The following is a 56,071-nucleotide window of genomic DNA, read 5'->3' as shown; positions in this document are numbered from 1 at the left end:
TCGTTCGGCCACTTCAGGCCTGCCATGACGCCGGTCACCTTGCGGACCGCCCGGCACACCGCCACACCGGTCAAGAGCGTAAGCTGGGGTGTGTAATGAAGCGGCTGCTCGGGCCGAAGGATCAGGCTCATCCAGATGCCTTTTCCATAAGGCGAAAACCATTTGCGGCCCATTCTTCCCTTCCCGCCGGTCTGTTCTTCGGCGATGACCAGGGTGCCTTCCGGCGCTCCCTCTTCAGCCAGCACTTTCGCTTCTTCCTGCGTCGATACCGTCGTTCCCAAAATTTTTAGCTGCGCTCCCATCACCTTGGACTGGATGCGCTGCGCCAGCTCCTGCTGATCCAGCAGGTCCGGCTTGCTGACAATCCGGTAGCCTTTATGGGGAACCGCTTCAAACTCGTAGCCTGCCTCACGGAGCTTGTTAATCTGTTTCCAAACCGCGGTTCTGCTGACCGACAACCGCCGGCTGATCTCCTCGCCCGAAACAAATTTTTCCGCATCCAGCAGTATATCCAAAAGGGTCTCAGCCTTTTTCATCGGTAACCATCACCCGTCTCACTTCTTCAGTCAAATCCAATTTCGTATTGGGCAGCATGCCTGCCGCCACTTTAAACAGCAATCGCTTCAGCAGTTCCCCCACCCAAGGTCCGCCCCTCTTGCCCGAAATCGCGATCAAATCGGAACCGCCGATCTGGAGCTCGTGCAGGCGGAAAATCTTCATTGCGTCCATCCATTCCCTTCCGTGGGCCAGCAGCTCATCCGCTGCCGTTCCCCTGTGCTCCTGCGGCAGTACCGAGCAGAGCAGAAGCCAGCGCCGGACAGATTCCCCGCCGTATTTCAACACCAGACCTACCCACTGCTCCCTGAGAGGGGTCTCGCGACTTAACCCTTTTACGTCTGTGTCCAAATACAAAAGGGCTTCAACCCTCTCGCGGGCCTCATTGGAAAACGTATACTGACGCATCACGTTTCCGGCATCCTGTCCGGATAAGCCGCAGGCTATCATAAGCAGGGCCCATCGGACAGCAGCCTCCGAGGAAGGGATCTCGCCGATCCTGGACAGGAAGCCGTCCGTAGGGGCACATGTAAACGGTACCCGGGCTTTTTCCAGCAACCGGCTCCTTCCCAGCAGGCACAGCCCGAGATAAGGATGAGGACCCTCCATCATTTTGTCGAGCTCCGCCCGGATCCGCTCCAGCGCGATATATTGTATTCCGTCTCTCTCCAGGAGAAGACCTTTCCAGGTGTTAAAGGCGATCCGGTAGCCGAACACCGAGGCAAATCGGATGCATCGCACCATACGCAGGGCATCCTCTTGAAACCGGACGCGGGCCTCTCCAACGCAGCGGATGACGCCTTCGCGAATATCCTGTTCACCATGGTAAGGGTCAACGATCCGTCCCTGCCGGTCACAGGCAATCGCGTTCATCGTAAAATCCCGACGGCGCAAATCCTCGGACAGATTACGCACGAAGGCCACTTCCGACGGCCGGCGGTGATTTTCGTAAGAACCTTCCACCCGATATGTAGTAACCTCGAAGGCGTGATTTTCGACCAGAACGGTGACCGTCCCGTGCTCAATCCCCGTAGGCACCGTCCGTTCAAAAAGCCGGGTCACTTCATCGGGGCGTGCCGAAGTCGTGATATCCATATCGTTGACCGGGCGGCCCATCAGTTCGTCACGCACACATCCGCCGACCCAATACGCTTCATGCCCATGCGTTTCGAGGACGGACAGTACCTGCTCGGCGCAGCCGGCCATCCCGGCATCCGCCTGCTTCCATTTCATAACTTTCCATGACCCCCTAAATGACAACCTCTTATCTGCACACCGCATCCAGCTGGGGCACCTCGCGGCCGAGAACGCGATAATAGATCTGTTCATACTTGCGTGTGATCAACGCGTCGGAAAATTCCCTGCACGCCCGGATCAGACAGGCCTCGCGGAACCGTGCGGCAAGATCGCCGTCCGACAGCAGCCGAAGTACCTGATCGGCCATCTGGTCCGTATCTCCGATCGGGGAAAGGAACCCGGTTTCGCCATGAACCACCAGCTCGGGAATACCTCCGGCGAGTGATCCCACCGTCGGAACGCCGCATGCCATCGCTTCCAGCGCGACCAGACCGAAGCTTTCTTTTTCCGATGGAAGCAAAAGCACGTCTGCCAGCGAAATGACCTGGGCGATCTCGTCCTGCTTGCCCAAAAAGTGAACCTTATGCCCCAGCCCGAGCTCCTTGATCTTACACTGGACCTTCGGCAGCTCCGGACCTTCTCCGACAAACAACAGCTTGGAAGGCATCCGCTCGTTGACCTTGGCGAAGATGTCTACGACGTCACCGACGCGTTTGACCGGGCGGAAGTTGGAAATATGCATCAAAATTTTCTCGTTCGGTTCGGCATAGTCGCCGCGGAGCGAGGATGTATCGCGCGGATAATAGATGCGCTTATCCACAAAATTGTACGTCAGATCGATATCGCGGCTGATGTCCAGCACTTCGCGGGTTTCCCGGATCAAGTCTCCGGATACCGCCGTAACCGCATCGCTTTCGTTGATCGCCAGCCGAATCAGGTCCTTTAACGATTCGTCCTGCGCCAGCACCGTAATATCCGTGCCATGAAGCGTTGTAACCACCTTCAGGTTGCTTCCTACCATCTGCTTAGCCAAGAAGGCGCACACCGCGTGAGGAACCGCGTAATGGACATGCAAAATGTCCAGCTGCTGCATATTGGCCACTTGTGCCATTTTGGTCGCAAGGGATAAGTCATACGGAGGATAGCGGAATACGTAATAATCACTGACTTCGACCTCATGATAAAAAATGTTTTTATGAAATTGCCCTCCCAGCCGGAATGGAATACTGTGGGCAATAAAATGTACCTGGTGGCCCTTTTCGGCCAGCAGCTTGCCGAGCTCGGTCGCGACCACACCTGAGCCTCCGAGCGACGGATAGCAGGTGATGCCAATTTTAAGTGATTGACCCAAGCTTCGTGTCCCCCCTTCTTAACATATCTTCTCTATATTATGTACCCAGAGAATATTAAAAACGTCTCGCGACGCAACATTTTCAGCGGCCAACCGCCCGAACCGGCGCATTTTGCTTGCGCGCTTTCAGCTTATAAAAAGTCAGAACTGAAATCAAGCCTAAAGATTGGGCGCTTGACTTCAGTCCTGTCTATCGGTCATTATTGGGAACCTGAAATGAACATGTCCACGACGTAAGGCGACTTGATCGCAAAGCCTTCCGCGTATGGAACAAGCCTGCGCTGGCCGGTCAGCCTGTCGCGGGATCGAACGCGTTCGATATATCCCTGATTCAGCGGGGTAACAACCGTGTCTCCTTCAACCGGAGTCATCTCAAACTGTGACCGGTAACAAAGGAGCGCCTGTTCCTTCATTTCCTGCTGGGCGGTAATATCCACCATCAAATCGGCTCTGCCCATATCATTAATAAAGTAAAAATACAGCTGCTCCACCTGTACAGGCGGCTTATCCGGCATATACCGGCGCAGCTTGGCGTTGAACACCGCTTCCTCAACCAGCTTGCTGCAGGCTACATGATCGGGATGGCGGTCTTCCCAATACGGAGCGAAAACAACCCTTGGCGCATGACGGCGGATTTCAGCGGTGATGGCCTCCACATGTTCCGGTGTAATGAACAGTCCCCGGTCCGGCAGACCGAGGCTGCTCCGCATGGAAAGACCAAGAACGCCAGCCGCGGCTGCCGCTTCCTGCTTTCTGCGCTCGACCGTCCCATTGGAGGACATTTCCGCATAAGTCAAATCGCAGACCCCCACCTTAAGTCCGGCCTGCACATGCTTGATCATGGTGCCGCCCATCCCGATTTCGGCATCGTCCGCATGAGCTCCGAAGATCAGAATATCCAGCCGTTCACTCATATTTCAGCACCCGGCTTATACTTATGTACCAGCTCTCGCCAGGCAAAATCCCCGCGGTCCAGCGCTTTGACCAGAATTTCGGCCGTTGCGATGTTGGTCGCGAGCGGAATGCCCTGGACGTCGCATAGACGGAGCAGCGCATTGATGTCCGGCTCGTGAGGCTGAGCCATAAGCGGATCCCGCAGGAAAATAATAAGGTCCATCTCATTTTCGGCCACGAGCGCCCCGATCTGCTGGTCACCGCCGAGCGGACCCGACATGAACCGGTGGATTTTCAGGCTGGTGCCTTCCATAATCCGCTGTCCGGTCGTACCTGTGGAATACAGCTGGTGCCCCTCAAACACATGCTCATAAGCCGTGACAAAGTTGACCATCTCGTCTTTTTTTCGGTCGTGTGCGATGAATGCGATTTTTAGCATGGTGTAACCCCTCCTGAACTACTCTATAAAATGGTCAAACCCGTAAACCATACCCTCGTACGTCATAACCTTCTCGACAGCCATTTTGACGCCAGGCATATATCCTGCCCGCTCATAGGAATCGTGGCGGATCTTCAGCGTTTGGCCAAAGCCTCCGAACAGTACTTCCTGCTGGGCGAATACGCCTGGAAGCCGGACGCTGTGAATGCGGAAACCGTTATAATATCCCCCGCGGGATCCTTCAATCGTCTCTTCCTCTTTCGGATTCCCCTGGCGGATTTCCTGGCGGTTCTGGGCAATCATCTCAGCCGTTTTGATCGCGGTTCCGGATGGTGCGTCGAGCTTCTGATCCCCATGGAACTCCATGATTTCGAGATGAGGGAAATACTTGGCCGCCTGAGCCGCAAATTTCATCATCAGAATGGCCCCGATGGAGAAATTCGGCGAGATCAGCCCGCCGATGCCCTTCTCCTTGCACAGCTTGTCCAACTCTTCGATTTGTTCCGGGGTGAAGCCCGTCGTTCCGATCACGGGACGAACCCCGTGGGCTACGGCCAAGGCCGTGTTGGGGTATGCGAACTGCGGCGTCGTAAAGTCCACCAGAACGTCCGGCTTTCCTTCGACCAGGGCCATCTCCAGATCGGAGGTGAGCTTCACGCCGCATTCCGGCAGTCCAGCCAAAATGCCAGCGTCCGTCCCCTCTCCAGACCGTCCGACGGCGGCAACCAGCTCCAGATCGGGATCCTCGAGTACCAGTTTGACGACTTCCTTGCCCATTCTGCCGGCTGCTCCTGCGACGGCTACTTTGATGGTTGACATGTTAGCTCCCCACTTTCTCATGATTGATATAGAATGAACTAAAGAAAGTCCTTTTCTGACACGGAAAATGCCCCGGGGATCCAGAGATAACATGAGAAAAGCTTTAGTTCATTCTATTTAGGTGGATGAATCGTATAAATACGAGTTAAGCCGGCCTTTTAACTGCTCCAGCATATCCTGCAGGCCGTGGTCATGGGGTTGAAGGGCGATGACTTCCTTGATAGCCGATATCGCAAGCGCGTGCTCGTTCAGCTGGCTATAGGCAAGCGCAAGCCAAATATACGCCTCCCCGTAGAGCGGGTCGAGCCGCACCGCTTCCTTCAAAATAGATACCGCTTCATACAATTGATTCGCAGGTGCTACATCGGGAGAATCGATCGTTTTCTTCGCGTCCTGCACGATGCGCATCGCTTGCAAATGCTGAACATACAAACCGTATTCCGGCTTATCGGGTGCGAGCCTGGAGGCTTCAAACGCACGTTCCATGGCCTTATCCAGCCGGTTGCTTCTTGCATAGGTCACGGAGCATCTATAATGAATTTCTGCATCCTCGGGGTTTTCGGCGATCGCTGCTTCAAACCAATGAAGTGCTTCTTCAAAATCGTTTTGCAAAATACAATGGTAAGCCTTTTGGACAAAAGGTTCGGACTGCATAGCTGCTCCCCCCGTTCAGGCGGTTTTCCTACAGCATATGTTCATTCCGCCTAATCGGTGTCCTTTTTCGTCCACCGGTCCTTATCGCGCGTATTGAATTTGTGCATGACTTTGTCATGTGCTTCCGTCAGGTCGATCCCCAACGAATTCGCAAAGCACATCGTAATGAACAAAATATCTCCGAGCTCGAGCTCAATGGAATTTTCCGCTTCGGAAGGCTTCTTCGGCTTCTCCCCAAAACGGTGGTTAACCTCGCGGGCCAGCTCGCCGACCTCTTCGGACATCCTTGCCAGCATCGATAACGGACTGAAATACCCCTCTTTAAACTGGGAGATGTACCGGTCGACTTCCCGCTGCATCTCTGCCATTGACTTTTCCATGATACCGAACCGTCCCCCTTCTTTCGTATGTATCACGTCACGCCGGACGCTAGTTTACTCCATATGTTATCGCAAAGCGGAAATGAAAACAAATATTTTTTAATCACCGGGGAAAAAGGTATACTATGGGATGGAGCGAAGAAAACCATTCTTCCTACTTCTGGTATTGCGGGGGATTTCATGAGTTCATCCAAGTTGTTTATTCAGCTCAAGCTCGTACTGCCCATCATTTTGGGCTCTGCCGTATATGCCTTCGGCCTGCTTTATTTCATTATCCCTAACCAGCTTATGGAAGGGGGCGTTACAGGGGTAACGGTCCTCCTGAATTATGCATTTTCCATTCCGCCTTCCCTGTCGACCCTGGTGCTCAACATCCCGCTCTTCCTGCTCGGCTGGAAGATCCTTGGCGGCAGACAGATGATTTATACGGGCGTCGGGATCGCATCGCTGACGTTTTTTCTGTGGTTCATCGAAAAGCTGATCGATACCGGATGGATCACACCGTTTCAAACGGAAAGAGACTACATATTGGCTTCCCTGTATGCAGGCGTCACTCTCGGAGCCGGACTGGGCATCGTATTCCGCTTCGGCGGCACGACCGGCGGATCGGATATCATTGCACGCATTTGCAACAGGCGGTTTGGCTGGAGCATGGGTCGGGTCATCCTCGTGATTGATATTATCATTATCGGGGCTTCCCTATTCTTCATCCCTAGAGAGCGGATTCTGTACACCTTCGTAGCCGTCTTCATCGCCTCCAAGGTGATTGATTTTATCCAGGAAGGTGCATATGCAGCCAAAGCTTTTACGATTATTAGCGACCATGCACAGGAAATCGCCGACCAAATCACGGTCGAGATGGAGCGCGGCGTAACGCTGATTCCGGCTATTGGCGCGTACTCCAAGCAGGCCAAGCATATGGCCTACTGCGTCGTTGGACGGCAGGAGATCCGCAGGCTCAACGACATTGTGAAATCGGTGGACCCGCGGGCATTCGTCATCATTAGTGATGTGCATGACGTTCACGGCGAAGGTTTTAAGGAAGAATAGTCGGAAGCACAAAAAAGCCCGCCGGCTCTCCAAGCTGGCGGGCTTTATCAATGGACAGGAACATGGGCCTCGTACGAATATGACCTACAGCTCTTTGGGCTTCACGCTTTTGAAGCTTTCCCGCTCCCCTTTATATTTCCGGTAACCGGTATAAGTCAGGATCAGGATGATAAACGAGCCCGCCCAGAAGGTCCACGGCCATAGTCCGTTGACCTCGTCAATAGGGGCGAAGGCCGGGTTATCGTCTTTTTTCTTTCCGAACAAGCCGTTAAACACTTCCTCGCCGGAAGTCACCACATCCTGAATTTCGGCTGCCGAGGACGATGAAGACTGAACTAACCCGCCTGCATAGGATACCCAGGCATCCGCTGCGGTGATTTCCTCCGGCTTACGCTGAATGATCACGGCCGGGCGGATGATCTCATAATGGTTCTGCAGGCTCTCGTAAGCCGCTTTCATCCCCCGGGAGTCGGCAGCGGCCGCCCGGGCCTTCAATTCGCTCAGATCCTCACGGAGCACCTTGTAGTACTGCATCCACATCGGCTGCTTGGGGTGGCTTAAGCTGTCTGCGGCCAAACGGAATTTGGCCGAAGCGGTCAGCCATTGTTCCTGCTGGATTTGCGCCTGATTCGTCGCTTCCTTCATTTCCACCAAACTCTCCGACAGGGCATGAAATCCTTCCACACTCGTCAAGCCTTGAAAGGAAGAATGCTCAAATATATCGCTGGCCTGCAGAATTTCCTGCCGGACGAGATTGATGTTGCCTTCCAGTACATGCTTATAAACCGAATCGGCCAGTAGATCGAGCTGCTCCGCCTGCTTCGCCGCCTCAGCATTCTTCCCCGAACCTCCTGAAGCCGACAACGCATCGGCGTCCGCCGCCACCCAGGATAGGCTGCAGCCGAGTCCAATCAGCACCATGATGACCGCCAGGCTCCATCTGGCAGCCGTGCCTCTACGTAACATGGGACATCCCTCCTACCGTATATGTATGGCAGAAGGGATGTCCATAGAACCGATCTTGGACTCAGCGCCTGGCCTGTCTTATGACAAGCCAAGCCAGCAGGGCGCTGAACAGCGTCAAGCCGAAGGTAAAATATTGAACGCTCGCGATATCATCCATCAACTGAACGGGCAGCCAAGGAAATACCCCGTATGTATAATCCACCGTATCGTTCAAAAATGTCCAGGCCGCAGCCGGAATCAGCATCGTCTCGCCTAACTTGAACAGGCGGACGTACAGCAGCGCTTCAATGGCCATGGCCGAATGAGAGACGACCAGCATCCAATCCTGCCATACCAGCGCGGAACCCTGTGCAAATCCGGCAAATATCATGCTTACCGCCCAGATGCCGTACTTCACCGACGTCACGACGGCCAGCGACTCAATCAGCAGCCGGAATCCGTAGCCGAACTTCGTCTTTGGCGGATACAGCAGCATGTATACAGCGATTGTAAAAAATAAGCTTGCCGTCGGACTGTCCGGAACGAAAATGACCTGCCACAGGGGATTATTCGCCACGGTGTATTCCATTTGTTCGGCATACCAATAGTAACCGTATACTGTTCCCAGCAGGTTGCACCATAACAGGAGCCATAGAAATCCCCGGTTCCCGAGAAGTGAACGGCTCCAGAAATATGCGATCGACACGCTTGTCCCTCCTTGTACTTCCACGATACCTTTGCCCAAACGCTGGGGCTATTGTGATTCGTTCACTGTGTTTTTTAGCAAGCAGGCTCACTTTCTTTATCTCTTAAAAAAACCTGATCGTATTTACGATCAGGTTTTCATAAGTATGGCCGCTTATTGCTCTGCCTTTTGCTTCGAAAGCCATTCTGCCAAATGATCGATGTCTTTGTCGGTCAGGCCTGCAGCGATTGCTGAGTCGTACATCGCAGGCATCTTTCCTTCATAGCCCTCTTTGATGATCTTCAGAATGTCTTCTTTGTTATGTTTGTCGCCGACTCCACGGAGAGACGGACCCGCAGCACCTTTCATATCCGCTGCGTGGCAGGTAATGCAGCCTGCTTTTTTATAAGATTCCATTGCCGGATCTTCTTTGTCGACGATCGCGATCTCTTTTTGCTGGTTCGCGCTGGTCGTCGGAAGTCCTTTTGCCTTGTTTTCGGCCGCTTTCTCTTCACGCTGGATGTTCTCCGGAATTTGACCGGATGCAGCCATTTCTTCTTTGTAGTGGTGCCATGCGCTGTTTGTTAAATAAACGCAGGCTATCAAAGACAGCAGCATGAGCGAGGATGCGATCGGTCTACGATAGAAGCGGCGTTCTTTGCCTGTATCCAGAAACGGTGCCAATAGCAACGAACCAAATGCTACACCACTCACCCCGATGACGCCTAACACGACATAATCACCAGATGCATATGGCAGCTTCAGGTATTGATACAGGAACAAGAAGTACCAGTCAGGCATTGGAATAATAGACGCACTCGGGTTCGCAGGAAACCACAGTGGAGCTGGCTCCGCAATGGTGAGTACGAGAAATCCGACGAGTACAACAACACCGACCATCCATTCTTTCAAAAGAAAGTTAGGGATAAACGCTTCCGATTTACCTGGATACGACGTGTAGTCCGGCGGCGTAATGAACCCGTTGCCTTTGCGGACACGCGAGTCGCCTACATATACCACTTTTTCTTTTGAATTGTTTCCGTGTGCCATCGATATTCCTCCCTTCTTATTATAGTGGACCGGAAATGCCCTGTCTGCGGATCATGATAAAATGTCCGACCAGAAGAATGAGCAACACGGCCGGGAGGAAAAAGACGTGAAGTGCGAAGAAACGCGTTAACGTCTCGGCACCTACGATTGTACCGCCCTGCAGGAATTCCTTAATGATCGGCCCAAGCCATGGAACGGAATTCGCAATTTCCAGCGTAACCTTTGTTGCAAAGTAGGCCTTGTTATCCCATGGAAGGAGATAGCCTGTCAAGCCCAAACCCAGCATGATAAAGAATATCAGCATACCCACAACCCAGTTCATTTCGCGAGGCGCCTTATAGGAACCTGTGAAGAACACGCGCATGGTATGTAGGAACATCATAACGATAACCAAGCTCGCCCCCCAGTGGTGCATACCGCGGACGATTTGCCCGAAGGCTACTTTCGTCTGGAGGTACTCAACGCTGGCGTAGGCGTTAATGATGTCCGGAACGTAATACATAGTCAGGAACATCCCCGACAGGATCTGGATGACCGTGATAAAAAACGTCAATCCGCCAAAACAGTATACAAACGCAGAGAAATGATGCGCCGGGTTAACGTGCTCCGGCACTTCATGGTCCGCCACGTCTCTCCAAATCGGCGTGACATCAAGACGTTCATCAATCCAGTTGTAGACATTCTTAAACATCCGAATCTACGCCTCCTATTTCACTTCAGTATTTGGCTCTACCCCGCCCAAATAAATCCAACCGTTTTCAATTTTCAATTTGTAGGTGTCGAGCGGCTTCGGTGCTACAGCCAAGTTCTTGCCTTCTTTGGTATAACGTGCCCCGTGGCATGGGCAATGGTATTCATCCGGGAAGCTTTTATCATTGTTCCAGCCGACCGTACAGCCCAAATGCTTACAGATCGGGGACAGCGCATAGATTTTTCCCTGTTCATCCTTGCGGATCCAAGCAGTTAATGTTGCAGTGCTTGCATACCATCCATCCTGCTGTTTCAGCTCAAAAGAGAATTCCTGAGGCTCGTCGGTAATCTTGCTTTCTTCGACAACTTTAATGAACTCTCCCTCGCCCTTCTTGTGCAGGATCGGATCCACAGCAAAACGCACCATCGGCAGGACTGCACCGGCTGCCATGTAAGCAGTGGCACCGCCCAATGTATAAGTCAGAAATTGTCGACGGGACATTTCTTTACGACCGGGTGGTTTGTGAGATGGTTCATGGTGCTCATTTTGGTTGCTCATAATGTCTTCAACCCCCTTTGTCAACCAAGTCTTAAAGTGCTTTCAATGATTATTATCACACGACTTACTAGGACATAATAATAATATATTAGCCTTATAAGACCGTCAAGAATATCCAACTCTTTTATGAGGCGGAAGAAGATTCACCCAATTAAATTGTTGAATTTCTGTCACATTTCCATCTTGCTGGCACGCTGCCACATTTCCTGTATTTTATCCTTAATCTGGCCTGCTATACCTGCTCCGCCGGTTTCTTCATTGAACACTTTCCGGCACAGAACCAAATCGCAGCTTTCAATCTGGCCTTGGGTCAGCTTGATGTCTGCCGACATGACAATAACGTAAGCAAAGCCCGCTTCCCTTACGTTCCGACAAACTTCCTGCAATAGCGACAGATCTTCCCCTTGGCCATATTGTATGGCTGGGTATGTAATGATCCTCCCTTTAAACGGGATCTCGACAAGGTCCATAAAATCCCGCAGCCGGGCCAATGCCTCCGTCGCTTCCATGGGAGACTCTTTGCCCGACAAGCCGGTGTAAGGGATGAGGCAGGTGTCGAAATAGGGGGAGAGCTCACTCCAGGTTGCCTCTTCCACTTCGCTGAACTTCATTCAAGGGTTCACCCTTTCCATTATTTTTCACCATTCCATTCTATAATATGCTTGTTCCCGTGTCAGCAATTTGTAAAATTCATTGGTGAAGGCCATTCCAACAAAAAAGAAATGCAGCATGGGTGCCTGCATTTCTTTTCATTTATTCCACTTAATTAAGCAACTTCAGTTCATCCGTCAGGTTACGGAAAGCCGCCTCGTCTCCGGATGCCAGAGCCCTGTCTATTTCGCGGTAAAGCTCCTCGCTCCGGTGTTTTCGCAACGCTTCGTCCCATACCATTTCAGCCGCCAGCCCCAACATGACTTCATAAGTAGCTTTCATCTTATCCATTAGGATGCACCTCCGAACCTTTGATTAGAACATCCTATACTCTTTACCCTTGTCCACATAGTTTTGAGTGGTACGATACATTCTGCGCAAGTCTTCTTCGGTTAATTCACGGACCACTCTCGCCGGCGAACCCAGAGAAAGCGTATAGGGTGGTATTTTTTTATTTTCAGTTACGATAGATCCTGCCCCTATTAAAGCATATTCACCAATCTCGGCCCCGTTCAGTACGATGGCCCCCATTCCGATTAATGTACCCTTGCCTATTGTGCAGCCATGAACGATGGCGGCATGTCCGACGGAGACGTCGTCCTGGAGAATCAGCGGCTCGTCCGTATTGACGTGGCCTACCACTCCATCCTGGATGTTGCACCGGTCACCGATCACAATGGGTGCCATATCACCCCGAAGCACGGCGTTAAACCATACGCTTGATTGTTGTCCAATTTGGACGTCACCGACAATTTTGGCACCCTCCGCGACATAGACGGATGGGTGAACTTTTGGCAGATGCTGGCCGTAAGGTAACAGCATGTTTTCATCACCCCTTAACTTTGGGAGTGATTGTAACAAGGCGGCTATGACTTGTCAATGAGCGGTTCCAGCTCGCCGCTTCCGAGGTTCAGGCTTTTGCTGGCCAGCTTCTGTCCGAAAGCGGTCATTTTCAGAACCATGCCGCTCTCCGGACTTTCTCCGATGCGGATTAGCCCTAGATGCATCATCATCTCGATAATTCTTTCATTTAATATCGACTCTGCAGTGTCGTAATAAAACGGTTTGATCAGCCAGCCCAAAGCATCATGCAGGGAAGCGGCGGTTACCCATTCCTTGGCGCATTCCCCGGTCCAATATACGAGGGATGCCAAGTTAGGTATGGCGCTTTTATAAAGTTTTAACCAAAAGCGGAAAATTTGTACCATGCTCTCTTTACTCCCGCTTTCCAGCAGCTCTGCGCCCTTGCCGGACAGCTCCAGCCGGCTGCCGTTCTCTTCGATATATCTATGGTAGAAGGCATAGTCATACAGAAGTGCCATCCGGTTGGGGTATGCATTGAAGCTCCTGCCATAGCCAAAGCGCCATCCCCCTTTGGTCAGTAGGGGCTCGCTGACATGGAACATGTCCATTAACTGCTGCTGGTATCGTTTGTACATCACGAATTCCTGATTCAGCTCGATCTCCTGCTGGTTCACATACTTCAGCATGTACATCAGATCCTCGGCGCACAGTTCCTGCTCTTCCCGATAAACCGGAGGCTCGCCGGATTTAACGACCTTTCGCTTCAGCGTGTGCCCTAGCTCGGCCCGGAACCTGTCCTTCAGATCGTTCGGCATTTGAAACAGATATTTGGTACTGGACGTCATCCCGTTGAACAGCCAGCCGCTGCGCTTATAGCGGGCGATGGCTTCCCTCGGGGTCTCATGCACCTCATTTGCCGGGATATCAAAAGCCGTCTGCCGGACGACAGCCGCCAGATCTTCTACGCTGTAAAACGATCTGTTATCAAACAAAACCGAATTAAGAAAGCGTAAATCTTGAAGGGAAACCGTGTTGACCTGCTGTTCGATGAATTCCCTCCGGTTCAGCGTGACCAGGATGCTCTGGATCAGTTCATGCTTGGAATTCCGTTTGCACTGACATTGGTAGTGGCTTGCAATGGTAGTCAGCTGGCCGATATCCGCATACGAAAGCATATCCGCTAAATTCATGTCATCATCGCCTCGCCGTTTTACTACCATTATGGGAATTATTACAATTTTTATTCGATCCGGGCAAAAAAAATAACCCGGCGCTTGTCCGAGTTATCCGTTCTTTTCCGCCAAATGGCGGGTGCAGTTATAGAGGAGAGGCACCCAGTCGATATCCTTTTTCTCCAGGATCGTAAGCGACAGGTTGCCAATCCGTTCGGTATATTTATCTCTGTACAGTGACTTGTACAGCTGTGCCAGCAGCCCGCCATGACTGACGACGAGCATGTTTTTATCGGGATAAGCCGTCCACATATCCTCCATAAACGCCAAAGCTCTAGCTTCAATCTGCTCGATCGTCTCCTGGCCCAGATCATTCACATCCCACGGCTTGCCCCAGCGGCTTTCCCGCTCTTCGGCCGTCAGCCCCTCCGCTTGCCCAAAACTCCGTTCATTCAGCCGCTCATCGGGCTCAAGCAATGGAATGTGAAGCTTGTCGGCCAGAATCTGCCCGGTTTCCCGCGCACGGGAAAGCTTGCTGCTGATGATAAAATCCCAACGGTACGGTTCATGAAGCAGCCTTTCCCCAAGCCGTTCCGCTTGCTGCCTGCCCTCTTCATTCAAAGGGATATCGCTCTGTCCCTGAATTTTGCCAAGCTTGTTCCAATCCGTCAGCCCGTGTCGGATCAAACCGATCATCATGCGCGTATCCCCCTTTCTTCTATATATATATGCGAAAGAACCTATTTCCGGATACGGCTCACCCTTCCCAACGAAAAGAGGGCCATTCCTACCCCGAGTACCGACAGAATCATCCAGTACTGTGGATGGGTCGGACCCATGCCGGCGACAAGCGGCTCGATAATCCCGCTGTTCGTCTTCGGGATCACATAGCTGATCTGTTCCGTCATAACAGACGAACCCGCAACGCCGGTCGGAAGAATTCCGGTAGGTACCGCTTCGGCTGTCTCTTTAGCAAACGGCTTATCCATGATGGCCCAATACAGAAAGCTCACCAAAAATACCGTGACAAACCCGGCAATCCACCAGGACATGCGTTTTCGGGTAGATGCGGGTACGGCAAAAGGTTTGCTCTGGTCCGGAATCAGCCACGGAGACTCCCGGTATATACGGTCCATGACGTTCCGGTTGATTTCTTCCGCCTGTTCTTCCGTCGGCTCCTCCTGCAATTCCATCATGAGAACCCGGCTTTCTTTCCATAACGCCAATTCTGATTGGCAATCACTGCAAGTGGCTGTATGCTGTTCGAGCTCAATCCGTCTCGGATCTTCCTCTTCCAAATCCAAAACGATGCCGAACAGGCTGTGAGCCTCATCGCAATTCATTTGCTTTTCATCCCTTCATATTCTTCATACGTCAGCTCGTAAAAATACGGCTCCAGCTGAACTTTTACACTGGACCTTGCCCGGAATAGAAGAGATTTTACAGAGCTGACGCTTTGACCTAAAATGTCGGCAATCTCCTGGTAATCGAGCTGATCGTATTCCCGTAAAATGAGCGCGGATCGCTGCTTTTCAGGCAGGTTGTTAATGGCCTCCCGTACCAGCTCAACCTTCTCAGTACGCAAAATGGCCTGCTCCGGCGCCACCTCCATCGGCGCAACCGGCGTAACCCCGCTCTCCTCAAGCGGTACATTGGCGCTGCGCTGCTTTCTCAGCTCGCTGAGCACCGTGTTCCGGGCAATCGTATAGAGCCATGTGGAGAACGACGCATCAACCTCACGAAACGAATGCAGGCTCTTGAAAGCCTTATAAAACGTCTCTGAACACAGGTCCTCCGCCATTAACTCCAAATGTGAACTTTTAAGCATATGATATACAAATGCCAATATTTTCCGCTGATAACGGCGCATCAATTCAGAGAAGAGCTCTACATTGCCCTTCTTGATGTCCTGTATCATCTGCGAATCCGTCATTTCCATTGTGACCTCCTCGACCGTACACAAGCATCCCCGTTCGATTCAGTTATATGTTTGTACTGAACAGGTGATGAAAAGTTGCGGTATTTACGCCACCGCGCGGCAGTATAAACGTCCAAAAAGCTATGTATTCGGCAAAATCGGCAACGATTCTACAAATATATCATTTCCATTGTAACATATTAATTCCTGCTAGTCAGTCAAACCTCAAGGTGAATTGCCAAATCCAAGGGGATATTAACGCTTTTTGGAACCCACTGAATCATCACTAATCTCTTAATAGACGAATTTCGTCACGTAAATGTTGCTAGATTATAGAAAAAAAATGGCCTCAAAATAAAAAAGGCAAAAAAAAACCACCCGCATTGGGTGGCTGCACAAAGTGCCATTTATTTGGATAGGAGTGGAGAGAAACCATACTGTACTTTTATTATATGTATACGTTTTCATTTTGTCAACACTAAAGTAAGCGTTTTTTTGTAAACGTTTTAAAATTTACTGCGATACCTGATAACTCATGGATTGCAGCAGTTCCTTGGCCCGCTCCAAATCATGTTCCTGCCTGAAGGACAGGCGCAGAATGCCAGGAACGTCCTCCCGGCTCTCAATGATCTGCATGTTGCTGAGGTTGATGTGCCGAACCCCCAGCTCCGTGGCGATTTTACCGATAATACCGGGCGTATCCGGGACGTCGAGGTACAGATCAAAGCTAGGCGTAATCATGCCCTTCCGGCGTTCCGGAAGTTCGCTGCGGAAATCGTTCGCTTTGGCAAACGCCTCTTGTATCGCCTCTCCATCGCCTTCTTCCAGCATTTCTACGAACGCAGCGATGCCTTCATTCCAGTCCTTCAGCTGTCTGAGCAGCACGTTTTTGTTGCCCAGCAGGATATCGCGCCAAATCAGCGGATCGCTGGATGCAATCCGGGTAATGTCACGAAAACCGCCTGCCGCGAGCAGCCGGTATAAGGAATTGGCATGATTGTAATCGCACACCTGGTTCACCAGCGCCACCGCGATGATATGCGGCAGATGGCTGATCGCCCCGACGATCTCATCGTGCAGGACCGGATCCACCTTGACGATCTGGGCGCGGGTGTACGACAGGAGCTGCGCCAGCGCGTCATAAGCATGGTCAGGCGTTCCCGGAGGCGGAGTCAGCACATAATACGCGTTCTCAAACAGCAGCGGTGTGGCCGCCTCTACACCGGAACGCTCGGAGCCGGCCATCGGGTGCCCGCCGATGAAGTAAAAGTCCTTGAAATCATGCTCACGCGCAGCTTGCGCGATGCTCGCCTTCGTGCTGCCCACATCGGTGACGATGCAGCCTTTTTTCAATGGCAAGTTGCTTAACCGGTCCAGGTATTCTTCCAGCATACCGACAGGAACGCACAAAAAAATGAAGTCCGCATCAAGTGCGGCTTCTTCCATGGACAGCGTCGCTGCGTCGACGACGCCGCGGCTCATATATTTGTCGGCCAATTCGGGGAGATGGGCATGGCCCACGACGGTCAGGCCGGGCTTGCCTTTAAAGCAAAGCGCCAGCGAACCGCCGATCAGACCCACTCCAAATATAGCAATCTTCGTTGTATTCATGTTCCCTCACTCGTTTGTTCGCACTTACTGCACTTGGGCCTTATCTTCGCTCAATACCTGCTCCAATGCGTGAATAAATGCTTTATTTTGTTCCTCGGATCCCACGGTCACACGAACATGGTTCGGATACTTGCCGAAGCCGGCGCGAACGATAATTCCCTTGTGCAGCAGCGATTGGAACATTTCCACCGCAGGCTTGCGCACATTGACCATAATAAAGTTGCCGTGCGCCGGGAAGTAATCGAGACCCAGCCGTTCGAATTCGGCCTGCAGCTGCTTGATGCCCTCCGCGTTGGCGATGCGGCAATTGGCCACGTATTCCTGATCCGCAAGCGCCGCTTTGGCCGCCGCCTGGGCTGCACGCGTCGTGTTGAACGGCTCGCGTACCCGGTTGATCAGCTGAATGACCTCAGGCTGAGCCACGCCGTACCCGATCCGCAGGGAAGCCATGCCGTAGATCTTCGAGAAGGTCCGGAGAACGACCAGGTTTGGATACTTGGCAAGAAGTTTACTTCCGTCCGGATAGGAGAGGTCGGTTACATACTCAAAGTAAGCTTCATCCAGCACCACCATGACATCCGATGGGACCTGATCCAGGAAGCCGGTCAGTTCGGTTTCGGAAAGAATCGTTCCCGTCGGGTTGTTCGGGTTGCAAATCCATACGATCTTCGTTTTGCTGCTGAGCTTGGCGAGCATCGCTTCAAGATCATGCTTTCCGTCCACCAGCGGCACTTCGATGCTGACGGCCCCTTCGATGTCGGCGTTGCTTTTATATACGGAGAAGGTTTGATCCGCCATAATCGTCTCGTCGCCGGAAACCAGAAACGCGCGGCAGATCAGGGCGATGACTTCATCCGAGCCGCAGCCGAAAATGATTTGTCCGGGCTCTACGCCCAGGAAACGGGCCACTTCCGCGGTAAGCTCCACCGCTCCACCGTCCGGGTACAGGCTGATGTTGTCGAGCTCGGCAAGCACCGCCTCCTTCACCCGCGGCGAAGCGCCGTAAGGATTTTCGTTGGAAGCCAGCTTGATGACTTCACTGAGACCAAGCTCCCGCTTGACTTCTTCAATCGGTTTGCCCGGCTCATAGACTGGAATGTTCACTATCTGGGATTTTGGTTTCACCGTATCCCCCTCACTTTCAACACAAGATTATGGTTTTAATTGTGCCACAAATTCACGGATTTGCAAAAGGCCCTGCTCATGCGTATCTCTGCCCTGAAGCAGCGGAATGGCCTCTTCGACCTTGCGGACGATGGCGCTGCCCACGACGACGCCGTCGCAGATCCGGGAAAAGCGAACCGCCTGTTCCCTGTTCGAAATGCCGAAGCCAATGGCTACCGGAATGTCCGTATACTGCTTCACGCTGGCGATGAAATCTTCCACGCCTTCGTGGAAGCTTGCCCGCTCACCCGTCACGCCGAGCGAGGATACACAGTAAATGAAGCCTCTGGCTCCTTCCACGATCGATTTGATCCGCTCATGGGAGGTCGGAGCCACCAGCGGCACGACATGGATATCCGCCCGCTCAGCCCGGGCGCGCACGTCGGCCGACTCCTCGATCGGCAGGTCCGGGATGATGATGCCGCTGATGTCATGAGCTTTGACCTCCTCAAAAAAGCGGTCCAGCCCGAACTGTAGCACCGGATTGTAATAGGTAAACAGAATGAACGGAAGCCTCACGCCGGCTTTGCGCGCTCTGACCGCCGTCTCCATGCAGGTCTTGATCGTCACCTGATGCTTCAGCGCCCGCTCGGAAGCCCGCTGAATTACCGGACCGTCAGCCAAAGGGTCCGAATACGGCACACCCAGCTCGATCATGTCGGCTCCGGCCGCTTCGAGACCGGCTATAATTTCAACCGACGTATCGGGATCCGGATCACCGATGGTCAGAAAAGGAATCAGCGCCGTTTGATTCTCCTGTTTGAGACGGGCAAACGTTTGATCCATCAAATTCATGCCTGTTTACCTCCCGTATAAGCCATGATGGACTCCACGTCCTTGTCTCCCCGTCCGGACAAGCAGATGACGACGATGTCGTCGGCTCCGAGCCGCGGCGCCATCTTCACCACTTCAGCGATGGCATGTGCGGATTCCAAAGCCGGAATGATCCCTTCCGTCCGGCATAACAGCTGAAGCGCATCGAGCGCTTCCTGATCCGTTATCGGAACGTATTGGGCACGCTCAATGTCCTTAAGGTAAGAATGCTCAGGTCCGACGCCCGGATAATCCAGTCCGGCCGATATGGAGTGAGCTTCCTGCACCTGGCCAAAATCGTCCTGCAGCAGATAGCTCATCGAGCCTTGGAAGACGCCATGGGTGCCCTTGCTCATCGTCGCCGCGTGGAAGGCGGTCTCCACGCCCTTCCCTGCAGCTTCCACGCCGATCAAGCGGACATCCTTATCTTCGATAAACGGGTAGAACATGCCGATCGCATTGCTGCCGCCGCCAATGGCCGCGACAACGTAGTCCGGCAGCCGCCCTTCCGTCTCCTGGATCTGGCGGCGCGTCTCGTCGCCGATAATCCGCTGGAAGTTGCGCACCATCATCGGATACGGATGCGGCCCTACGGCAGAACCGAGGATGTAGAACGTATCGTCAACATGGCTGACCCAATACCGCAGCGCCTCGTTGCCGGCATCCTTCAGTGTTCGCGAACCGGACGTAACGGGTACGACTTCCGCGCCCAGCATCTGCATCCGGAATACGTTCAGCGCCTGCCGCTTCGTATCTTCTTCTCCCATGAACACCTTGCATTCCATACCCAGGAGTGCGGCCACGGTTGCCGTTGCCACGCCGTGCTGGCCTGCTCCCGTCTCGGCAATGACCTTCGTCTTGCCCATTCGCTTGGCGAGGACGCCTTGTCCGAGCGCATTGTTGATTTTATGGGCGCCGGTGTGATTGAGGTCCTCCCGTTTCAGGTAGATCTTCGCCTGCCCCAAATGCTCGCTGAGACGCTCCGCATAGTACAAGGGCGTCTCACGGCCGGAGTACTGCTTAAGCAGATAATTCAGCTCCTCCTGAAAGCTTGGGTCGTCTGAATACCGGTTGTATGACTCCTCAAGCTCGATCAGCGCGTTCATGAGCGTCTCGGGAACGAATCGTCCGCCAAAAGGGCCGAACCGCCCGTTCTTGTCTGGTAATTGTGTTGTCATGCCTGCTTCACCCTTCCCACAAATGCTGCGATTTTGTCTATATCTTTTACTCCGTCGCTTTCCACGCCGCTGGAAACGTCTACGCCATCTGGGCTGTACTTATTGATCAGCTCGGCCACGTTGGACGGCAGAAGGCCACCGGCTACAAACAGCGGTATCCCTTGGGTTCTAGCCCAATCGCGGTATGCCGGTATTTCCTCCCAGGCAAACGTGCTTCCCGATCCTCCGCCATAGACCGGATCGAATGTATCAAGCAGCAGGCCGTCGATCACGCCTGCGTATCGTTCATGATTTATAGATGCTTCGGAATTCTCATTAAGGGATTGAACCGACAAGACCTTGAATACCCGTGTCCCCAAGCGTTCCTTGACCTCCCGGCAAAATTGCGGACTTTCCTGTCCATGGAGCTGAACGACATCAAGCTGGGCCTGATCCATGATTGCAGCGAGCTCTTCCAGGTCCGGGTTGACGAACACGCCGACGCTTTGCGGAATCTCGGGCGTCTGCCATGCCTTCAGCTGCGCTGCAAGCAGGGCAGCCTGTTCAGGCGTTACCCGGCGCCGGCTCGGTGCGAATACGAATCCGATATAATCCACAGGCAAGTTTACCATTGATTTTAGCACTTCAACGTCCTGAAGTCCACAAATTTTTACCGCCGTCTCACCCACGATGCTTCACTTCTCCCCCGGAAAAAGTCGGCCCCATCAAGTCACGGACCGCCTCTGCGATGTCATCCCGGCGCATGAAATACTCACCGATCAGCACGCCGCTTGCTCCCGCCTGCTCCAAATACGCCATATCCTCTTTGCCGGCGATGCCGCTCTCGCTGATGACGGGAATCCCTTGTGGAATCAGCTCCCGAAGCTTTGCCGTCGCTTCCAGGGAAGTCTCGAACGTATGCAGATTCCGGTTGTTGATCCCGATCAGCGCTCCTTGGTGCAAATCCGCTCCCAAGCCAAGCACGGTTTCGAGCTCTTCCCGGCTGTGAACTTCAATCAGGGCGTCCAGCCCGACCGCACCTGCCCGCTGCAGGTAAGCGGCGATTTGATCTGGCTCCAGAATGGCTGCGATCAGCAGTACCGCGTCCGCTCCGAGGAGGCGGGCTTCATAAATTTGCCGCTCGTCGATGATGAAATCCTTCCGCAGCAGCGGCAGGTTCACCGCGGTGCGCACATCGCGCAAATACTGCCCGCTCCCCTGAAAGTATTCAACGTCCGTTAGAACCGACAGGCAGTCGGCCCCTGCCGCTTCATAAGCCTGGGCGATTCGCACCGGATGAAAATCCGGACGAATGAGTCCCTTGGAAGGCGAAGCTTTCTTCACCTCGGCGATGAGCCCCATGCTCCGCTTGCGTCCTGCAGTCAGCGCCCGGTGGAACCCTCTGGTCGCGGGCATCGCCGCGATTTGGCGTTCCGCTTCCGCAAGCGAGAAATGCTCAGCGAGTCGGGCCACCTCAGCCCGTTTGGTTTGTACGATTTTATCAAGATACATAGCTCAGCTCTCCTGTCATTTGGATCAGTTGCTCCAGTTTGGCCGATGCGCTGCCGTTGTCGATGGCGCCGGCCGCCGCCTGCACGCCCTCCGCGATGCTGTCCGCAAGGCCCGCCACATAGATGCATGCCCCCGCGTTGGCCAGCACGATGTCGCGGTACGGGCTCTTCTCGCCTGCCAGCACCGAGCGGATAATGGCGGCATTTTGCACCGCATCGCCGCCCAGAACGGCTTCCAGCGGGTGGGCGTCCAGCCCGAGATCATGCGGGTGAATCTGATAGGTCCGCACTTCGCCGTGGCGCAGTTCGGAAATTTGCGTCGGGCCGGAAATGCTGATTTCGTCGAGCCCTTCCAGGCTGGTCACGACGAGCGCCCGTTTGGAGCCGAGCTCCTTCAGCACGTTAGCGATCGTTTCGGTCTTGTTCCGGTCGTAAATTCCCAGCAGCTGACGGTCGGCTCCGGCCGGATTCGTCAGCGGCCCCAGCATATTAAATACCGTCCGTACGCCGAGCTCCTTGCGCGGAGCGGCTGCATGCTTCATGGACGGATGGTAGATTTGGGCGAACAGGAAGCAGATGCCGATTTCCTCCAGGCACCGTTTGGCCTGTTCACTGCTCAAATGAATGTTAACGCCGAGCGCTTCCAGTACATCGGCGCTGCCCGCGCGGCCGGAGGCCGAGCGGTTGCCGTGTTTTGCCACCCGGACCGAAACGGAAGAAGAAATAATCGCCGAGACCGTAGAAATGTTGAATTTGTGGATCCCCGATCCGCCCGTTCCGCAGGTATCCAGCAGCCTTGCGTTGTCGGTCGCCACATGGCTCGCGACGCTTCTCATCGCTTCGGCAAAGCCCGTGATTTCATCCACCGTCTCCCCCTTGATCCGCAGCGCCGTCAGCAGTGCCCCGATCTGGGAAGATGTCGCCGCTCCTTCCATGATGCACTGCATCAGTCCGCGGGCTTCCTCCCTTGAAAGATCCGCGCCTCCGATCAATTGTGACAAACTGGCATGAATCAATTCGCTTGCGCCCATGCTCTTTCCTCTCCTTTCCGGTCCATTAAGGTGTATATTCAAAAAAATAATCCTGATTGGTCACTTCGCGCTCCGGTTTCACCTGCGGGAACATCGCTTCCGCCGTCCGGATCGATTTCAGGAGCGCTTTGGCTTTGTTCACCGTCTCCTCATACTCTTTCTCCGGAACGGAGTCCCACACAATGCCTGCGCCCGCCTGCACGTACGCCTTGCCCTTGCGGAATATGATCGTCCGGATCGTAATGCAGGAGTCCATGTTGGCGTTAAAGCCCAGGTACCCGATGGCGCCGGCATAAGCGCCGCGCGCCTCCCGCTCCATCTCGGCGATGATCTCCATCGCTCTCAGCTTCGGTGCTCCAGATACCGTTCCCGCCGGCAGGCAGGACAGAAAGGCGTCGAAGAAATCTTTGTCGTCGCGCAGCGTGCCCGACACATTCGATACCATGTGCATCACATGCGAATACTTTTCAATTTCCATAAAGCTGTCGCATTTGACGGTGCCGAACGCCGACACCCTGCCAAGATCGTTGCGTCCCAAATCCACGAGCATCAAATGCTCGGCGCGCTCCTTCTCATCGGCGAGCAGCTCGGCGGCAAGGCGGCTGTCTTCCGCCTCATCCGCTCCCCGCGGCCGCGTGCCTGCGATCGGACGTGTGCCGACCCGGTTGCCGTCGACCTTGACGAGCGCCTCGGGCGAGGTGCCGACAATGATTTCTTCATGCATTTTCAAATAATACATATAAGGCGAAGGATTCAATGTTCTCAGCACCCGGTACACGTGCAGCGGGGACACCTCCGTCTCGATATGAAAGCGCTGGGACAGAACCACCTGGAAAATGTCTCCTGCGCGAATATACTCCTGCGCCTGGCGGACATTCGCCATATACTGCTCCCTGGTCATATTCGACTTGATTTCGCCGAGGTCGATATCCGCCGGTATGCTGCGGCCGTTAACGTTCTCTCTCGGGCCCTGCTCTTGCAGCTGCTCCGCGATCTCCTCCAGCCTGCAGTCCACCTCGTCATACGTTTTGCGGATCGCTTCGTCGCTGTCCCCTTCTTTTACATGCACGTTGCCGACCAGCAAAATTTGCTGCTTCACATGATCGAACACGATGATCGTGTCGCAGAACATGAACCGGATGTCGTCCATCCCCAGATCGTCGACCTGATGCGCGGGAAGCTTCTCATAATACTGCAGCAGATCGTATCCGAAGAAACCGATCGCTCCTCCCGTGAACGGAGGAAGATCATCGAGTTTCGGGCTTCGGTACGAGCGAAGCAGCGCCTTGAGCTCCTCAACGGGCTTCCCTTTCATGCTCTGCTTTTGTCCACCCTGCTCCAGCACGATTTCCCCCTTCTTGCCGGAGATCATCATGAACGGGTCCGTCCCGATAAACGAATAACGGGCCCACTGGCTTCCTCCCTCTACACTTTCAAGCAGAAATGCGCATTCCCGCTGGGCATAGCGCTGAAACAAACGGATTGGCGTTTCCATATCGGCCAACAGCCGCTTGACGACCGGGATCAGATTGTACTGTCCGGCCAGGGCGATGACCTGCTCTTTACTAGGATTCAACATCGTGTACCCTCCTTCGATTGATCAGGACTTGTTGAGCAGCAGACTCGAAAACAACAAAAAAACCTCTACCGAAGTAGAGGTTTGGATTTCAATAAGTATATGAAAGAGTCCGACAGCATGAACCGCATCCACAATCACTCGTCCCCTAATACACGGAAACGCATTGACTGCCTCAGCACGGACATGTTGACGAAATAGATCATGCAACCCTATGGACTCTGCTCTTCTATACTTAACTCATCTCATCTAAACTCTACTCATCTCAACTACCTACACTATACAGGAACAGTCCCTCTTCTGGCAACCTTGTTTTTAAAATCAGGCTTTAGGCGCGGCCAAATCCGGGCGCAGCTTTTTCGCTTCATTCAGATAGACGTGGTTGATCTCGGCCTGCCCCTTGTCGGTATTGACCGTCACCATAAGACGGATGCAGCGAGGCAGGCTTCCCTTGACCGGAACCTCCATCGAACACATCAGCGGCACAAGCTCCCAGCCTTCCAGCTGGCGGATCGCTTTGGCCGGAAACGCTGCATCCAAATCATGGGTCAGCGTAATCCAAATGCTGCAGATGTCTTCCGGATTGATGTCGTTGCGGTCGGCAATTTCCTTCATCAAACGAAGGGTCTCATCCAGAATTTCCTGTTCGTCGTTGCGGGTGACTGTCGTTGCTCCCCGTATTCCCCGGTTATACATGTTCAGGCTCCTTTCTTCTCAGCTCTTCGATCACTTCGCGGACCAGAGCTTCCGGTATGTCTTTCACAATGCTGACCTCCCCGATCCGATCCGGGACGATAAACACCATGGTGCCTTCCGTAAATTTCTTATCATGCTTCATCGCCGCGATCAGCTCATCCGTAGACAAGTGCTCCGGCAGTACGACCGGAAGCTTCAGTGCCTGCAGCATGGACACCGTTTCCGGATAAATGGAGGCATCACGTCCCAGTTTGACTGCCAGCATTGCCGAGCCAGCCATCCCGATGGAAATCGCCTCACCGTGCAAAAATTCCCCGTAGCCGCCCACCGCTTCAATCGCATGGCCAATCGTATGGCCCAGATTCAAAATGGCGCGCAGGCCGCCCTCGCGTTCATCGGCCGACACGACGTCGGCCTTGATGGAGCAGCCGCGTTCCAATCCGTACGCCAACGCCTCCCGGTCCAGGGACAGCAGCTCCGACGCATGGTCGCGGCACCAGCCGGCAAACTCCGCATCCCGGATCAAACCGTGCTTAACCATTTCGGCCAGCCCTGCGGATACTTCGCGCGCCGGCAGCGTCTGCAGCGTATCCATGTCGTAGAGCACCAGCTCGGGCTGATGGAAAGCGCCGATCATATTTTTGGCGAGCCGATGGTTGACGGCCACTTTCCCGCCGACGCTGCTGTCATGTGCCAGAATCGTGGTCGGAATCTGCACGAACTTGACGCCGCGCATATAGGTAGCGGCCACGAAACCGGCAAGGTCTCCAACCACGCCGCCGCCGAGCGCCAGAACGGCCGAGCTGCGGTCCAGACCACCCTGGATGGCAGTGGTCATCACTTCTTCGTACACCGTGAGGGACTTGGAGGTTTCCCCCGCTTTGACGATCGAGACAACTGCCGTATATCCCCGGCTTTCCAGACTTTGCTTAAGGGTTTCCAGATGGCGGGCCGCAACCTGCTCATCCGTGACGATCAGATGCGTGCTCTTCTTGGTCAGGCCGTGCTTCTCCATGTAGCTTCCCGCTTCAGGAAGAAGTCCCGGGCCGATATAGATCGGATATGAACGGTCGCCAAGCTCCACTTGTACGGTTCTCATCATCAGTACCTCTCCACTTGGGCCAGGTAATTTTCATAGTTGGCTCTGATTTCGTCCATCGAATCGCCGCCGAACTTCTCCAGGAACGCCTTGGCAATTTCCCAGGCCACCACATGCTCCATCACCACGCTCGCCGCGGGAACGGCGCAGGCGTCCGAACGCTCTACCTGAGCGGTGTACGGCTCTTTCGTGTCAATGTCTACAGTCTGCAAGGGTTTGTACAATGTCGGGATCGGTTTCATGACGCCGCGTACGACGACCGGCATGCCGTTGGTCATGCCGCCCTCAAAGCCGCCCAGACGGTTGCTGGCCCGGGTATATCCCTTGCCTTCCTTGTACAGGATTTCGTCGTGGACCTGGGATCCGCGCAGCACGCCCGCCTCAAACCCGATGCCGATCTCGACGCCCTTGAATGCGTTGATCGACATGACCGCTTGAGCGATCCGTCCGTCCAGCTTGCGGTCATACTGCACGTAGCTACCCAGACCGACAGGGACGCCCTCAACGATGCATTCCACGATCCCTCCGATGGAGTCGCCTTCCTTCTTAATCTCATCAATGTAGGCTTCCATCTTCGCTTCCGTTTCGGAATCCACCACCCGAACCGAGGAAGCCTCGGTGCGTTCGATCAGTTCGTCGACGCTCAGGTTGTTGGCCGGCGCTTCAATCTCGCCGATCCGGATGACCTGTCCGGCTATTTTGATGCCAAAAGCTTCGAGAAACTGGCGGGCGATCGCCCCGCAAGCAACGCGTGCCGCCGTCTCACGCGCACTGGAGCGCTCCAGCACGTTCCGCAGGTCCTTATGGTTGTATTTCAGTCCGCCGTTCAGGTCGGCATGCCCCGGGCGCGGGCGGTGAACGCGGCGCTTCTCTTCGTCCGACCCTTCGATCGGCTCCACGTTCATGATGCTGCTCCAGCTCGCCCAGTCCTTGTTCTCGACCACGAGGGCGACAGGTGCTCCCGTCGTGTAACCGTGCCGGACGCCGCCGACAATGTTCGCCGTATCCTTCTCGATCTGCATGCGGCGTCCCCGTCCATGCCCCTTCTGTCTGCGTGCAAGCTGAAAATTGATAGCTTCAAAATCCAGCTTCAACTGGCTCGGTAATCCTTCAATAATGGCCGTGAGTTGAGGTCCGTGCGTCTCCCCCGCCGTTAAGTAGCGTATACTCATGGTGCTTTCCCCCTTTAAACTGTTAAACATTAACTGGCTAAAATCCGCAGATATCTTTTGCCATTATAGTATAGCTGCCACGCTTTGACAAGAAACCCCTACATCTATATAAATTGTACGAAAGCAACGGAAAGCACTTCGTCTGAATGGCAGATGGAATCCAGGAGAAACAGGAGAAGCAGGGCTAGTTTTAGATCATTTTTTTGAACTCCATCCGAATCAAGCCGGGCTGCTCGCTTTGTTTTCGGCTCAGTCCTTTGCAACGTGGCCGCCCGATACCATAGGCGTAACAAGCACAAAAAACACCGCCTTTCCTCATGAAAGTGCGGTGCTTATTAGTCCAGTTTCCACCTGCCCCTATCGGCTGACCGGCTGACTGCTTCGCTGGTTATTCTTTTGGCTTTCCAGGGAATCCTGTACCAGGCGGCTCAGCTGGACGCTCTCAATGCCCAGAATCTGTCCGCATTCCTGAATGGTAATAAACCCGCGCTGATACGCGGTAATTACCTTTCTCTTGTCCATGATGTACAAACCTCCGCTTTGTCTGATACCGTAATATAATCGTAGTATCGCAAAGAGGAGGTTTGAATATACCTTGACGCCCTAAGCGTCCGCCTTTTTCCGGTAAAAAAAGGTTTCGGTCGGCTCGAGGCCGTATTGACCGGGCGTAAAAATTTGCTCGGTGCTTCCCACAAAGAGATATCCCCCGGGACGCAGCGCAGCGGCAAATTTATGGTAAAGCTTGGCTTTGGCTTCTTCCGTAAAATAAATCATTACATTACGGCAGACGATGAGATCGTGATTCTGCTCAAACGTATCGGTCAGCAGATTCTGCTTGCGGAATTGGACGTTTGCCTTGAGCCCTTCGCTGAACTTGTACATCGGTCCTTCCTGGGAAAAATACCGGGCTGCAACTTCCCTCGGCACGTCTTTCAGCGAGCGCTCGAGATACAAGCCTTGTTTCGCTTTGGCCAGCACGCCCTCGTCGATATCGGTGGCGATCAGCGTACTCGTCTGCAGCAGCCCTTTTCCGTCCAAAATCATGGCCAGCGTATAAGGCTCCTCTCCCGTGGAACATGCGGCACTCCACACCTTAAGCCTGGACCGCGCACCCGAGGTCAGTTCCGGAAGGATCGCATCGCGCAGCACTTCCCAGCGGTTCGGGTTGCGCCAAAATTCCGAGACGTTGATTGTCATCCGGTCCAAAAACTCATGAAACAAACGCTTATCCTTTTGCAGCGCATCGAAAAATTCCGCAAAACTGCTGTAACCGTTCTTTACTCTGAGCGTCGTCAGCCGCCGCTTCATTTGGGCTTCTTTATAGTCCGACAAGTCGATTCCCGTGCTTCGCTTAATATTCTGGATAAACCCTATGTAATCCGGGTCGAGCGTCCCTGGCTCTTCTGACGCACCACTATTATATAAAACAGGCTTTACATCCACGGCGTAATGCTGCGGTCGTAATTCACCAGTTCATGCGCTTCGAAGAAATTGGCGATTTCGCGTGCGCTGCTCTCCGGTGAATCCGAGCCGTGAATCAGATTATGGGGCGTATGGGAAGCGTAGTCCCCCCGAATGGTGCCCGGCAGAGCCTCCGTGACTTCCGTTTTGCCCATCAGAATGCGGGACAATTGAATAATGTTATCCCCTTCCCATACCATGGCGAACACCGGGCCGGACGTGATGAACTTGACCAGATTATCATAGAAGTCCTTGCCCTCATGCTCCGCGTAATGACGCTTGGCCTGCTCGTCCGACACCTGCACCAGCTTGCCGGCTACCATTTTGAAACCTTTGTCTTCCAATCTGCCGATAATTTTACCGATTAAACCACGCTGCACTCCATCAGGCTTGATCATTAAAAAAGTTCGCTGCATAAACTCACTCTCCATTTCCTCAAGTCATTGCGAATGTTGTACATAGTTATGATTTGTATTGTAAACAGAATGTCGGATCAGCGGAAGTATCAATACGAACGTTTGGTCACAAAATGGGCGATATCGCGCAAATTTTTCTTCGTCCGCTGGTTCGGAAGCCGGTCGAGCGCCTCCAGCGCTTTATGAATATAGCGCGTAGCCAGCTCCTCCGCCCGGGCGATGCCCGTGCTGGATTTGATGAGCGAAACCGCCGCGGAAACGTCGCATTCCCCATTATGTTCCCGGATGACGGCGATCTCCTCCAGCAGCGGTTCCCGAACCGCCTCGTCTTCCAGGGCGAACAGCACAGGCAGCGTAATATTGCCCTGCCGGATATCGCTTCCAGGCGGTTTGCCGATTTGCTTCTCCGTTCCGCACAGGTCCAAGAGATCGTCCTGAATCTGGAATGCCATCCCTACGTTGTAGCCGTAACGGTACAGCAGGTTGCCTACCTTCGGATCCGCATCAGCGGCTACCGCGCCAAGCTGGCAGCTGATGGCGATCAAAAGGGCGGTTTTGCGCCGGATACGGAGAAGGTAACGCCGGATACTCTGTTCCGTATTGAAGAAGTCCCGGATTTGCTCCATTTCCCCGATGGACATTTCGACCATCGCTTTGGAGAGGATTTGGTGAATCTTCGGGTTCTCCAGCTTGGTGGCCAGCAGCAGTGCCCGGGCATAAATATAGTCCCCTGTGTACATCGCGATTTTATTATCCCACTTGGACTTGACGGTCAATTGACCGCGGCGGGTCTCGGCATCGTCAATGACATCGTCGTGCACCAAGGAAGCCATGTGGATCAGCTCCAGGGGAACGGCCACATGCTTCAGCTTGTCCAGATCATAGCTGCCGAATTTGCCGCCCATCAGCACAAACACCGGACGCAGCCGTTTACCGCCTGCCTTCAGCAGATGCATGGACGTCTCGTTCAGCAGCTCGTGATCGCCCTCAATGCTGCGAAAGAGCTCTTGTTCGATTTGATTCATATCTTTTTTCAGTAAGCCGAATATGTCTAATCTCTTCATTCCTTCACCCGTATCAGCGTAATGTTACTCCGCATTTCCCTGTCCGTTCATGTTCAAATCGTCGTCTTGAGCATGGCCCGCATAGCAGAAACAAAGAGCACTGGCGTTCTTCCATTCATTTTCATCCTACTTGAAATCATAGCATACAATTCGTGCTGCCCGAATGGGTTTGGAGGCCTGTCTATTCTTTGGTACCGGGCTCTGCGGCTTTGGCCTGTCCGGCCAGCCCACCGTCCCAGCGCCTGAACAGCTCATGCTCGATCCGCATCATGTCCAGCACCTTTCCCACCTGAAAGTCGATCAGATCCTCGATCGTCCGGGGATGAAAGTAAAAAGCCGGCATCGCCGGAATCAGTTTCACCCCGAGCCTGGCGAGCTTCAGCATATTTTCCAGATGAATGGCATGGAGCGGCGTTTCGCGCGGCACCAAAATCAGCGGCCTTCCTTCTTTCAGCATGACGTCTGCTGCACGAGTCATCAGATTGTCGGACGATCCGTTAGCTACAGCGGACAGCGTACCCATCGAGCACGGCACAATCACCATGCCTTCCACCTGATAGGAGCCGCTGGCAATCGTTGCTCCGATGTCCGCCACCGGATGGTAAAAGACGCTGCCCGGATAACCGCCGAATTTCTCGTTTAGAATAAGCTCTCTTTGAGCTGTTTTCCAGCCGAGCTCTTCGCCAAGCACCCGCCAGCCGGCATTCGAGACGACGATGTGTACGTCATGGCCCTGCTTCAGCAGAACCTCCGTTAACCGAACCCCATACACCGAACCGCTGGCGCCGGTAATCCCGACGACCCAGCTTCTTCTCTTGTTCTCCGTCTGCATCACAGGTACTGCACCACCAAATCAATCAGGGTGAATACGAAGACGAGAATGCTGAGGACGCTGTTCATCGTAAAGAAGGCGACCTGCAGCTTGCTCATGTCATTCGGGGACAAAATAAAATGCTCATAGAAGAGAATAATATAGGCGATCAGCATACCGGCGAAATACCACCAGCTCAGCTCGGTCGTAAAGAACAGGATGACGAATCCGATCGCGGTAATGAAGTGAAAATACCGTGCGATGAGCAGCGACTTGCGTACGCCGAAGCGCGCGGGAATCGAATACAAGCCTTCCTTCCGGTCAAAGTCGATGTCCTGGATTGCATAGATGATATCAAAGCCGGCGGTCCAGAAAGCGACCGAGATGTACAGCACGATGGACGGCCAGTCGATTTCGTTGGTCACGGCCACCCAGCCGCCGAGCGGAGCCAGCGCGATCGTCAGACCGAGTACGAGATGGCAGAGCCAGGTAAACCGCTTCGTGTAGGAATAAATCACGAGAAGAAACACGGCGATCGGAAGCAGCTTAAGCGCCAGTGGAGACAGCTCATAGGCCGCCCACAGCAGAAGCAGGAAGCAGACAACTGTAAACAGGATCACTTCGGCGCTCTTCAGCAGCCCTGCCGGAATGGCCCGGTTTGCCGTCCGCGGATTTTTTTTGTCGATCACCTGGTCGATCATGCGGTTCAGGCCGAAGGCTGCGCTTCTGGCCCCGAACATAGCTAACAGGACCCAGCCGATCTGGGCCCATGATGGAAGGTGTCCGTTTACGACGACCGATCCGAGGATCGCGCCCATAAACGCAAAGGGTAACGCAAATAATGTGTGTTCAATTTTGATCATTTCTAGAAAGATGCCGATTTTCTTAAACATGCCGATTCTCCTTGATCCCAATATGTAATGCTGCGACGCCGCCAGTCAGGGGATAGGCTTCGACATTCTGAAGACCGATGCTGCGGAATATGCTTGCCAGTTCCTCTCTTCCCGGGAAAAGAGCCAACGATTCCGGCAGCCATTTGTACTGCTCATATCTTTTGGCCAACAACTTTCCGAGTCCAGGCAGTATATACTTGAAATAAGAATAATAAATTCCTTTGAAAGGCTGCCACGTCGGCTTGGACACCTCCAAGCAAACGACCATGCCTCCGGGCTTGACCACCCTCTGCATTTCTTTCAGCACCTGCACCAAGTCAGGCACGTTACGCAGACCAAAACCAATGGTGGCGTAGTCAAAACGGTTATCCTCAAACGGCAAATTCATGGCATCCCCCTGAACCAGCGTAATCTGATCCTCAAGGTGTCTCGCCTTGATTTTGTCCATGCCGACCTTCAGCATGTTCGGGCTGAAATCGAGGCCGACCATGTGCCCCGTGCCGCTGGCTTCCGCCATGCTCAGCGTCCAGTCGCAAGTCCCGCAGCACAGATCAACCGCCGTATCTCCGGGTTTCATCGCCATCTTCTTCATCGTAAACTTACGCCAGGCTTTGTGCCTGCGAAAGCTTATAACGTCATTCATCACATCGTACTTCGGTGCAATGCTTTCAAAAACGGATTGGACATGTGAGTACTTGTCTTCCCTCTTCGTGTCCCGTTCACTCATGCTGGTATTCATCCTCTCGCCAATCCCTCCCCTACAGCGGATCCCGGTGTGTTAAGCTGACGGAGGAACGGGTCAAGCACCTGTCCGATCTCCCGGAACATTCCGTCTCCCTTAACCATTTTCAGGATGGACTGCACGCTGTTCACCGCCTGCTGCAGCTTATCCGCCAGATGTTCTCCGGCCTTGTACTTAAGCAGCATCTTCTTCCAGTCTTTCGGCTCAACCCGGTTTTCCTTCAAGGCCAGCTTGTCTTCATCCGAGGCCACGTCCAGAATGTGCCAGAATGAATAACTGTACAAGAACGGCTCCGAGCCGGAGCTCAGATGCATTTCTCGAACGACCGTTTCGCATTCGCTGAAGCCGCGGAGAAGCGACTTCCACAGTTCCTTTAACGAGTCATCCAGAAACGGGGTAAAAGAAAGAAACAGCTGCATATTCAGCTGTACCCGTTGCCGTAAGTATTCCTCCGCTGACAGGAGAAGGCTTTTCATTTTGCCGTACAGATTCATTTTCAAAATATTCACATCGCAAATAGCCGCGCTCAACGTGGATACGGCCTCGATTTGCCCCTTTTGGGACAGAAGCTGGTAGAACCGGCTGCTGAAATAGTCTCCCGCGAGCACTTTAAGCTGACGGGAACGCATTTCTCCCTCGTTCTGTTTGCCCTGGACGGTGTCGATCGTTTCATGCGTGTCAATACCCATCTGAACGAGCGACGTGACAAGCGCCAGCAGCTCTGTATGCACGGAAGGCTTGCGGCTTCCGTGGTTCAGAAAAATGTATAGAAGATGAACACGGGCATCCGGATAGGGCGGCAGCTCCGTATGGGTTTGGATCATGTCGTAATCGACATATTTCTTTGCTAGTTGGGGTATGCGGTACGGTTTCATCGTCAGCCTCCGAGCCTATAACTTTCTCACTTCTATGTCGTCTGTTGCGAGCAAGAACTTTTGTTCACAATCTTTTTTATTATAGCACAACTTGTCAGACCACGCACAGTATGCTTACTTCTTTTTACCCGTTTTCCTGCGGATCGAACCGGTCTCTCCACAGTTTTGTTTCGGTGAGGTGGAAGCGGGCTTTGATGCCGTCCGCAAGCGGCCCTTCTCCGGCTTCCCCGAGCGCCTGCTTCAGCTCCGGACTCCACTCTGTCCGCCGCACATCGGCAGCCAGCAGCAGATGGCGCGTGCCGAGCCATTTATCTTCCGCGACGAGCCGAAGGAGGATTTGATCGACATTGGAAGTGCCGTCAAAGCTAAATGAGAGGATCTCGGCGATATTCGAATAGATTTCAGACACGGACACCTCCGGTGTAGCCACCTTCAGGTCGACCGTCAGCACGCGGGATTCCCACTCCACCTTGCGGATCGGCAGCGTCAGGGGAAGGCTGTCCAGCGCATCCACGATATTCGCATTGTCCAGCGTCCAGCCCGATTGGGGATGAAACGCGGCCATAGCCCGACTTTCCCGGGGAAATGTATGCTCCGCATAATACAGCGCAGGCAGGATGAGAACCGAGCCCAGCGTAATGGCAAGCACCAGGCCAGGAATGAGAAATCGTTTCAAGTACAGCCCTCCCATCGTCATAGTATCCCTTAGTTTCGTCCGGACTCATGCTGTCCATACTCATTCTACAACGAAAAAAAGCAGGCTATGCCTGCGTTTGTACAGATTGCGCTCAAGGTAAGATACCCTCCCTTTACCGGCAGATATTGTTGACTTCAAGAGAGGTTCTACTTGAGCCCATTCCTGTTTAGCTGCCGCTTTCGAGACTACCGTGTTTCGTCCACACTTCGGCTTTGCCGCGAATTTTAATGGCGGAGGTATGATCCGTAAACTGGGCAATCAACACTTCGCCTTTGTCCAGCTTTTCCGTGTGATGAAAACGGGTATCCTGGCCCCGGGTCAGCCCGATGACCTGCACCCCTTGATCCTTCGCCTTGATTACGATAAAATCGCTGTTCCCTGTATTGCCCTTATTCTCCATAACATCATCCTCCTTTCTTCATCCAGCTTTCGCACAGCGTATTATTATTTTGAAATCCTGTGGCCATACTACCCATGTAATAAAGTCCAAGGAGTTGAGATCATGATCAATTATGAACCGGCGCCCTTACAGGAAGGGCAAATTTCCAAGCTTCGCGAATACGAGCAGCAGCTGAGCCAGCTGACGGGTTCTCCCGTCATCCTGATCGCCTACTCGGAAAAAGACGAGCACGGCAATCCTCTCGAAGGACATGTCGGCTCTACAGAAAAGAAAAGGCCGTGAACGAGCGTCACGGTCCTCTTCTTGCGTATGGAATATGTAGAAATCTTATTTAATTCCGTCTTTGAGCGCTTTACCAGGCTTGAATGCCGGAATTTTGCTCGAAGGGATTTCGATTTCTTCACCGGTTTGCGGGTTGCGGCCTTTACGTGCGGAACGCTCGCGCACTTCAAAGTTACCAAATCCAACGAGTTGGACTTTGTCCCCGTTTTGCAGAGCCTGTGCGATGGATTCGAATACAGCGTCAACCGCTTTCGTCGCATCCTTCTTGGACAGTTCTGTCGTTTCAGCTACTTGGGAAATCAGTTCGGACTTGTTCACTATCATTTCACCTCCCAAAATAATAAATCGATGTTATCAATCTTTCCGTTTTGCCGTAAAATATACGTTCATCTGTGAGATTTACAGATAGAATCGCCATATAGACCGTATTCAGCCGCAGGCGCGGAACAAACTTATAGTAATACAGCAACCGCAGAATTTCAAGAGTTTTACGTTCGCGAGCGGTTCAAAACGTAAAAAGTGACGGCGAGTGCGAGGACAAGAACGATCCCTTTGACGATATCATGTGTAAAATACTGCAAATTCATCATCGTCAGTCCGTTGACCAGCACCCCGATTAGAACCGAACCGATAAACGTGCCGATGACGTTGGGCTTGCCGGCGCCGAAGACCGAAAAACCGACGAACACGGCCGCGACGGATTCCATCAGGAGCGGCGATCCCGCGTCGATTTGACCGGATCCGACCCGGGAGGCGTAAATAATACCGCCGATCGCGGCGAACACGCCGGAAGCGACGTACGCCAGCGTACGCACCCTTTTCACCTTGATCCCGGACAGGCGCGCCGCTTCCTCATTGCCGCCCGTGACGTACATTTGACGGCCGTATTTGGTCCGCGTCAGAAAAATATGCACAAGCGCCACAGCGATGATCAGGAGTACGGCCGAAATCGGAATGCCGAACCATTTGCCCTGTCCTAGCTGCAGGAAGGCGGCGCTCATCTCGCCGGGTGCTTTGGTGCCGTCCGGAAACTCCATATGGTTGTAAATCGTGTAGCCCGCAGCATATGTTTTGTGAATCCCGCCGACGATGTACATCACGGCAAGGGTCGCCAGAAGATCCGGAATCCGCAGCTTGACGATCAGGAACGCGTTGACGAGACCGATGATGGCACCCAGGATGAGCGGCACGACGATGACGACCCACAGTGGCTGCTCATACCATATCATCAATGACGCGGCGCCTACGGTGGTCAGCGACACGGTTGAGCCTACCGACAGGTCAAAGCCGTCCACGACCAGCGACAAGGTCACCCCGATCGCCACAAAGGTCACGATCGTGATCGAGCCCAGAATGTCGGTCAGGTTCCCGTACGTGAAGAAATAAGGAAGTCTGAACGAAAAAAAAGCAATAACCCCGATGATAACGACAACCGCCCCGTACCGGAACGCCAAGTTTAACAGTTTATCCTTCATGCTCTTCCTCCAAGCCTCCGCTCGCATAATATAGGAGCTGGGCTTGCGTCGCTTCGCCCCGAGCAAATACTTTGCTGATGGTTCCGCCGCTCATGACGGCGATCCGGTCGCCGATTCCCAGTCCTTCTGCCAATTCGCAGGTAAAATACAAAATGCCCTTGCCGGCGTCCGCCAAATCTCCGATAATGCGGAATATATCACTTTTCGCGCCGATATCGACCCCTTTGGTCGGTTCGTCAAAAATAAAGACTTCCGCCCCGCTGTCCAGCCATTTGCCGATCGCCAGCTTCTGCTGGTTGCCGCCGCTGAGGAATTTCACCAGCTGGCTGCCGGACGCGGCCTTGATCCCGAGGGCACCGACCATTTTGGCGGATAAAGCCTTCTCCTTCTTCCGCGAGATGAACCCCAGCCTGCTGACTTGGTTCAGCACCGGAATGGACAGGTTCAAATCCACCGATTCATGGATAAAGATCCCCTCTTTCCGGCGCTCCTCCGGGATGGAGACGATTCCCGCTGATACCGCGTCCGCCGGTTGTTTAAGCGACAGCTTCTTCCCCTTCAGATGGATGCTGCCCTCGTCCGGCTGATCCGCCCCGCTCAGGATCCGGGCCAGTTCGGTTTTACCGGCCCCGACAAGGCCGACTACGGCCACAATTTCGCCGCGGCGGACCTCCAGATCCGCTCCCCGCACCTTGTGTCCACGCTTGACGCCTTCGGCCTGGAGGAGCACGTCTCCGATCACGGTATCCTTTTTCGGAAACTCTTCTTCAAACGTTTTGCCGAGCATGTGCCCGATAATGCCTTCCCCGGTGATCTCCTGAGTCCGGCCGGTGTAAACCTTCCTGCCGTCACGCATCACGGTCACCAGATCGCTGTGCTGCAGCACTTCCGGCAGACGGTGCGTAATAAAGATGCACGCCACACCGGCGTCCTTCAGCGAGTGCATCATCCGGAAAAAAGCCTCGCATTCGCTGTCGCTCAGCGGAGCGGTCGGCTCGTCGAATATAATCACTTTGGCGTCCTGGGACAAAATGCGGGCCAGCAGGACGATCTGTTTTTGAGCAAGCGACAGCTCGTACACCTTTTTATGAATGTCTATACTGTCATCCAGCCTGGACAAAATCGCCTTGACCTGCTTGTCCATGGACCGGTAATTGACCCACAGGCTTCCCCGGCTCGACGACAAGGCATCCAGCATGACGTTCTCAGCGACGCTCAGCTGCGGGACGAGGGCCGAATCGACCTCCTGATACACACAGTGAATACCGTGCTGCTTGGCCGCGGCCGGTGAGGTGATGTGCAGCTCCTTGCCGTCTGCCGCAATGCGTCCGCTGTCCGGCTGATAAGCGCCCGATAGAATTTTCATCAACGTGCTCTTCCCGGCGCCGTTGGCACCAAGCAGCGCATGAATCTGGCCGCCGTGAACCGTAAAATCCACCGCATGCAGCGCAGGAACTCCGCCAAATTGTTTGCCGATTCCGCTCATTTCCAGCTGAAATGATGATGTCACACGGCATTCCTCCTTCAAAAAGTAACCCCACAAAGTGAAGTACAGCTTCGGATATTGTTCAAATACTTTGCGGGGAGCCCCGAAATAGTAACCCCACAAAGTGAAGCGCAGCTAAACCCCTATTCCTGAAAAAGGGCAGCGCCTCAGCACCACCCTAAGACTTGCATTTGCCGGTTTGACCGGATCTATCTTTACTTGCTGTACTCGTTCATCCAATCCTGAAGGCCTTGCTTGCTGGCTCCCCAGCCGTCTACGTATTGGGACAGCTCGGTGGTGGAAATTTGCTCTTTCGGAAGCGCATCGCGGGATACATACACCGGATTCAGAACGACCTTGTCCTCGGTTTGATCCCCATGCAGCTTCTGGTAGCCATAGCGGACTTGGATGCGTCCGATATCCTTCGGATCGACAGCCGCGGAAGCGACCCACGGGTTGCTGGGATCCTGAATCATTTGCAGGTCCTCGTCGCTCATATCGATGCCGTACACCTTGATCTCATCACGTCCGGCCTGCTGGATTGCGCGTGCTGCCCCTTTGGCGAACTCGTCCCAGGCAGCCCATACGGCCGAAATCTGTCCCTTCGGATACTGCTTCAGAATCGCTTCCATCTGGGTCTGCGTGTCCAGTGCCGGGTTATTCGCGGTACCGAACGTAGCGATTTCCTTGATATCCGGATTCTCTTTCATAAACTTCGCGTAAGAGATTTGGCGGCGTTCCATCGGTGCGAATCCGGCTACCCATACCTTGACGATGTTGCCCTTGCCGCCGATGTCCTCCTTCATTTGCTGCAGCGTCAGGTCGGCCATTTTCTGGTCGTCCTGAGAGAGCACGGTTGCGCCGGGAACGTTCACGTCAGCGTCGAAGACGACGACGGGGATCTTCTGCTCCACCGCCTTGCGGAGGCCCGGTTCGAGGAGCGAATCGCCGTGATCGGTAAGAATCAAGTCAAAATGCTGCGTGATGGCTGAATCCAGCAGAGACGCCATTTTTGCTTTATCATTGGCGGCAACGAACTTCGTCAGCTTCCCGCCGAACTTCTCCACTTCCTCGGTTACCCCTTGAACGTATTGCTGGGAAAACGTCCCTGTGTTAAACTCCATGATAAGCGCAACCCGTTTGCCTGCCAGAGGCTTGTCCGCGTTAGCACCGGAAGCATTCCCCGAATCCGATGCCGGCGGCGCGTTATGTCCGCAGGCGCTCATCACCATTGACAGCACCAGCAGGACGGATGCCAATACGAAACCTCTTTTTTTACCCCTTGAACGCATTTCTCTCTTCCCCCTTAAAAGCTTCACAATGTTAAAATGTTATACACTAATATAAAGCCTATATCCAAGTATGTAAATAGGTTTTCAAGAGTTTGTATAAATACTTTCTTTTTTTCATAAAAAACCTGTTCAACCTATGCCTTTACCGCTCCCTTAGCAACCATATGCTTATTTTTATGTATAATTCAGGAATCTTTATCAGCAGGTACCGCTTTTCGCATTCAAGCACAAAAAACCGCAAGCAAGCGGACGCCTGCCTACGGTTTTAGCTTAACTCTATTTGTGCGTTACAAAATAATCGCGATCAATCCGCCCGAGCCTTCATTGATGATTCGTCCAAGCGTCTCCTGCAGCTTATATCTCGCATTATCCGGCATCATGGCGATCTTGCCTTGGATGCCTTCCCGTACGATGGAGTGCAGCGATCTGCCGAAAATGTCTGAATCCCAAATCTTGATCGGGTCGTTTTCGAAGTCCTGAATGAGATAGCGCACAAGCTCCTCGGACTGCTTCTCCGTACCGATAATCGGCGAGAACTCCGATTCCACATCGACGCGGATCATATGGATCGATGGTGCTGTCGCCTTCAAGCGAACCCCGAAACGGGATCCTTGGCGAATCAGTTCCGGCTCATCAAGGGACATTTCAGCCAGCGACGGGGCGGCGATGCCGTAACCGGTCGTCTTGACCATCTCGAGCGCCTCGGCGAACCGGTCGTATTCGCGCTTGGCATGTGAGAATTCCTGCATCAGCTGCAGCAGATGGTCTTTACCGCGGATTTCCACGCCGACCACTTCCATCAGGATTTGATCGTACAGTTCATCCGGAGCGAACAGGTCGATCTCAGCTACCCCTTGGCCCATATTCATGCCGCTGAGCGCCGCGCGGTTGATGAAGTCGTAGTCCATGAACTGGGAGACCACCCGGTCCACGTCACGCAAACGGCGGATATCCTTGACTGTATCGCGTACGGAATTTTCATAGTTGCTGCGCAGCCAATGCTTCTCGTTCAGCACCATAACCCAGCTTGGCAGGTTGACGTTGACTTCGTGCACCGGGAATTCGTAGAGCACTTCGCGCAGGACGCCGGTTACGTCATCCTCCGTCATCGTCGCCGCACTAAGCGCCATGACCGGAATGTCGTATTTCTCGGCGAGCTCATTGCGCAGCTGCAGCGTTTCTTCGCTCCGCGGCTTTGTGGAGTTGATGACCAGCACAAACGGCTTGCCGACTTCCTTCAGCTCAGCGACGACGCGTTCTTCGGCTTCCACATAGGAATGGCGCGGAATTTCGGCAATCGTGCCGTCCGTGGTCACCACGACGCCCAGCGTGGAATGCTCCTGAATCACTTTTCGCGTCCCGATCTCCGCCGCCTCTTGGAACGGGATCGGCTCCTCGAACCATGGCGTCGATATCATGCGCGGACCGTTCTCATCCTCGTAGCCTTTGGCGCCTTCTACCGCGTAGCCTACGCAGTCTACGAGGCGGACGTTCACTTCCAGACCTTCGGTGACCTTCAGCTGCACCGCATTGTTCGGCACAAACTTCGGCTCGGTGGTCATAATCGTTTTCCCGGCAGCGCTCTGCGGGAGCTCATCGACCGCTCTGGCGCGGTCTGCTTCACTCGCAATGTTCGGCAGTACGATTGTTTCCATAAACCGTTTAATAAATGTTGACTTTCCTGTGCGGACGGCGCCGACGACACCCAGGTAAATGTCCCCGCCAGTTCGTTCGGCAATGTCTTTAAAAATGTCCACTTTTTCCAAAAGAGATCCCCTCCTCATTTACTCCGAAGGAAAAATGCTTTAAGAGCATCCGCTTCGTGTTCCATCTGGAGCCTCGAGCCATTGCAACGGATTTGAGCCTTACAATGTCGTCAGTAGTCCGCCGCCGGTAGTCAGGTAGGATGGGAAACGGCAAAGCGGCGTTACTCCGTAGGCATTTGGACTAGTATCATAGTATGTACCTATCAAAAGCATTATGACGGGTATTCGGAATAAAATTCATATAATCCCTGCGTCATTCGCATGCCCCTCGTCATCCCTCTCAGATATATGCCGGGGCAAGAATAAATATGTATATGAAGCATGCAGCAGAAAATAACTACATCTGCGGGCCGCTTATCCGCTTGTTGATGCTGATTTGCTAGCGGAAGTCCCGAAAAAGATAGCTCCTTCAATAAAGAGATCGCTCCAGGCATAAAAAAAGGACCTGCTGTTTCCAGCAGGCCTTTCTCTTCCCATCTGTACGCGCAGCTTCACGCCCCCGTCTCCGACTTGGCGACCGGCGTATCACCCGACCACTCGTATGGCAGAGACTTCACCGGTACATAATCGGAAGACTTGATGAGATAATCTCGCAAATCTTCATCTTTGGAAGGCTTCACGCCTTCCTTGTCAATTAGCTGCATAATATCAAATGCATAATCCGCGTAAACCACGCCCTGGGCGTCCATGATAAAACTCATGTCCTGACCCGAATATACGCTCTTCAGCTCGATATTTTTAGTGCCGGCCAAATCCGGGTCAACGGCATGGAACCCGGGATAAATTTCTTCACCGGCCGGCAGCTGCCTGTCATGCTTGGACTTATACAAATCGACAGCCCGCTGCACGTCGTTTACTTTTTGCACTGTGACGAGATCCATGACCTTAACGGTTGGATCGGTCTCTTCGTTCTGCACCAGGAAGTATGCGCTTCCGCCTTTCTCAAAGGCGGTCGTCGGAATATCGTCCAAATAGCCCCGCTTCTGGAGCTGATCCAGGTCGATACGGAACTTCTCAAAGCGCGGCGTCGTCTCATCCGCATTGATGATCGGCAGGATACCCTGATCTTTTTGAAAATCGTCCATCGCGGACTGGATGCGCTTTACGCTTTCCCTGTAGGATACCCTCGTCTCACCGCTCTTCTGATCCGGATACATGCATGCTGTGGCGGTCATGATCAACAGCAGAACCATGACAGCCGCCGCCCCCTTCCGGGCCCCCTTCATCATTTTGTTGGTCAAAGTCGGTGTCATCAACAAATATCACCCTTTGCATATAGTAAAGCCGATTGATACATCAAGCAGCTTATAACGTAGTTGTCCTGCCCGCCGTCTACCACAGGTCGTCCTCCCGGTCGCGCTTCCTTGCTGCTTCCAGCTGCTTGCGGACCGCCGCCTTCAGTTTGTCTTCCGGGACCGTCACCGTTACCGCTCCGCGCACTCTGGCTTGACAGGACAGCCTTGTACCGCCGCGGACCAGGGAGCCGAGCTTGCGCTTCTCCGCCTCGGCGGGAGGGCTCAGCTTCGCGGCGCTGGTGCCGTCAACCTGTACTTTGCACATCAAACAGCCCATTTTGCCCCCGCATCGCGTGGGTATGTATACACCAGCTTCCCTTGCCGCATGGAGCAACGATATGCCTTCGCGGACGAGAACGCTTTTGCCTGACGGCTGGAACGTAACTTTATGGTTCATTGGCGTTCCCGCCCGGCACTGCCTGAATCCCGCCCGTTTACCGCAAATCGTGCTAACGATTCGGCATGGAGCAGTTGGGAAATGATCCGTACGTGCTCTGATTGGAACGCGTTATCCATGAGCAGACCCTCCAGAAGCGGTAAATGCGCCTGCACATCTGCCCGCATGGCGGCAGCAATCGCTGTATACCGGTCCTCCCGGTTCCGCAGCACATTAAACAGCAGCTCATGGCTGAGCGGCATCAATGGAATCCGTTGTGAGTTAATTTTCGCATGGACGCCAGCAGGGGCCAGCCTACGGTTGATTTCAACCTTATAATGCGAACCCTCCGCCTGAACTTCGAACCCCCCCACCAGTTCCAGGGTGTACCGGCTCATTTTATAATGGCTTAACACGGATCGGTATTGATCCGTAACGCTCAGGACCGGCTCATCCACCGCCCGCCCTGCGAGGGCATGATGAAGCTCCGATACGGAAGCCGAATCGGCGTAGATGTCGATATCACGTGGCGGTTTATCCAAATGCACGTCCTGCAGCAGAAGCCCGCAGCTTCCGCCAATTAACCAGCAGGATGAGGTTTGCGACAGCGCTTGAGAGGCGTCCTGCAGGGCTTGCTGTAATTCCTCTGGGATCTGCACGGCACACACTCCAATCTTCCGGTCCATTTAAAAATACGTTTTGTTTCTGGCTACGATTTTTCCCGCCGTCTTGACCACGGCTTGGCACCCCAAACGATAGCCCTCGTCAAACTCTTCCGGGTCGAGGCGAAGATGTTCCGCTTTCGTCGGTTCCTCCAGGTGCTCGGCCCCCTCTGAAATCAGACAGCGGCAGCGGGCACAGGTTCCGCGGGTGCAGAGGTGCTGCCAGTCCACTTTGTTGTCCTTCGCATGCTGAAGGATGCTTTTGCCCGGTTCAGGCACAACCGTTTTCTCGATAGTTCTTCCAATTAGCTGTAATGCTGCTTCCATGTTCGTTATCCACCGTTCCTTTGCTACATTAGTGCTGCCATCCCGCCCAAAAATCCGACCACCATAATGACAAATGCGACCAAAGAGAGGGCTCCTCGAACAACACCCTTTGTTTTGGTTCGGGCGAAGGTAATGAGAAAGACGGATAGCCCCATAATCAAGATGGCGATCAGGGATACCCACATTTTAGTCATTGGATCCATACGCTAAAACTCTCCAATCTGTTGCATCATTAACCGTATTATAACACGAAACTTGTCCAATTTCGCAAAATGTGCCCACAAAGTAAGGCCCGAACTGCCGCTCCCGCGACACCTCCCTGCTTGAGGGATGGCATGGACGATTTGACATATTCAAAAAAGAGCGAAAAGCCCCGCAGCCTCCGGCTCCAAAGACTTCATGCTCTTTTTTCGTCTGACTTATATGATTATTTCTTCATCATCATTTTCATCAACGCTTCCATGTTTTCAGGATTCATCCCGCTTTTCTTCACGGCGCTGATGATATCCTTGATGGTGTCTTCGCTGACGGGAACGTTGGCCATCGCGGATACTTGTTTAATCAGCTGACGGAGCTGGGCCTCGTTTTGCATGGTCGACGGCTTAACCGTGCTGGCCAGTTTTTTGACGGCACTTTCAGAGATGTTTTTGCCCGTTTTCTTATTGATCGCCTTCAGCGCATCCTTAGAAATGTTTTTGCTCAAAGTCTTCTCCCCTCCTCCGGCATTCCTCAACCCTAATATATGAGGAAGTGCGGAAAAAGGTGAATAAGCATTAACGGTGCCACTGCTCCCACGTTTCCAGCTTCATCGTCTCCATTTCGGTCTTCGGGTCCCGGCCCATGAGCGCCTCGACGGCGATGCGCGGATTCCGGTTCAAAAACAATACATGGTACAGCTGATCAGCTATCGGCATCTGTACACCGTATTTTTTCGAGATGTCATGCGCGGCCTGGGTCGTCCGGACACCTTCCACGACCATGCCCATCGAATCCAGCACCTCATCGAGGTTTTTGCCTTGACCGAGCATGGAGCCTGCCCGCCAGTTTCGGCTGTGCCTGCTCGTTGCCGTGGCCACCAAGTCCCCGACGCCCGCGAGGCCGGAGAATGTGAGCGGGTTCGCTCCCATTTCCACGCCGATCCGGGTGATTTCAGCCAAACCGCGCGTCAGCAGCGCCGCTTTCGCGTTGTCTCCGAAGCCAAGCCCATCCGACATGCCGGCGCCGAGGGCAATGATGTTCTTCAGCGCTCCCGCGAGCTCAACCCCGACCATATCCCGGTTGGTATACACGCGGAAGTCGGAATTCATAAACAAATCCTGCGCGGCGACCGCTTTGCTCTCGGTCAGCGATGCGACCACAACGGTGGTCGGGCACCGTTTGACGACTTCCTCCGCGTGGCTTGGACCGGACATGACAACGACTCTTCCTTCGTCGCAGCCCAGCTCTTCCGCGATGACCGTAGACATCCGCTTCATCGTTTCGGTCTCAAAACCCTTCGTCGCATGGATCACGAGCATATCCTTCTGCCAATAAGCGCTCAGGTCCCGCGCCACCTGCCGCATCGCTTTGGACGGGGCTACGATCACTACGGCCTTCGCCCCCGACACCGCTTCCCCCATGTCGCTTGTCGCTTTCAAATGGGCCGGCAGCTGAGCGTCCGGCAGATAGCGGTTATTGGTATGCTGCTCATTGATTTCCTTGACCTGCTCCGGATTTCGGCTCCACAGCATGACCTCCGGATGGTTCGCGGCCAGCACGCTGGCCAAAGCCGTTCCCCAGCTACCCGCGACCAATACAGCCACTTTATTTGACAATCCCTTTACCCCCTTTGGGCCCTCCGGATCCGATTTTGTTTTCCCGGCCCTGAAGAATTTTCACAATATTGCTCCGATGTCTCCAGAAGGCAAATATACAAATAACGAGACTGGTCCAAAAAATCGGCCAGGCATAACCCAAAATGAGCAAAAATACCGGTGTAAGCGCGACAAATACCAGCGAGCCCAGCGACACGTACCGTGTAATCACGATCAGCAGAATCGCGATAATGCCGGCATACAGTGCTGGCAGAAAGCTCAGTGTCGCCATGACGCCAATGGTCGTCGCGATGCCTTTGCCCCCGCGAAAGTGAAAATATACCGGCCAGTTATGCCCGACGATCGCACCGATTCCGCATAATGCGGGAACCCAGGCTTCGCCTCCGCCCATCCACACGCCGATCCAGACCGCCGCGATGCCTTTGAGGACATCCAGCGCCAGGACCAGAATCGCCGGTCCCTTCCCGAGGATGCGCAGCGTATTTGTCGCTCCCGCGTTACCGCTGCCATGCTGACGGATGTCAATCCCTTTCAGCAGCTTGGCAAGGACGACGCTGAAGCTGATGGAGCCGAGCAAGTAACTCAGTATAATGGCGATGATCTGTAGAACCAAGCTATTCTCCCCTAACCTTCATCCGATTTGCGCCGTGTAAAGATGCGTATAGGCGTTCCTTCAAAATCAAAAGCAGACCGGATCTTGTTCTCCAAATAACGTTCGTAAGAGAAATGCATCAGTTCCGGATCATTCGCGAATATGACCATGGTCGGCGGCTTGACGGCAACCTGCGTCACATAGTTGATGCGGAGACGGCGCCCTTTGTCCGTCGGAGGCGGATTGATCGCCACCGCATCGGATACAACGTCATTCAGCAGATGCGTCTGCACCCGCAGCGAATGCTGCTCGGCTACGTGCTGTACGACCGGCAGAAGCTTGTGCAGTCGCTGCTTCGTTTTCGCGGACAGGAACAGAACCGGAGCATAGGTCATAAATAGGAAGTGATCACGGATCTTCTTCTCGAATTGGTGCATCGTCTTGTCATCCTTCTCAACGGCATCCCATTTATTGACCACAAAAAGAGAAGCTTTGCCGGCTTCGTAAGCGTAACCAGCAATATGCTTATCCTGATCGATAATCCCTTCTTCGCCGTTAATGACGACAAGCACCACATCCGCCCGTTCGATGGCGCGCATCGCCCGCATAACGCTGTACTTCTCGGTCGTTTCGTATACTTTTCCGCGTTTGCGCATACCGGCGGTATCAATCAGCACGTAACGCTGCCCGTCCCGCTCGAACGGAGTATCAATGGCATCCCGGGTCGTTCCCGCGATATCGCTGACAATGACGCGTTCTTCTCCGAGGATCGCATTCACGAGCGACGATTTGCCGACATTCGGCCGTCCGATCAAGGCAACACGAATCACATCCTCATCGTACTCATCATCCGTTAGGTCTGGCAAAATATCTACAATAGCGTCCAGAAGATCGCCGATCCCGGTTCCATGACTGCCGGAAATGGCGATCGGGTCCCCGAAACCGAGGCTGTAAAACTCATAAATGTCGTCATTGCGCTGCAGATTGTCCACTTTGTTCACAGCCAGCACGATCGGTTTCCCGGAACGGAAAAGCATCTGGGCTACTTCTTCGTCAGATTGGGTTACGCCACTTTTGGCATCGCACATAAAGACGATCACATCGGCTTCTTCAATGGCAAGCTCAGCCTGCATCCGGATCGACTTCAGAATCTCATCGTCACCGTCAATTTCAATTCCTCCCGTGTCAATGACACTGAAAGGTTTGCCGTTCCATTCGGAAACGCTATAAATCCGGTCACGCGTCACTCCCGGCTTATCTTCTACAATTGCCAGCCTGTCCCCGACCAAACGGTTGAAAATGGTGGATTTCCCCACATTAGGCCTGCCCACGATTGCCACTACGGGTCTTGCCATAGTCACTCCTCCTGTCAATTCTTACGATAATCATCATAGCAAAAAACGATTCTTTTGGCTAACCTTTCATAGGAATAGCCGAATGTTAATTGTATTTTTCCAAAGCATGCAAAGAACCATGCATGGCAGCCTCCTTGGCTTTTCGACATCGAACTCGTCGAACCGGATACCCCCAACCCAGCACGCCTCGGCTAATCTAAAAAAAAATCGGTAAACCCGTATAAGGGTTCACCGATTTCAATTTTGGAGGCCCAAATCATTTAAATTTGCTGAGTTTGTCTCCAAAACGTTCACCGAGTGTAATGCTGAGGCCTTGGTTGCTGAGCGATACGTTCGGGTTGTCTTTCAGGTCATCCTTGTGCGCATTGCTCTTCGGCGCTCTTTCCGGTCTTGGAGCTGCCGCAGGAGCTTCCTCGGTTTCCTTGATGCTCAGGCTTACGCGCTTTTCAGCCGTGTTGATGTCCAAGATTTTAACTTGCACTTCTTGGCCTTCCTTGAGCACTTCATGCGGTGTGCCGATGTGCTTATGGGAAATTTGCGAAATATGAACAAGTCCTTCGACGCCTGGCGCCAGCTCAACGAAAGCACCGAAAGTGACAAGACGTTTCACTTCGCCTGTTACTACATCGCCGGTATGGAACTTATCAGCTGCGGATTCCCAAGGCCCCGGCTGGGCAGCCTTGATGCTCAGGCTGATTTTGCCTTTTTCCGGATCGACTTTGAGCACTTTTACCTTCACTTGGTCACCTTCGGACACAACATCGGAAGGTTTGTCGACATGATGCCAAGCCATTTCGGACACGTGAACCAGTCCGTCAACGCCGCCCACGTCAACAAAGGCGCCGAATTGAGTCAGACGCTGCACCGTGCCTTCGATTTCTTGTCCTTCTTGGAGTTCACCCATCACTTTTTGCTTGTTGGCTTCGAACTCTTCTTCGAGAACGTCTTTTTGCGAAAGGATCACTTTGTTGTTCTCCCGGTCAAGCTCTTTTACCTTCACGCGCAGCGTGCGGCCTTTATAGTCGCTGAAGTCTTCAACGAAATGGCGCTCTACCATCGATGCCGGGATAAATCCGCGTGCGCCCACGTCTGCGACGAGACCGCCTTTTACCACGTCAGCTACAGTAACTTCGAATGCGTCCTGAGCTTCGAAATGCTTCTCGAGCTCATCCCAAGCATTCTCGCTGTCGATCGCGCGTTTGGAAAGAACGAGTCTTTCCTTCTCGTCGTCGATGCTGACAACCTTGCATTCCACTTCCTGACCAACCTGCACCGCTTCAGATGCGTTGTCAAGGTGTACGGAAGACAGTTCGCGGACCGGAATGACGCCGTCATATTTATATCCAATGCTTACATAAGCCTGGTTGTCCTCCAGTTTGACGATCGTGCCTTTCACGGTGTCCCCTTTTTTCAAGGATACGAATTGATCCAATTCCTCTTGGTTTACCGCTTCTGTAGTTTCTTGATTTTTCGTTTCTTCCGACATGTCAATACCCTCCTCAATTCAAAAAAACCCATTTATTCAAACCTGCTGACGCAGAGTTCAAAACATCATAAAGCAGTACGAATCATATGTTTCCAATAAGTGCTTGTGTTCATGCACGCCCGGCTAATTCCCCGAAGGTCTACCGGTCCTCTCCATTTCATGGATCCGTTCCATGATGCGTTCTGTAACCAGCTCGAGCGGATCGCCATCCACCTCGCCGCTTTTCAGGTCATCCAGAGCGATAGGTTGTCCATACACGATTTTCATTTTTTTGAAAATCTTGTAGTCGCCGATAATCGCGGCCGGCACAACGGCGGCATTGCCGCGAAGCGCAAACATGGCGGCCCCTTTCTTGGCGGCGCCAGTATCGGAGAAACGTGTGCCTACCGGAAAGATGCCCATGATTTCACCGCCGCGCAAAATGGAGATGGAGGTCTTGAAGGATTCCTTGCTGACTCCCCCCCGTTTGACGGGAAACGCTCCGAACTGGGTGATCAGCCATCCCAGCACAGGAACCTTGAACAATTCTTCCTTGGCCATGAACTTGACCTGCCGCTTCACCTTGATCCCGACGGAAATCGGATCGAGCAGACTTTTGTGATTGGAGCAGAGCAGCACCCCGCCTTCTTTGGGGATATTCTCCGTGCCGACCGCTTCAAAGCGGAACAGCAGGGTGAATATTGCCCTAAGGATATCCCGGCAAAAAACGTAAATCTTCAATTCTTCTCCCCACCCCTGTACGTTTTGCAGTAATCAACGATGGTGTCGACAACCTGAGGTATGTCCATATGCGTCGTATCCAGGACAATCGCGTCATCGGCACAGCGAAGCGGCGAAATTTCGCGCTCTGCGTCCAGACGGTCACGTCTTTCGATATCCCTCTCAAGCTGTTCAAGTGTCAATCCTTCCGCATCGTTCATTTCCTTGTACCGGCGGAGAGCACGCTCTTTGACGCTTGCCGTCATGAAAATCTTCACTTCGGCATCGGGAAGCACGGTCGTTCCGATATCTCGTCCATCCATCACAATGCCTTTGTGCAGAGCCATCTGCTGCTGCAGCGCAACGAGGTGGCGTCTTACTCCTTCAATTTGCGAGTATTGGGATACCATCCCGTTCACCTGCAAAGAACGGATGTAAGGGGTCACATCTTCGCCGTTGACCAGAACTTTCTGCCCGTCTTCCCCGGGTATTAATTCAATCACCATCTTTTGGGTGAGTTGAAGCACTTTTTCAGGAAATTCCGGTCCGATTCCTTGCTCCATCATAAACCACGTTACGGCCCGATACATGGCTCCGGTGTCCACGTATATGTACGAGAGGGCTCTCGCCACCAGGCGGGCAATCGTGCTTTTGCCGGCCCCGGCAGGTCCATCGATCGCAATGTTGATTCTCAAGTTATCCTCTGTCCCCTGCCTAACCAAAGGGGCATTCCTCCTCAAACATAAGCCTCAAGAAAAAAGCAGGCATTGCCTGCGTCGAGAAAATTATACCACACAACCCATTCCGATGCAAAAACGTCCATCCATTTTACTCTTTCCAATCCTTTACATCCCGCTCTTTGACAGGGATGCCGTCAAGCTTGTACACCGGAGACAAGTATGGTCTGACCGGCTTGATGTAAAGCGCCCCCTGCATGAGGATCAGCATTACGACAAGCACTATCAAAGCACGTTTTACCCATTTGGACAAAAGGTCAAAGACATCCCCGAACAGCCGGAGATACTGGCGAACCCGATCTTGTTCATCCATCAGATACACTCCCTGAATTTTCCTATTAGTGTATCCTTGGCGGAACAAAATATTCCCCTCCCCATTCGTCAGCGGTTCCGGAAATCAAACTGGCGCTCGAAGCAGTACCGGATCAGCTTTTGCCGCTCCATATCCGTTATCTCTTCAAACTTCAGCATCACGATTCTCCGGCCGTTGTCAAGCTGCTGGATCCGGACGACACTGCCTTTAAACGGAACATGCTCCAGGTTTCCGTTCTTGTACGGTACGACCACCCAGCAGGACAGCGTATCCCCTTCACGGATTACCTTGTCGGCGTCGTTATAGAATGAAATGCCGCCTCCGCCGACATCTTCTGTACGTGTGACGAAGCGGATATTGTGTTCGGTCTGGACCGCCACCTCCAATCCGGCATTGACGCGTAAAAAGCTTCGGCGCTGGACTTTGCCGATCGACTCGGGCTCGGGCCTTCGGATCCGCACCATGCGGACGACATCTTCCTTGAAACCGAGTACGTAAGTATTGAAAAAATTTTTAACGCCGCCGTCGGTCAAAAAATATACCGATAGCTCGTCACCCATGTGCAGCCGCTTTAACTGCCCGGTCTTTTCCTGAATGGGCACCTCCATCAGAATGGAGTCATCCTCAACATCCGTGATGCGGGACTTATACTCCATCCCCGCCTCTTTCTGGTCTCCGGAATCCACGGAAATAAATAGTTGATCGCTGATTTTAGGAAACAACAAATTCACCGCCAGCCTGTAAAATAACATTCTATCCTGATTATACCATGTCTTTGTTCATAGGTAAGCAGTGTTTTTGCGCAAAAAAAAGCCCCTCGGCTGATCCGAGAGGCTTTGCTTATGACTTGATTCTTGCAACTTTTTACCTATTTCACCGCTTTTTTATTCGAATCCTTGAGCTCCTCAACGACCCTTTCAGAGCCGTCATTAGCATCCATGTAGATCCGATATCTGGAGCCGTTAATGTTTCCTCCGAATTCGTAGCAGAGAGCTTCCTGGCCCGAATCGTCCTTGATCAGCGCCAGCCGGTTGTAGTTTTCCTTAAACTCGGGATGCAGCTTCTTCCGCGCCTGGCTCAAGGTCAGCTTCGGCTTTGGAATTTTACGCGGCTGGGATTGCTCGTAAACGAGATCGCTGGCCTGGAACCCGGTTACCTCGCCGTTATCAAGCCCGACCCGAACCGTCATTTTTTCCGGGTACACCAGTACGCCGTCCTGCTTGCGCACATATGTGAAGTTGCCCATATTATCATACTGGTCTGCGGTAACGGCCGTCATATCCTTATAGCCTTTACTTTGCAGAAACTGATCGGCCTTCTTGCGGGCTTCTTCCATTGTAACCGCCTTCGGCCCGACTTCCCGGTTATCGGAAAAGGAGATCAAATGGCCGCCTTGACGGGTGTAGTTCAGCGATATGGGAGCCGGCCGGTTGTTAGAGCTGACGGTGGCGGTGTAGGACCCCCATTCGGTTCCTTTACCGTTTTCGGTTACTTGAACGTTGGACTGGCCTCCACCCGCATTTGCAAACTCGGCTGCTTTCCGCTTAATATCCTCGGGAGATACCGGCTGTGCCGACAGCTTTTTCACCGACCGCTTGTCATAGATGCTGGATACCGACGGACCCCAGTTCAATTCCGGGTACTCGCCGACCCTTTTGTCTACTGTTTTGAAGCCGTCGATAATGGTGTTGTCCAGCTTCTTGTCTTCCGTGGCCATCGCGCTTTCCACGTCCATCCAGCGCAACCGGTTGCTGATTACCTTGGACTGCACGTCCTGGAGATCCTTGGTGATTTGCCCGGAGTTGGCGTAGAGCGCCTTCAAGTTTTTGATTTCCTCGTTTGACAGCGGCTCTTTCTCCAAATTACGCATGGAGGTCTGGTAGGAAAACTTCGATATTTTGGACAGGAACTCTTCGGTTTTGTTAAACGGCAGCATGGTAAGCGGCAGCTGGTTGATTTCGTTCTGCGCTTCGCTCGTCAGCCGCCATACGTTGACCAGCCCTTTCCGGTGCATCGCATTGGAAGCCGAGCTTACGGCCAGCGTATTGCCAAGCTCGCTGTGTAGGCGGTCCATATGATAGGACAGGTCATGAAAAGCCCGCTGATACTGGTTTTCCGCCTTGATCAGCACGGCGTTCTTCTCCTGGTTCTCCTGGTATCCCCACACAAACGCTCCGATCATAAACAGGGTGACTATGGGAAATAAAACAGCGCTTAATCGCTTGTACATGTGAAGTCTCCTTTCATCAACTTAAAGCTGGTGTTAGTTTGACTAGAAGAAAGGAGTCTTATGCATCGTTTCCCAGGTATCGGTTCAAAACGGGTCTTCTTCGATATCGAACTGGCTTTGGTTGTTGCACAGGCACTGTTTGAAGCCGGTTTCGATCTTCCCTCGTTCTTTTTTGCCGCGCAGCACGTAGCGTTCCCCGCATTGCCTGCAGACGATTTTTACTTTGACACGCAAAAAAGGACACCTCCATCCTAAAAAGATTGTATCCGAATGCGGATTGTAACTTCTTTAGGATAAAGTGTGCCCAATTTAATTACGTATTAACCTCTTCCTCCCGCTTCAAGAAACGGAACGGAGAGCGGTTGTTGGCCCGGTATACCTTGCCCATGCCTCCGTACCATAAAAAAGCCATCAGCGGGACGATAAACCAGATCCAATAATGCGTCATCGTGCTTAGAATAAAGTCGTAGACCCCGTGCCAGAACCACGGGATGATCATCGAATAGACCAGAAAACGCTTGGCCTTGGCTCCGGTCGAAAACCTCGCTCTGCCGAGGTAATAACCCATCATCACCCCGAACATGGCATGCCCCGAGACCGGCAGCAGCGCCCTTAGGAACATCGCCCCGAACGATGCGTGGCTGTACCAGGCGTACATCACGTTCTCCACAGTCGCAAAGCCCAGCGAAATCGCTACGGCGTACACGATTCCGTCGTACGGTTCGTCAAACTCCGTGTGGTTGTAAATCATGTGAAACAGCACGAACCATTTCAGAAATTCTTCAACAAACGCCGATATGACAAAAGAATCCAGATACGGATTACCACCGAGCCCCGTAGTAAGGCCCCGCTGGATGATCATGACCGGAACCACGATCATAAATCCAAGCAGAAACACCTTGATCACCATAAGCAGCGGTTCCTGATCGTATCTGTCCTTTAAATAAAAATAGGTCAGTAGGGCAAGACCCGGCGCCAATGCCGACGCGATAACCGAAAACAAAAGCACCGTTCTTAATCCCTCCACTTCCTGGCAGCGGCCTTCGCCGCCCTGCCGAATGTAACTCCTGCATCAAGGCAAAGTTCATCCCATGAAGATGAATCCTCATGGGATGTATCAATCAGGATAACGGTGTTAATCCTGGCGCTTGAAATGTGTGCAAATGACGTCGACCGCATTCTCGGCAATCACGACTTTGCCGTATTCGTCAAGTACGGCTTCCGTATAGGATGCAGCTTCTCCAAACTCGGCAAGAACCGCAATCAGCGAAGGAAGCTGGTTAGCGTCGATTTCTTCAGGGTCCATGTACAGCACCCATTTATCTCTATAATGATAAAGCCGCCCGGCTTCGGTGATATGTCGGTGAAGTACGTGTGCAGCTTCGATCAGCACTTCGAAGTCGTTAAAAGCATACACGATGGAATCGCTTTGTTCAAGCGTGACTTCCATTTCGTAAACTTCTTCAGGGAGTTCATCTTCACCCAGTTGGCTGTACTGATGATGATCGTATTTCCCCCGGGTCACGATGACGACCATTCCTTGAGCAGGAAGGGCAAACACTTCCACGGCGAGCGGTCCCGTTGCATCAAAGCCCAGTTCGTTGTAGGCCTGATCCATCATTTCGGTAAACAGCTCGTGCACCTTCGGGATTTCTTGCCACATGTCCTCCTTCTGGATGCCCCGTTCACTCAGGTCGTCAAACGTAAGGAAAATCCGTATCTTATCTGAGCTTAAGCGTTCTATTTTCATGACAGGATCCTCCTTGTAAGCATTGTTATAACAAATTATGATGTCTCCCATAATATGTGCTGAAAATAGTTCTATGTAAGTATGTTATCATTATATAACCATAAATGCACGCTGTAAAATGGACAAAAAAAGAATCATTTAGAGCGGATAACCGCCCTTTAAATGATTCTAATGGGTTTGACGCGTTTACAAACCAGGTATCACCGTATTTGTCTCTTTCAGAATCATGTCCACTTCCCGCTTGACATCCGGATTGGTGCGGATAAAATCTTTAATTTGGGTGACACTGGATGCCTTGGAATGCGAATCGTTGTGAGATCCATGAGCGTCGTTACGATGGGACGAGCCCATGCCGATGTTCGCCATGTCCATCATTTTGTCCTTCGCATTGCCGCCCATCATGGACGTAATCATGTTGCGTCCACGGTTTCTGGACAACAGCGTCGTTGCAGCAGCACCAATCAAAATACCGCCAATAAAAGCAGAAGTGTTCATTTAGGTACAACCTCCTTATGGGATGAAGTCGAATATTATTTTGAGCGAATATGGTCCTGCTCATGCGGCATAAATTCAGGAAAGCGAGATGAAATCATGGTTAAAATCACAGCGGCGCTTGCTCTAAGCTCACTGCTCATTCTTAGCGCCTGCGGACACGAGGGGCAAAAAGACCAGCAAACGGTCCCTCCGGCTCAAACAAGTGAAGTACATAAGGATCCTTCAAGCAGCACCACAACAAACGGGACGTCCGGCATACAAAAAGGCCAATCTGGATCGGTAAATTCACCGGAAACGAATAAGGATCAAACGAATAACGATCAAACGAATCAAGACAACGCGTCCAAGCCGGATTCCAACGATCAGCAGTCAGTTACAAAAGCCGTAAAAGTGCAGTATCACATGAATAAAGCTTACGATATTGTTCCGAGTGTTGATGGGGTTCAGAAAAAGGTCGTACTGCTTACCTTCGACGACGGCCCTAAAAAAGCCGAAATGATCAACGGGTTGATCGATACGCTGGAAAAGCATCATGCCAAGGCGATATTTTTCGTCAACGGATACCGCGTCAAGCAGCATCCCGAGCTCTTGAAATTAATTGCGGACCGCGGACAGACCATCGGCAACCACAGCTGGGATCACATCATCCTTAAAGATAAACCCGAAGCGGAAGTACGCAAGCAAATCGAGGATACGCAGCAGATCGTCAAGGCAACGGTTGGCAAAACACCGGTATTTTTCCGTCCCCCCAATGGGG

Annotated in this window: 68 protein-coding genes (2 of these 68 only partly in view); 3 read left to right on the top strand and 65 right to left on the bottom strand. The window is 53.1% G+C overall.

Features of this window, described 5'->3' with window-relative positions:
- From FHS19_RS11550 to FHS19_RS11515, 8 genes are all read right to left on the bottom strand, one after another.
- On the bottom strand, positions 1–536 hold the 5' portion of the coding sequence (locus tag FHS19_RS11550) for a biotin--[acetyl-CoA-carboxylase] ligase (protein WP_183581977.1). 439 nt of this gene lie to the left of the window's left edge; the window shows 536 of its 975 coding nt (coding positions 1–536); it begins with the start codon at positions 534–536; its stop codon lies off the left edge, out of view.
- Positions 523–1,788, bottom strand: coding sequence for a CCA tRNA nucleotidyltransferase (locus FHS19_RS11545; RefSeq protein ID WP_183581976.1), 1,266 nt, complete (start codon positions 1,786–1,788; stop codon positions 523–525). Before FHS19_RS11545 ends, FHS19_RS11550 begins: the two co-directional genes overlap by 14 nt.
- A 31-nt stretch (positions 1,789–1,819) precedes the next feature.
- Complete coding sequence (gene bshA / locus FHS19_RS11540; protein WP_183581975.1) at positions 1,820–2,983, bottom strand: N-acetyl-alpha-D-glucosaminyl L-malate synthase BshA; 1,164 nt, start codon at positions 2,981–2,983, stop codon at positions 1,820–1,822.
- A 200-nt stretch (positions 2,984–3,183) separates the two neighbouring features.
- Positions 3,184–3,897 carry a bacillithiol biosynthesis deacetylase BshB1 gene (gene bshB1, locus FHS19_RS11535; protein WP_183581974.1) on the bottom strand — a complete coding sequence of 238 codons (714 nt, stop codon included), beginning with the start codon at positions 3,895–3,897 and terminating at the stop codon, positions 3,184–3,186.
- On the bottom strand, positions 3,894–4,316 hold the full coding sequence (gene mgsA, locus FHS19_RS11530) for a methylglyoxal synthase (protein WP_183581973.1): 423 nt from the start codon (positions 4,314–4,316) through the stop codon (positions 3,894–3,896). Before mgsA ends, bshB1 begins: the two co-directional genes overlap by 4 nt.
- A gap of 18 nt (positions 4,317–4,334) precedes the next feature.
- Positions 4,335–5,135, bottom strand: coding sequence for a 4-hydroxy-tetrahydrodipicolinate reductase (dapB, locus tag FHS19_RS11525; RefSeq protein WP_183581972.1), 801 nt, complete (start codon positions 5,133–5,135; stop codon positions 4,335–4,337).
- Positions 5,136–5,252: 117 nt separating this feature from the next.
- Positions 5,253–5,789, bottom strand: coding sequence for a tetratricopeptide repeat protein (locus FHS19_RS11520; RefSeq protein WP_183581971.1), 537 nt, complete (start codon positions 5,787–5,789; stop codon positions 5,253–5,255).
- 50 nt (positions 5,790–5,839) lie between these two features.
- A complete protein-coding gene (locus FHS19_RS11515; RefSeq protein ID WP_183581970.1) occupies positions 5,840–6,169 on the bottom strand; it encodes a nucleotide pyrophosphohydrolase in 330 nt (109 codons plus the stop codon).
- Between the two features lie 180 nt (positions 6,170–6,349).
- Here FHS19_RS11515 and FHS19_RS11510 point away from each other — a divergent pair, with 180 nt between their 5' ends.
- Complete coding sequence (locus FHS19_RS11510; protein WP_183581969.1) at positions 6,350–7,219, top strand: YitT family protein; 870 nt, start codon at positions 6,350–6,352, stop codon at positions 7,217–7,219.
- Between the two features lie 84 nt (positions 7,220–7,303).
- On the opposite strand, the gene FHS19_RS11505 is transcribed toward FHS19_RS11510, so the two are convergent.
- The 33 genes from FHS19_RS11505 to mtrB all read right to left on the bottom strand — a co-directional run bounded on the left by FHS19_RS11505 (position 7,304) and on the right by mtrB (position 34,882).
- A complete protein-coding gene (locus FHS19_RS11505; RefSeq protein WP_183581968.1) occupies positions 7,304–8,185 on the bottom strand; it encodes a sporulation protein YpjB in 882 nt (293 codons plus the stop codon).
- A gap of 61 nt (positions 8,186–8,246) precedes the next feature.
- Positions 8,247–8,870 (bottom strand): DUF1405 domain-containing protein, encoded by a 624-nt coding sequence (locus FHS19_RS11500; RefSeq protein ID WP_183581967.1) that lies wholly within the window; start codon positions 8,868–8,870, stop codon positions 8,247–8,249.
- Between the two features lie 153 nt (positions 8,871–9,023).
- Positions 9,024–9,899: a menaquinol-cytochrome c reductase cytochrome b/c subunit gene (locus FHS19_RS11495; RefSeq protein WP_183581966.1), complete on the bottom strand. Its 876-nt coding sequence runs from the start codon at positions 9,897–9,899 to the stop codon at positions 9,024–9,026.
- Between the two features lie 19 nt (positions 9,900–9,918).
- Positions 9,919–10,590, bottom strand: a complete 672-nt coding sequence (gene qcrB, locus FHS19_RS11490) for a menaquinol-cytochrome c reductase cytochrome b subunit (protein WP_076170115.1) — start codon at positions 10,588–10,590, stop codon at positions 9,919–9,921.
- Between the two features lie 15 nt (positions 10,591–10,605).
- Positions 10,606–11,148, bottom strand: coding sequence for a Rieske (2Fe-2S) protein (locus FHS19_RS11485; RefSeq protein ID WP_181153012.1), 543 nt, complete (start codon positions 11,146–11,148; stop codon positions 10,606–10,608).
- A 170-nt stretch (positions 11,149–11,318) separates the two neighbouring features.
- Positions 11,319–11,759: a DUF2487 family protein gene (locus tag FHS19_RS11480; RefSeq protein ID WP_183581965.1), complete on the bottom strand. Its 441-nt coding sequence runs from the start codon at positions 11,757–11,759 to the stop codon at positions 11,319–11,321.
- Positions 11,760–11,910: 151 nt separating this feature from the next.
- Positions 11,911–12,090 (bottom strand): IDEAL domain-containing protein, encoded by a 180-nt coding sequence (locus FHS19_RS11475; protein WP_076170113.1) that lies wholly within the window; start codon positions 12,088–12,090, stop codon positions 11,911–11,913.
- A gap of 24 nt (positions 12,091–12,114) precedes the next feature.
- A complete protein-coding gene (locus FHS19_RS11470; RefSeq protein WP_183581964.1) occupies positions 12,115–12,621 on the bottom strand; it encodes a gamma carbonic anhydrase family protein in 507 nt (168 codons plus the stop codon).
- Between the two features lie 44 nt (positions 12,622–12,665).
- On the bottom strand, positions 12,666–13,793 hold the full coding sequence (locus tag FHS19_RS11465) for a hypothetical protein (RefSeq protein ID WP_183581963.1): 1,128 nt from the start codon (positions 13,791–13,793) through the stop codon (positions 12,666–12,668).
- A gap of 93 nt (positions 13,794–13,886) precedes the next feature.
- Entirely contained in the window at positions 13,887–14,474 is a 588-nt protein-coding gene (locus tag FHS19_RS11460; protein WP_183581962.1) for a histidine phosphatase family protein, read from the bottom strand.
- 41 nt (positions 14,475–14,515) lie between these two features.
- Positions 14,516–15,118, bottom strand: coding sequence for an anti-sigma factor family protein (locus tag FHS19_RS11455; RefSeq protein WP_183581961.1), 603 nt, complete (start codon positions 15,116–15,118; stop codon positions 14,516–14,518).
- Complete coding sequence (locus FHS19_RS11450; protein WP_076170192.1) at positions 15,115–15,708, bottom strand: RNA polymerase sigma factor; 594 nt, start codon at positions 15,706–15,708, stop codon at positions 15,115–15,117. Before FHS19_RS11450 ends, FHS19_RS11455 begins: the two co-directional genes overlap by 4 nt.
- A 498-nt stretch (positions 15,709–16,206) precedes the next feature.
- The gene (locus FHS19_RS11445) at positions 16,207–17,304 is read right to left on the bottom strand and encodes a prephenate dehydrogenase (protein WP_183581960.1); all 1,098 of its coding nucleotides are present in this window, start codon (positions 17,302–17,304) and stop codon (positions 16,207–16,209) included.
- A 24-nt stretch (positions 17,305–17,328) separates the two neighbouring features.
- Entirely contained in the window at positions 17,329–18,429 is a 1,101-nt protein-coding gene (hisC, locus tag FHS19_RS11440; RefSeq protein ID WP_183581959.1) for a histidinol-phosphate transaminase, read from the bottom strand.
- 27 nt (positions 18,430–18,456) lie between these two features.
- On the bottom strand, positions 18,457–19,263 hold the full coding sequence (gene trpA, locus FHS19_RS11435; RefSeq protein WP_183581958.1) for a tryptophan synthase subunit alpha: 807 nt from the start codon (positions 19,261–19,263) through the stop codon (positions 18,457–18,459).
- On the bottom strand, positions 19,260–20,459 hold the full coding sequence (gene trpB, locus FHS19_RS11430; protein WP_183581957.1) for a tryptophan synthase subunit beta: 1,200 nt from the start codon (positions 20,457–20,459) through the stop codon (positions 19,260–19,262). Before trpB ends, trpA begins: the two co-directional genes overlap by 4 nt.
- The gene (locus FHS19_RS11425) at positions 20,456–21,127 is read right to left on the bottom strand and encodes a phosphoribosylanthranilate isomerase (RefSeq protein WP_183581956.1); all 672 of its coding nucleotides are present in this window, start codon (positions 21,125–21,127) and stop codon (positions 20,456–20,458) included. Before FHS19_RS11425 ends, trpB begins: the two co-directional genes overlap by 4 nt.
- The gene (gene trpC, locus FHS19_RS11420; RefSeq protein ID WP_183581955.1) at positions 21,120–21,950 is read right to left on the bottom strand and encodes an indole-3-glycerol phosphate synthase TrpC; all 831 of its coding nucleotides are present in this window, start codon (positions 21,948–21,950) and stop codon (positions 21,120–21,122) included. Before trpC ends, FHS19_RS11425 begins: the two co-directional genes overlap by 8 nt.
- A complete protein-coding gene (gene trpD, locus FHS19_RS11415) occupies positions 21,940–22,980 on the bottom strand; it encodes an anthranilate phosphoribosyltransferase (protein WP_183581954.1) in 1,041 nt (346 codons plus the stop codon). Before trpD ends, trpC begins: the two co-directional genes overlap by 11 nt.
- Positions 22,981–23,005: 25 nt before the next feature.
- On the bottom strand, positions 23,006–24,559 hold the full coding sequence (gene trpE / locus FHS19_RS11410; RefSeq protein WP_183581953.1) for an anthranilate synthase component I: 1,554 nt from the start codon (positions 24,557–24,559) through the stop codon (positions 23,006–23,008).
- 318 nt (positions 24,560–24,877) lie between these two features.
- Positions 24,878–25,252 (bottom strand): chorismate mutase, encoded by a 375-nt coding sequence (aroH, locus tag FHS19_RS11405; protein ID WP_183581952.1) that lies wholly within the window; start codon positions 25,250–25,252, stop codon positions 24,878–24,880.
- Entirely contained in the window at positions 25,245–26,351 is a 1,107-nt protein-coding gene (gene aroB, locus FHS19_RS11400) for a 3-dehydroquinate synthase (protein ID WP_183582912.1), read from the bottom strand. The genes aroH and aroB overlap by 8 nt, the downstream gene beginning before the upstream one ends.
- Before the next feature lie 2 nt (positions 26,352–26,353).
- The gene (aroC, locus tag FHS19_RS11395; protein WP_221223905.1) at positions 26,354–27,523 is read right to left on the bottom strand and encodes a chorismate synthase; all 1,170 of its coding nucleotides are present in this window, start codon (positions 27,521–27,523) and stop codon (positions 26,354–26,356) included.
- A 357-nt stretch (positions 27,524–27,880) separates the two neighbouring features.
- A complete protein-coding gene (locus tag FHS19_RS11390; protein WP_183581951.1) occupies positions 27,881–28,045 on the bottom strand; it encodes a hypothetical protein in 165 nt (54 codons plus the stop codon).
- 81 nt (positions 28,046–28,126) lie between these two features.
- The gene (locus FHS19_RS11385) at positions 28,127–28,966 is read right to left on the bottom strand and encodes a CheR family methyltransferase (protein WP_183581950.1); all 840 of its coding nucleotides are present in this window, start codon (positions 28,964–28,966) and stop codon (positions 28,127–28,129) included.
- Positions 28,957–29,400: a nucleoside-diphosphate kinase gene (gene ndk, locus FHS19_RS11380; RefSeq protein WP_183581949.1), complete on the bottom strand. Its 444-nt coding sequence runs from the start codon at positions 29,398–29,400 to the stop codon at positions 28,957–28,959. Before ndk ends, FHS19_RS11385 begins: the two co-directional genes overlap by 10 nt.
- An 89-nt stretch (positions 29,401–29,489) precedes the next feature.
- Positions 29,490–30,464, bottom strand: a complete 975-nt coding sequence (locus FHS19_RS11375) for a polyprenyl synthetase family protein (RefSeq protein ID WP_183581948.1) — start codon at positions 30,462–30,464, stop codon at positions 29,490–29,492.
- Between the two features lie 181 nt (positions 30,465–30,645).
- Positions 30,646–31,296, bottom strand: a complete 651-nt coding sequence (locus FHS19_RS11370; RefSeq protein WP_183582910.1) for a UbiX family flavin prenyltransferase — start codon at positions 31,294–31,296, stop codon at positions 30,646–30,648.
- The gene (locus FHS19_RS11365) at positions 31,296–32,168 is read right to left on the bottom strand and encodes a UbiA-like polyprenyltransferase (protein WP_183581947.1); all 873 of its coding nucleotides are present in this window, start codon (positions 32,166–32,168) and stop codon (positions 31,296–31,298) included. The genes FHS19_RS11370 and FHS19_RS11365 overlap by 1 nt, the downstream gene beginning before the upstream one ends.
- Positions 32,161–32,895 carry a demethylmenaquinone methyltransferase gene (locus tag FHS19_RS11360; protein WP_183582909.1) on the bottom strand — a complete coding sequence of 245 codons (735 nt, stop codon included), beginning with the start codon at positions 32,893–32,895 and terminating at the stop codon, positions 32,161–32,163. Before FHS19_RS11360 ends, FHS19_RS11365 begins: the two co-directional genes overlap by 8 nt.
- An 8-nt stretch (positions 32,896–32,903) precedes the next feature.
- A complete protein-coding gene (locus FHS19_RS11355) occupies positions 32,904–33,785 on the bottom strand; it encodes a heptaprenyl diphosphate synthase component 1 (RefSeq protein WP_183581946.1) in 882 nt (293 codons plus the stop codon).
- Between the two features lie 124 nt (positions 33,786–33,909).
- Positions 33,910–34,461 carry a hypothetical protein gene (locus tag FHS19_RS11350; protein WP_183581945.1) on the bottom strand — a complete coding sequence of 184 codons (552 nt, stop codon included), beginning with the start codon at positions 34,459–34,461 and terminating at the stop codon, positions 33,910–33,912.
- A 187-nt stretch (positions 34,462–34,648) separates the two neighbouring features.
- Positions 34,649–34,882 (bottom strand): trp RNA-binding attenuation protein MtrB, encoded by a 234-nt coding sequence (mtrB, locus tag FHS19_RS11345; RefSeq protein WP_183581944.1) that lies wholly within the window; start codon positions 34,880–34,882, stop codon positions 34,649–34,651.
- A 102-nt stretch (positions 34,883–34,984) separates the two neighbouring features.
- On the opposite strand from mtrB, the gene FHS19_RS11340 reads away from it, so the two are divergent.
- A complete protein-coding gene (locus tag FHS19_RS11340; RefSeq protein ID WP_183581943.1) occupies positions 34,985–35,164 on the top strand; it encodes a hypothetical protein in 180 nt (59 codons plus the stop codon).
- A gap of 45 nt (positions 35,165–35,209) precedes the next feature.
- On the opposite strand, the gene hbs is transcribed toward FHS19_RS11340, so the two are convergent.
- The 24 genes from hbs to FHS19_RS11220 all read right to left on the bottom strand — a co-directional run bounded on the left by hbs (position 35,210) and on the right by FHS19_RS11220 (position 55,314).
- On the bottom strand, positions 35,210–35,482 hold the full coding sequence (hbs, locus tag FHS19_RS11335; RefSeq protein ID WP_076170090.1) for a non-specific DNA-binding protein Hbs: 273 nt from the start codon (positions 35,480–35,482) through the stop codon (positions 35,210–35,212).
- Positions 35,483–35,652: 170 nt separating this feature from the next.
- Positions 35,653–36,639, bottom strand: a complete 987-nt coding sequence (locus tag FHS19_RS11330) for an ABC transporter permease (RefSeq protein ID WP_183581942.1) — start codon at positions 36,637–36,639, stop codon at positions 35,653–35,655.
- Positions 36,629–38,125, bottom strand: coding sequence for a sugar ABC transporter ATP-binding protein (locus FHS19_RS11325; protein WP_183582908.1), 1,497 nt, complete (start codon positions 38,123–38,125; stop codon positions 36,629–36,631). Before FHS19_RS11325 ends, FHS19_RS11330 begins: the two co-directional genes overlap by 11 nt.
- A gap of 215 nt (positions 38,126–38,340) precedes the next feature.
- Entirely contained in the window at positions 38,341–39,417 is a 1,077-nt protein-coding gene (locus FHS19_RS11320) for a sugar ABC transporter substrate-binding protein (protein ID WP_183581941.1), read from the bottom strand.
- A 287-nt stretch (positions 39,418–39,704) separates the two neighbouring features.
- Positions 39,705–41,183, bottom strand: a complete 1,479-nt coding sequence (spoIVA, locus tag FHS19_RS11315) for a stage IV sporulation protein A (protein ID WP_183581940.1) — start codon at positions 41,181–41,183, stop codon at positions 39,705–39,707.
- Positions 41,184–41,674: 491 nt separating this feature from the next.
- Complete coding sequence (locus FHS19_RS11310; protein WP_246426542.1) at positions 41,675–42,436, bottom strand: YphF family lipoprotein; 762 nt, start codon at positions 42,434–42,436, stop codon at positions 41,675–41,677.
- Positions 42,437–42,515: 79 nt separating this feature from the next.
- Positions 42,516–42,875: a 2Fe-2S iron-sulfur cluster-binding protein gene (locus tag FHS19_RS11305; RefSeq protein ID WP_183581939.1), complete on the bottom strand. Its 360-nt coding sequence runs from the start codon at positions 42,873–42,875 to the stop codon at positions 42,516–42,518.
- Entirely contained in the window at positions 42,872–43,513 is a 642-nt protein-coding gene (locus tag FHS19_RS11300) for a nucleotidyltransferase family protein (RefSeq protein WP_183581938.1), read from the bottom strand. The genes FHS19_RS11305 and FHS19_RS11300 overlap by 4 nt, the downstream gene beginning before the upstream one ends.
- A 27-nt stretch (positions 43,514–43,540) precedes the next feature.
- Positions 43,541–43,843 (bottom strand): 2Fe-2S iron-sulfur cluster-binding protein, encoded by a 303-nt coding sequence (locus FHS19_RS11295; RefSeq protein ID WP_089548059.1) that lies wholly within the window; start codon positions 43,841–43,843, stop codon positions 43,541–43,543.
- 23 nt (positions 43,844–43,866) lie between these two features.
- On the bottom strand, positions 43,867–44,046 hold the full coding sequence (locus FHS19_RS11290; RefSeq protein WP_183581937.1) for a DUF2768 family protein: 180 nt from the start codon (positions 44,044–44,046) through the stop codon (positions 43,867–43,869).
- Positions 44,047–44,270: 224 nt separating this feature from the next.
- Positions 44,271–44,546, bottom strand: coding sequence for a stage VI sporulation protein F (locus tag FHS19_RS11285; RefSeq protein ID WP_183581936.1), 276 nt, complete (start codon positions 44,544–44,546; stop codon positions 44,271–44,273).
- Between the two features lie 70 nt (positions 44,547–44,616).
- Complete coding sequence (locus FHS19_RS11280) at positions 44,617–45,657, bottom strand: NAD(P)H-dependent glycerol-3-phosphate dehydrogenase (RefSeq protein WP_183581935.1); 1,041 nt, start codon at positions 45,655–45,657, stop codon at positions 44,617–44,619.
- The gene (gene plsY, locus FHS19_RS11275; protein WP_183581934.1) at positions 45,647–46,270 is read right to left on the bottom strand and encodes a glycerol-3-phosphate 1-O-acyltransferase PlsY; all 624 of its coding nucleotides are present in this window, start codon (positions 46,268–46,270) and stop codon (positions 45,647–45,649) included. Before plsY ends, FHS19_RS11280 begins: the two co-directional genes overlap by 11 nt.
- Before the next feature lie 11 nt (positions 46,271–46,281).
- On the bottom strand, positions 46,282–47,604 hold the full coding sequence (gene der / locus FHS19_RS11270) for a ribosome biogenesis GTPase Der (protein WP_183581933.1): 1,323 nt from the start codon (positions 47,602–47,604) through the stop codon (positions 46,282–46,284).
- 256 nt (positions 47,605–47,860) lie between these two features.
- The gene (rpsA, locus tag FHS19_RS11265) at positions 47,861–49,090 is read right to left on the bottom strand and encodes a 30S ribosomal protein S1 (RefSeq protein ID WP_183581932.1); all 1,230 of its coding nucleotides are present in this window, start codon (positions 49,088–49,090) and stop codon (positions 47,861–47,863) included.
- Positions 49,091–49,213: 123 nt separating this feature from the next.
- Positions 49,214–49,810 carry a lysophospholipid acyltransferase family protein gene (locus FHS19_RS11260; protein ID WP_221223903.1) on the bottom strand — a complete coding sequence of 199 codons (597 nt, stop codon included), beginning with the start codon at positions 49,808–49,810 and terminating at the stop codon, positions 49,214–49,216.
- A complete protein-coding gene (gene cmk, locus FHS19_RS11255) occupies positions 49,807–50,511 on the bottom strand; it encodes a (d)CMP kinase (RefSeq protein ID WP_183581931.1) in 705 nt (234 codons plus the stop codon). Before cmk ends, FHS19_RS11260 begins: the two co-directional genes overlap by 4 nt.
- Before the next feature lie 106 nt (positions 50,512–50,617).
- The gene (locus FHS19_RS11250; RefSeq protein ID WP_183581930.1) at positions 50,618–50,839 is read right to left on the bottom strand and encodes a hypothetical protein; all 222 of its coding nucleotides are present in this window, start codon (positions 50,837–50,839) and stop codon (positions 50,618–50,620) included.
- 68 nt (positions 50,840–50,907) lie between these two features.
- Complete coding sequence (locus tag FHS19_RS11245; protein ID WP_183581929.1) at positions 50,908–51,561, bottom strand: flagellar brake protein; 654 nt, start codon at positions 51,559–51,561, stop codon at positions 50,908–50,910.
- A 146-nt stretch (positions 51,562–51,707) separates the two neighbouring features.
- The gene (ypeB, locus tag FHS19_RS11240) at positions 51,708–53,069 is read right to left on the bottom strand and encodes a germination protein YpeB (protein ID WP_183581928.1); all 1,362 of its coding nucleotides are present in this window, start codon (positions 53,067–53,069) and stop codon (positions 51,708–51,710) included.
- Between the two features lie 84 nt (positions 53,070–53,153).
- Positions 53,154–53,303, bottom strand: coding sequence for a hypothetical protein (locus tag FHS19_RS11235; protein WP_163879344.1), 150 nt, complete (start codon positions 53,301–53,303; stop codon positions 53,154–53,156).
- A 79-nt stretch (positions 53,304–53,382) separates the two neighbouring features.
- The gene (prsW, locus tag FHS19_RS11230) at positions 53,383–54,078 is read right to left on the bottom strand and encodes a glutamic-type intramembrane protease PrsW (protein ID WP_076170075.1); all 696 of its coding nucleotides are present in this window, start codon (positions 54,076–54,078) and stop codon (positions 53,383–53,385) included.
- Positions 54,079–54,204: 126 nt separating this feature from the next.
- The gene (locus FHS19_RS11225) at positions 54,205–54,819 is read right to left on the bottom strand and encodes a genetic competence negative regulator (protein WP_183581927.1); all 615 of its coding nucleotides are present in this window, start codon (positions 54,817–54,819) and stop codon (positions 54,205–54,207) included.
- A gap of 186 nt (positions 54,820–55,005) precedes the next feature.
- The gene (locus FHS19_RS11220; protein ID WP_183581926.1) at positions 55,006–55,314 is read right to left on the bottom strand and encodes a hypothetical protein; all 309 of its coding nucleotides are present in this window, start codon (positions 55,312–55,314) and stop codon (positions 55,006–55,008) included.
- Between the two features lie 96 nt (positions 55,315–55,410).
- Here FHS19_RS11220 and FHS19_RS11215 point away from each other — a divergent pair, with 96 nt between their 5' ends.
- Positions 55,411–56,071, top strand: the 5' portion of a protein-coding gene (locus FHS19_RS11215) for a polysaccharide deacetylase family protein (protein WP_183581925.1). The gene runs 278 nt beyond the window's last position; only the first 661 of its 939 coding nucleotides appear in the window; it begins with the start codon at positions 55,411–55,413; its stop codon lies beyond the right edge, outside the window.

It is taken from the genome of Paenibacillus rhizosphaerae, assembly GCF_014192015.1.
GTDB lineage: Bacteria > Bacillota > Bacilli > Paenibacillales > Paenibacillaceae > Paenibacillus_AQ > Paenibacillus_AQ rhizosphaerae.
Note: the sequence above shows the minus strand (reverse complement) of the source record. Positions and strands in the feature narration are given on the sequence as shown.

Bases quoted from the DNA above. Each gene is read 5' to 3' on its own strand.
- FHS19_RS11545 (WP_183581976.1), bottom strand. From the start codon at position 1,788: ATGAAATGGAAGCAGGCGGATGCCGGGATGGCCGGCTGCGCCGAGCAG.
- bshB1 (WP_183581974.1), bottom strand. From the start codon at position 3,897: ATGAGTGAACGGCTGGATATTCTGATCTTCGGAGCTCATGCGGACGAT.
- mgsA (WP_183581973.1), bottom strand. From the start codon at position 4,316: ATGCTAAAAATCGCATTCATCGCACACGACCGAAAAAAAGACGAGATG.
- dapB (WP_183581972.1), bottom strand. From the start codon at position 5,135: ATGTCAACCATCAAAGTAGCCGTCGCAGGAGCAGCCGGCAGAATGGGC.
- FHS19_RS11520 (WP_183581971.1), bottom strand. From the start codon at position 5,789: ATGCAGTCCGAACCTTTTGTCCAAAAGGCTTACCATTGTATTTTGCAA.
- FHS19_RS11515 (WP_183581970.1), bottom strand. From the start codon at position 6,169: ATGGAAAAGTCAATGGCAGAGATGCAGCGGGAAGTCGACCGGTACATC.
- FHS19_RS11510 (WP_183581969.1), top strand. From the start codon at position 6,350: ATGAGTTCATCCAAGTTGTTTATTCAGCTCAAGCTCGTACTGCCCATC.
- FHS19_RS11505 (WP_183581968.1), bottom strand. From the start codon at position 8,185: ATGTTACGTAGAGGCACGGCTGCCAGATGGAGCCTGGCGGTCATCATG.
- FHS19_RS11495 (WP_183581966.1), bottom strand. From the start codon at position 9,899: ATGGCACACGGAAACAATTCAAAAGAAAAAGTGGTATATGTAGGCGAC.
- qcrB (WP_076170115.1), bottom strand. From the start codon at position 10,590: ATGTTTAAGAATGTCTACAACTGGATTGATGAACGTCTTGATGTCACG.
- FHS19_RS11485 (WP_181153012.1), bottom strand. From the start codon at position 11,148: ATGAGCAACCAAAATGAGCACCATGAACCATCTCACAAACCACCCGGT.
- FHS19_RS11480 (WP_183581965.1), bottom strand. From the start codon at position 11,759: ATGAAGTTCAGCGAAGTGGAAGAGGCAACCTGGAGTGAGCTCTCCCCC.
- FHS19_RS11475 (WP_076170113.1), bottom strand. From the start codon at position 12,090: ATGGATAAGATGAAAGCTACTTATGAAGTCATGTTGGGGCTGGCGGCT.
- FHS19_RS11470 (WP_183581964.1), bottom strand. From the start codon at position 12,621: ATGCTGTTACCTTACGGCCAGCATCTGCCAAAAGTTCACCCATCCGTC.
- FHS19_RS11465 (WP_183581963.1), bottom strand. From the start codon at position 13,793: ATGAATTTAGCGGATATGCTTTCGTATGCGGATATCGGCCAGCTGACT.
- FHS19_RS11460 (WP_183581962.1), bottom strand. From the start codon at position 14,474: ATGATGATCGGTTTGATCCGACACGGGCTGACGGATTGGAACAAGCTT.
- FHS19_RS11455 (WP_183581961.1), bottom strand. From the start codon at position 15,118: ATGAATTGCGATGAGGCTCACAGCCTGTTCGGCATCGTTTTGGATTTG.
- FHS19_RS11450 (WP_076170192.1), bottom strand. From the start codon at position 15,708: ATGACGGATTCGCAGATGATACAGGACATCAAGAAGGGCAATGTAGAG.
- FHS19_RS11445 (WP_183581960.1), bottom strand. From the start codon at position 17,304: ATGAATACAACGAAGATTGCTATATTTGGAGTGGGTCTGATCGGCGGT.
- trpA (WP_183581958.1), bottom strand. From the start codon at position 19,263: ATGAATTTGATGGATCAAACGTTTGCCCGTCTCAAACAGGAGAATCAA.
- trpB (WP_183581957.1), bottom strand. From the start codon at position 20,459: ATGACAACACAATTACCAGACAAGAACGGGCGGTTCGGCCCTTTTGGC.
- trpC (WP_183581955.1), bottom strand. From the start codon at position 21,950: ATGTATCTTGATAAAATCGTACAAACCAAACGGGCTGAGGTGGCCCGA.
- trpD (WP_183581954.1), bottom strand. From the start codon at position 22,980: ATGGGCGCAAGCGAATTGATTCATGCCAGTTTGTCACAATTGATCGGA.
- trpE (WP_183581953.1), bottom strand. From the start codon at position 24,559: ATGTTGAATCCTAGTAAAGAGCAGGTCATCGCCCTGGCCGGACAGTAC.
- aroH (WP_183581952.1), bottom strand. From the start codon at position 25,252: ATGTATAACCGGGGAATACGGGGAGCAACGACAGTCACCCGCAACGAC.
- aroB (WP_183582912.1), bottom strand. From the start codon at position 26,351: ATGAGAACCGTACAAGTGGAGCTTGGCGACCGTTCATATCCGATCTAT.
- aroC (WP_221223905.1), bottom strand. From the start codon at position 27,523: ATGAGTATACGCTACTTAACGGCGGGGGAGACGCACGGACCTCAACTC.
- FHS19_RS11390 (WP_183581951.1), bottom strand. From the start codon at position 28,045: ATGGACAAGAGAAAGGTAATTACCGCGTATCAGCGCGGGTTTATTACC.
- ndk (WP_183581949.1), bottom strand. From the start codon at position 29,400: ATGCAGCGAACTTTTTTAATGATCAAGCCTGATGGAGTGCAGCGTGGT.
- FHS19_RS11375 (WP_183581948.1), bottom strand. From the start codon at position 30,464: ATGAAGAGATTAGACATATTCGGCTTACTGAAAAAAGATATGAATCAA.
- FHS19_RS11370 (WP_183582910.1), bottom strand. From the start codon at position 31,296: ATGCAGACGGAGAACAAGAGAAGAAGCTGGGTCGTCGGGATTACCGGC.
- FHS19_RS11365 (WP_183581947.1), bottom strand. From the start codon at position 32,168: ATGTTTAAGAAAATCGGCATCTTTCTAGAAATGATCAAAATTGAACAC.
- FHS19_RS11360 (WP_183582909.1), bottom strand. From the start codon at position 32,895: ATGAGTGAACGGGACACGAAGAGGGAAGACAAGTACTCACATGTCCAA.
- FHS19_RS11355 (WP_183581946.1), bottom strand. From the start codon at position 33,785: ATGAAACCGTACCGCATACCCCAACTAGCAAAGAAATATGTCGATTAC.
- mtrB (WP_183581944.1), bottom strand. From the start codon at position 34,882: ATGGAGAATAAGGGCAATACAGGGAACAGCGATTTTATCGTAATCAAG.
- FHS19_RS11340 (WP_183581943.1), top strand. From the start codon at position 34,985: ATGATCAATTATGAACCGGCGCCCTTACAGGAAGGGCAAATTTCCAAG.
- FHS19_RS11330 (WP_183581942.1), bottom strand. From the start codon at position 36,639: ATGAAGGATAAACTGTTAAACTTGGCGTTCCGGTACGGGGCGGTTGTC.
- FHS19_RS11325 (WP_183582908.1), bottom strand. From the start codon at position 38,125: ATGAGCGGAATCGGCAAACAATTTGGCGGAGTTCCTGCGCTGCATGCG.
- FHS19_RS11320 (WP_183581941.1), bottom strand. From the start codon at position 39,417: ATGCGTTCAAGGGGTAAAAAAAGAGGTTTCGTATTGGCATCCGTCCTG.
- FHS19_RS11310 (WP_246426542.1), bottom strand. From the start codon at position 42,436: ATGACACCGACTTTGACCAACAAAATGATGAAGGGGGCCCGGAAGGGG.
- FHS19_RS11305 (WP_183581939.1), bottom strand. From the start codon at position 42,875: ATGAACCATAAAGTTACGTTCCAGCCGTCAGGCAAAAGCGTTCTCGTC.
- FHS19_RS11295 (WP_089548059.1), bottom strand. From the start codon at position 43,843: ATGGAAGCAGCATTACAGCTAATTGGAAGAACTATCGAGAAAACGGTT.
- FHS19_RS11290 (WP_183581937.1), bottom strand. From the start codon at position 44,046: ATGGATCCAATGACTAAAATGTGGGTATCCCTGATCGCCATCTTGATT.
- der (WP_183581933.1), bottom strand. From the start codon at position 47,604: ATGGCAAGACCCGTAGTGGCAATCGTGGGCAGGCCTAATGTGGGGAAA.
- rpsA (WP_183581932.1), bottom strand. From the start codon at position 49,090: ATGTCGGAAGAAACGAAAAATCAAGAAACTACAGAAGCGGTAAACCAA.
- FHS19_RS11250 (WP_183581930.1), bottom strand. From the start codon at position 50,839: ATGGATGAACAAGATCGGGTTCGCCAGTATCTCCGGCTGTTCGGGGAT.
- ypeB (WP_183581928.1), bottom strand. From the start codon at position 53,069: ATGTACAAGCGATTAAGCGCTGTTTTATTTCCCATAGTCACCCTGTTT.
- FHS19_RS11225 (WP_183581927.1), bottom strand. From the start codon at position 54,819: ATGAAAATAGAACGCTTAAGCTCAGATAAGATACGGATTTTCCTTACG.
- FHS19_RS11220 (WP_183581926.1), bottom strand. From the start codon at position 55,314: ATGAACACTTCTGCTTTTATTGGCGGTATTTTGATTGGTGCTGCTGCA.